This window comes from Glutamicibacter sp. 0426 (assembly GCF_001906485.1).
Lineage (GTDB): Bacteria > Actinomycetota > Actinomycetes > Actinomycetales > Micrococcaceae > Glutamicibacter > Glutamicibacter nicotianae.
The window spans coordinates 225,428-282,206 of sequence record NZ_MPBI01000003.1; the positions used below are offsets into that span (position 1 = coordinate 225,428).

Consider the following 56,779-nt stretch of genomic DNA (forward strand, 5'->3'; position numbering starts at 1 on the left):
GCAACGCATGGAGCACGCGAATCCAGAAGATCGCCACCTTCGCCTCTGAACAGTGCCAGAGCCGGGATACCGTGCATTCAGCAATATGCACCATTACCGGCTCCCCAGAGCAGCTGGTCATCAACTTGGCATGCACGGCAAAAAGCGAAGACCAGGTGTCCGAGTTGATGCAGTACGTCAACGACACCCTCCTGCCGCAGATGGAAACAGCGCTCGGTGTCCGCTTCGAGGTGAAGAATCTGCAGTTCGCCGTCGCGGGCAAGGAGAGCCTTCTCGCAGCACCGGAGCACGCACCCGAGGCCGAACTCCCCGCGGATTGGCTCGATCAGCCTTTCGCCGCACCGAAGCAGACCCCCACCCCCGGGTCAGGTCTCGAACCCGCCAGTTCGGGAAGTCAATCAGGTGCATCCCATGCAGATTTGAGCATGGCCTAGGACCTGCAGCACCCGCCGCCCGCCAAGAGCGGCAGCACCAAAACGAAAGAACCTTTCCAAAGCGCATCCCGCTGCGGAGCCTTACGTCAATATCGCTATTTTCATGAGCAGTGCAAGAAAGGGAAGTATCTAAAATGCCAGGTCGAATCGTACGAACCCGAACCGCAGTCAGAGTCGCTGATTTTCTCGCCACCCGTGAAGGCAAAGCCCACCTGTCCGACTACGGCTGGGCGCAGGGAATGCCGATCGTCATGACCCAGCCGGCCGAAACGCTCAACGATGCCATGGGAATGGCATCGATCCATGGCCGCGCAGTGCTGGTGGCCATGCTCGATCCGCAGACCGAGGAACTGCACATGATGCATGTCACCGTCCCCCAAGCAGCACTGAAAGTCACCAAGGCCTGCGTCGATCGACTCACCATGGGAGAGTTCTTCGAACGCCTGTCGACCGAGCTCATTGCTGAGTTCCGCGTGAAATTCTGGAAGAACACCGCCGTCGCCCACAAGATCCCGGCCTGCCCCGCGATGCAGTCGCGAACCACCTCACCGGCTCGATACCCGATGCCAGCACACCAATCTGGAGCCGAGCGCGTCGCGGCGGGCACTAGCAGGTAAACACCTTAGCTCCGGTTCTGGCTCATTCCCTTGGCCAGCCAGCCAATACCCCCGTGGGACGGCTGGCGAGCCAGAACCGGGCTCCGTCTGGGGCTAGTTGTTGGCCTCGGTCCTCTATCCAGGTTTGCGGATACCAGGACCCGTCACAACTCAGCGGCCAGAACCAGGCCGAGAAAGCGTGATGGCATCACCCATGAAGCGAGGACGCTCCCCCTTCGTAGCCTTCGAACCGGACTCTTCTGCCTGCCAGTCCCCTCTCAATGACGTCTTCTCGTGAAAGGCGTTAGGAAAAGCTCACCATCAGCGCGGAAAGCTGCCTGGGACGCAGCATCCGTTTCAATCAACTGCCGACTTTCATCGCAACGTCGGCAGTTGGGCATCTCAGGATGAATTGGATGAGCTCAGCGAAAACCTTTATCCCCTACCGAGTTGTGCTCGATATCGACCGCGAAGAAGACAGCTACTTCCTCTTCGAGGCGCTCCAGCATTACCTTCGATAACTTTCAGCACAGGACCAGCAAAACCAGCCCGAACTGCACAGCATGCGCCGGCTGCTCGACATGGTTGACGCAGCCTGGCTGAACTCCGCGAACGTGACCGATAATAACTAGCAGCACGAGCCTTGCTCGATTCTTCTCCGCGAAGGAATTTCAGAATAAGCTGATCATTCTTTGGGCTATCACCCGCGAACTAGCTCTTCATTTAGAGCAACACTCAACTGTCGGGTATCCATATGAGGGAATTGCGCGTACCGTCGGAAGAACACTCCGCGATAGTACCCGTGGCAAACCTGGCACCTGCACCATCCACGACAACGCATCACGGCATGGCTCTAACTGGAAATACCGCAAGAGCCGCAGGAGCGGAGGCCCGCCATGTCCATCCACAGCCCAAGATCCCACACCGCTGAACACGTCAAGCATATTCTTGGCTCCCGCCAAGCCCGCATCCATCTGGCCTCCTACGGCTGAAGGGAAGGGATGCCCATCGTCCTGGCAGAACCCCACGAACGACTCGATGACGTCATGGGACTGGTCTCCATCCACGGACGATCCGCAGTGGTCGCGATCTACGATGAACCCGAGGACCACCTGAGCTTCTGGTACGTCTTTCTGCCAAACCCGGCATTGGAAAACGTACTGGCCGAACCACAAGGCCAGACAGTGGGGGAATTCATCGCCCATGGCACACCTGACGGGGCGAGAACGTTCCGGTTCAGGTACTGGGCACACAGTGCCATCACTTTTGAAATCCCCTGTTACGTGTGCAGCGACCTAGAACATCGAACCTCGTACAACACGCACCTCGGTGCAGTAGGTAAATCGCAAGCTGAAGATTCCCTGGATGATCCTGAACTTGCTGACTGACCTGCGGTGCGGAGAGTTAAGCTGGTCTTGTGTATAACTGAAAATCAGCCTATTCGCACTGAAGCATCCCACGGACATCGCGGGATGCTTCAGTGTTTAATGCTGACAGCCAGCTCACCCAACGCAAGTCCAGTGCCCAAAGATGTATAGAATCCATCTGAAACACTTCCCTGTTAGCAACACCGCCACGAGCAGATGCTTTGAAAGCCTGTGCTCGGGTCAACAATTGTGCATCAACCCCGCTGTGGTGGACGCGAAAACAAGTTCGTCAAGACGGCGAAACCAGTGCCGCCCGCACCCTCTGGCGCTGCAAGAACTGCGGAGCATGCACCACTGCTACCCGCCCGAAGAAACATAGATCTTGCACCGGCCGTGGGCAGTTGAATGCAATTGACGAGGCCTTCTGCAGCTTGCCCAAGAAAAGAGACCCGCGTGAAGACGATAAATAATGAACGGAACCCGGCCGAGGGCATGCGCTGGCCCGACAGCCTCAGCTGGGCTGGTGAACGCTCCCGCCAGATACTATGGCTGCTTGCCTTGGTTGTGGTTGCGGTCTACGGGTTGCACAAGGTCACTTTGGTTGTCATCCCATTCTTGCTGGCCGTAATTCTGGCAGCAGCCATCGCACCGCTGGTGAATTGGTTGCGTGGCAAGGGGTGGCCTAACACGGTGGCTAGCGGGACGGCCTACATTCTCGTACTCTCCGGTTTCGCGGCTGTCATCGCCGGGGTCGTCGTAACCATCCGTGCTCAGTGGGCGGAACTTGTGGATCAGGCGGTGAAAAAATTTGACCGTTTGTACGCCTGGATCGCACAGGGACCATTGCCCGTAGATGATTCCATGATCCAGGATGCCCGCAACGCGGCGAGCGATTTCGTTACCAGCAAGGCGGCAGGGAACACCGCGGTAGACAGCATCTTCGTTGCCACGCAGGTCTTCACTGGTTTCATCCTCATGGCAGTCATCTTGTTCTTCTTCCTCAAAGACGGCAAGAAGTTGTGGGCATTCTGCTTGATACCCCTCAAAGGGCCACAATTGGCAAAAGCCCGGCTCGCCGGAATACACGGTATAGAGGTGCTAGGCGGATACGTACGTGGCACAGCCATCGTAGCTCTGGTTGACTCCGTGCTGATCGGCCTTGCCTTATGGATTTTGCAGGTACCCCTGGCGCTTCCTCTGGCTGTCGTGGTCTTCATCGGTGCCTTCATCCCAATACTCGGCGCCACCACCACCGGACTTCTTGCCGCTCTGGTCGCTTTCGTGGCCAATGGCCCAACGGCAGCACTGATCATCATTGGCGTCAGCTTCGCTGTGAATCAGCTAGAGGGCAACCTTCTCCAACCGCTGGTGATGGGGAAAACCCTCCATATCCACCCTCTGGTTATTCTGATCGCGTTAAGCGCCGGGGCCGTGCTCGCTGGAATTATCGGGGCGATCCTTGCCGTGCCGCTGGCGGCCGTCAGCTGGGCCATCGGCAGAATATGGTTCAGTGATCGCTTCTCGAACCGCCATCGGCCAGTTCTTGATCACTAGGTTTGTTCAGAGTCCTGGCGTTATGACTCCGAGCCAATTTTCCGTTCCCTACCAACCTGCGTCGCCCCTGAAGGGTAGCCTGCCGCGAGACGGCTATCCCCGGCCGCTGCGTAAAGGTCGATATCACACGAAAAAGCTGGTCATCTACACAGAAAGTCGATCTAACTCGATAAGAACCAGCCGTCATCAGCCCGGGTCATCACAACCAGAGAAATGAAATTCCACAACCAAAACAATCGGCTAAACGAGAACAAAGTAGATCCTCACGGCTTCACCGCAAATCCCCTAAAGAAGAAACCACTGCTGAGGTTTGCGGGATCGTCATCCAACACGGCCCGCCCCACCTCTTCCCCGGTGTGCCGGTCATAACGCAAAACCCTGTACGGAGAACCATCATTGTTATCCGCCATGATGACAACGTCGGCATCAGTGAAGATCGCCTTCGATGAAGCCGAATTATCGCTATACGCTTCCACCGTAAACTTGCGTTCTGTCCGTCCCGTCTGAATGTCCGTAGACATGATCAAGTCCTTAACCCCGTACCATTCAAGCTTTCCGTCCTTCAGCGACTGGCGGGTTACCTGGGGAAGGCCCGTACCATCTTCACTGATGAAAGGCTCAGTCGCTTCATCTGAGATCAGTGCCTTGCTCTCATACTTACCGGTCTTGGTGTCCCATATCGATAAGACGGCCTTAGCAGCAACATCCAATCCACCTCGTCTCTCATCAGAGATGTAGTAGATTTTTCCATCATGGCATGGCGCATCATTGAGTACCGCGCCCTCTCTAGCCCGTGTACTGCTGCCGACAACTTTTTCCTTGCCGTCCTCCGTGCCAGTCAATTGGCTGAGAACCATGGGCTCCGTATCAGGATCCCCCGTCTTCGAATACGGGCCGGTAGCCAAACCAATTCCGAAGACCTCCCCCTCGCACTGAGCAGCAATAAAATAGCTACCTTCAACCTCGGCTAAAGAGGTTCCGGAACTGGTAGTGGTCACAACCTGAGTCGTATACCCCACGTCGCTGAAGCCCAGATTATAAAGTCCCACTGCAGTATCCGCTGCTGTGGCTAGCATGGCGTATTGGCTATCAGTTTTTGCATTCTCAAAACTCTTCAAACCGGCACCATCAATCAGATAGTCGGTCTTCATATCACTGAAGAACAACCCCTTCTCAGTCCACTCCATCGAGCACATGTCCATGCCCCAGGTCTGTACCTCTGTAAAAGCACCATCATCCTTTAACAGAACAACCTTTCCGTCTTGGCTTTCCCCATCCATGTCACTGCTCGCAGCACTGAAGCACAGTGCGTACGTGGCCTCGCCTAGAGCCTCGGTTTTTTGGGGTGAGGGATCCGCTGGTGAACAGCTAACCAGGGTAAAAACAGTGGCCGCCACTGCCGCTGCGGTGATGATACGACGGGTGTGAATCATGGAATGTTCCATTCTGGTGCAGAGTTTGGGCCGGCCCAATTTCAGGCCGGCCCAGATACTAGTTTTCCAGTACGCTTAGAGGGTCTTGTACGTCACCGTCTTTGAGGAATCCTTGATGTTGTAAGGATAAACGCCCAAACCGCCGTTGCCGTCCAGATCAATCCCCGTCGCCGTCTTGTAAGCCGCCCACACCAACTGCGAACAGTTCATCTTCGAACCGGTCGTCGACTTGTTCACGGCAAAGTTGGAGTTATATCCCTTGCCGCGCAATTTGTTGAAGGCATGATTGGCAGCCTTGCCTCTGTTGGTCGATGTAGTCGATACGTACTGCTTCACTGCACCCTTGCCTAACTTCACCGAGCTGCCAGCGATCGATCGACTGTTCTTTCCAGTGCCGGGAGCTTCCACAATGGTTGCGGTTGAGTAGTAAATTCCTGTGTGACCATGCTGAACGAAAATCCTAGTGGGTGCCGTAGCGACCGCTAAGAGCGAATACGGGGTAGTGATACATGCCAAAGTTTTGAATCTTTGCCGATGTTTGGCTCAATGAACTCGCGATCATTCGTCCAATACCCAAACGGTTCTGGTGGGATATAGAGAGAACATTCAGCAAATCAGAACCTGGTTGTTATCCTGTTTATCAGGAAACGGTTTCGCACAAGATTCCTGTTCTCATGGGGATTTTACGTTTGTTTAATTTCGAATTGTGCTCTGAGTGCATTATCGCCTGAGCTGCACGGAGGTTAGAGCCTAAGATGACACGCATTGCGAAAGATGCACAGTTGTTTAACGGTGCTCAGATATTCACCGATTCGGCCGAACATGCTATTTCTTACCTCAAAAGGCATACTCCGTTGACGGATTGGTCAGTTTCTCGCGTAATCGATGGAGAACAGGTCCATTTGCACGTGCAGCAGGGTCAGTTGCTCAAAACTGGACAGCGTGTTGAGTGGGAGGAATCTTTATGCAGTCGAATGGCCAGAGGTGCTGCTCATGTTGTGGAGAATACGCAGCTAGACCCTGACTATTCGCGTATGCGATCTTCAGCCAAGGTGGGCGCCTATGCCGGGTACACCATCAATGATGATCGGGATGAGATGTTTGGGGTCCTATGCGGCGTGCGCACCGATCCGCTCACTGAAGGAGAAATAATAGATGAAGATCTCGTTGCTCTTATCAGTTCACTTCTATCTGCCCAATTGAAGCTAGCAAGAGTAGCTGATCGAGAACGGAGAAATAGCGAGCTATCCGATGCCTTGGCGCAAACAGATGCTTTAACTGGTCTGTTGAACCGACGCGGCTGGGATAAGATCACCAATGATGCGCAAGAACGCCTCGACGCTTTTGGCGATTCTGTCTCGGTTGCAGTGATAGACCTCAATGGGCTTAAGCAGGTCAATGACAGCCAAGGTCATGCAGCTGGAGATTTATTGTTGCAGCGCACTGGTGAGATCCTGAGAGGTAAAAGCACTGAGTCCTGCCGCGTCGCTCGATACGGGGGTGATGAGTTCATGATTTTGGCCAACGGAGTAGCCCCATCCCAGACAGAGGCTTATTTCTCAGTATTCAAAGAGGCTTTGGAAGAAGCAAGGATTCCTGCAGCCATGGGATTCTATTCAGCTCAGCCAGGTAGTACCAACATTGATCAGTGTATTGCCGCGGCCGATGCTTTAATGTATGAGCAGAAATATCAGCGTCGCGTTCGCTCCAATAACAATAGCTAACAGGCTATCCTTGCAACGGCTTCTAAAGAGCTATATCCATCTAAATGCGCTCTTGTCATGAAGATCTCGAGATCGAAGGTTGTGCTCACTGAGGGACAAACGGTTCTTTAGCCGAATGCTACTTGTATTGTGTTTCCTGTTCATCTGCGACCAACCCGTCGTTATTTCCTAGCGTCTAATTCGCTGCTGACTGAGCAAGCACGGACCTAGGACAACGTTGCCGATGAGGCTGGGAAGTTCAGGCAAGAACTCGTATGGATCGGCTACAAAATTTTCGCCGGACCTCGCGGAGCGAACCATGTTGCGACCCAGCATGAACTGATCCCTCTGCCTTGGCTGACCTTGAAGCGTTGATCCACCGCGATGACCTCCCCACTCTCATCCAGGTAGCTGTCGCACACGCCCAATTCGAGAGCACCCATCCGTTTGTGGACGGGAACGGCAGAACGGGGCGCGCCCCCGCCCACGCAATGCTCCGTCATCGCAAGGTGACCATCCATTCGACCGCACCGATCTCCGCGAGAATCCTGAGGGATATCCCTGGCTGTTTCGACGCGCTGACTGCCTACCGGCAAGGCAACGCCCATGCAATCGTTAAGATCTTCATCGATGTCTCGATCTATGCCGCTGCTACGGGTCAAGCGCTGCTGCATGCCCTCGCTGATGAGCTGGAAGAATCACGCAACCGCTTGCAGGGGCTTCGGTCGAATTCGACGGCGTTCAAGTTGCTCCCCCTGCTCATAGCGCAACCCGTGATCAGCTCCAACTATGTGAAAACATCCTTGGGTGTCACAGATGCCGTCGCGCACCGAGCCTTTGCAACGTTGAACGACCGCGGGGTCCTGAAAGAGAAGTCAGGATTGCGCAAAAAGCGCGTCTGGCAGCATGATCACATCCTGCGCATTCTGGACGACTACGCAGCAACGATTCGACGGGACTCGGTGCACTAAGCCCGGATGCCCATACGACAAGCCTCGGGCCATATGAATGTGATATGACAGTGATAGCCAAGAGGGCCTCACTGCTCACTGGCCAGTCATGGAAGAGTCAAAAGCATGGCCCCTGAACATTCACAGCGAACCCAAACCCCGACTTCCGGCGAGCCCAAGCCGTCACTGTCGACGCGTGTAGGCGGATTCATGCCCGGCATCTTCCTGTGCCTGGTGATGGGCGGCGTGGCACTGGCCGCGGCGAAGCTCATCCCCGGGATGAGCGCGCTGCTGATTGCCATCCTGCTCGGCGCGCTATGGCGCAACTTGGCGCCGGTGCCCGCAGTCTTCGCGCAGGGCGTGGCGTTCTCCGCGAAGAAGCTGCTGCGCGCAGGCATCGTGCTGCTGGGCTTCCAGCTCTCGCTCGGCGCCATCCTGGCCCTGGGCCCGGGCGTGCTGGCCATCGTGGTGCTCTGTGTGGGCGTGACCTTCCTGGCCACCGTGTGGATCGGTGGACGCATGGGCATTGAGCTGCCGCAGCGCCTGCTGATCGCCGCCGGCTTCTCCATTTGCGGTGCTGCTGCCGTGGCTGGTGCGGAGGGCGCAACCCGCGCCAAGCAGGACCAGGTGGCTACGGCCATCGGCCTGGTGGTGCTCTTCGGCACCCTGATGATCCCGCTGACCCCAGCGCTGGGCGCACTGCTGGGCCTGGGTGAAACCAGCATCGGCGTGCTGATCGGCGCTTCCACCCACGAGGTGGCCCAGGTGGTCGCCGCCGGCGGCGCCGTGGGCGCCACCGCGCTGGGCGTGGCCGTGACGGTCAAGCTGGCACGCGTGGTCATGCTCGCCCCGATCATGGCTGGCCTGACTCTCTACATGAGCCGCAAGCACAACATCGAAGGCGGCAAGCGCCCGCCGATCATCCCGCTGTTCGTGGCGCTGTTCCTGGTCGCCATGCTGATCCGCACCACCGGCATCATGCCCGAGTCGTTGCTGCAGCTGGCCTCTACCGCACAGACCGTGTTGCTGGCCGCCGCCATGTTCGCTCTGGGCCTGGGCGTGCACCTGAAGTCGATCGTGAAATCCGGTGGCCGCTCGCTGGTCCTGGCGCTGCTGTCCACGCTGGTCATCCTGGTCATCGCGGTGGTCGGCGCGCTGCTCTACCGCCCGCTGTAAGCGGCAAGCCAACCAGCCGTTCCGCTCGCGGGGAACGGTTCTGATCTTCGAAGCTGGAATCGGCCGAACTACAACTAGATAACCTGCTCCAGACAGGCAAATGGCGGACCTTCAAGGGTCCGCCATTGGCCGTTCCAGCTACTCGTCGTCCGCTTCGCCTGGCAGACGCTCCTGCTCGGGCAAGCTGTCCCACATCGAGGTATCGATGGTTTCCACGGAACCGTCGGCTACCGCCTTGATAGTGCTTTCCAAGGTCAGGATGGTTTGCTGACGCAGGTAGCCATTCGACTTCTGCCCCAGCACATAATCCGGATTGCTGTGGTCGCTCATTCCGCGCATTTCGAAGAGCAGCGTGGAAATGCCGTATTCAGCCGCGATGCCATTGCGCGCAATGGTGTTCGCGGTTCCTCCCACGTACTTGCCCAAATGGCCCCAACCGGTCCGGTCCACATTCTGGTAGACCACTGCGCCCAGCCGCTTGGAGCCTTCACGGACTTCTTCAGAGACATCCGGAGTTGTCGGGTAGAGGATCGAGCCGGAAACCAGCTTGCCGTCCACCCCCGAGCGAGCGCCCTGGTGGTGCAGGTCGATCATGTAGTCGATGTCGTAAGTGGAGAGCACGTTGTTGTGCAGCGCCTGGATTTCAGGTTGGGTCTTGGCGACGTGGTCCCGGTTGATGTCCTGGTTATTCGCGTTGTAACGAGTCAGGTGGCGGTCACCCGAAGCGATGTAGTCATCGAGCGGGAAATCCACATCTCCCATGGCGCCATCCGGGTTCAGCATCGGCACAATCAGGATGTTGACGTTCTCCAGCACGCCCTTCATCCGGCCGCTGCCCAGGTGCTTGATGACTTCCAGAGTTCCCTCGGTGGTCAGCTGCTCGTTGCCGTGCTGCTGGGTGAGGAACATGATCGTCGGGTTGTCCGGGTCGGAGAGGTATTTGGCCAGGAACAGATCGCGCCCCTTGACCGATTGGCCGATGACTTCAAGTTCCATCGCTGGCTGCTTGGCATCCTGCTTTTGAAGTTCGGCGGCCATCGATTCGTGCGTGTGCAGAATCGAGGTGTTGATGGTTTCGTTTCCGTTGTAATCGGGTCCGTTGCCCACGGCGTTGGCCGGGACCAGCCCCAAGCCGAGAAACAGTGCCGAGCCGGCAACGATACAGGTGCCCTTTTTCAGCATCCGGACGGGGAACTGCTGTGAATCATTCTTCATTGAATCTCCAGTGTCTTCCTGTGATGGGGTGGGGGTGGATTCTTGGGTCTCGACGCCGATGCGCGCCGTTTCCGGTTTCAACTTCCGATGAAGAAGTATCCGCCGTTCAGTCCATCCACCATGATGCGGTAGGACTTTCCTTCCAGCTTCGCTTCGATCACCCAGTTGGGTTTCCAGACCTTGGCGATACTGCTCTTTTCGCGGATTCCACCGCGCCAGGCCAGTCGGGCACGGCGCAGCGCCGCTGTGGACAGCAGAGCCTTGGCCCGCTCGCGAGCAGTGTCGAAATCGATGGTGTTCCACTTCGGATCCGCCACGAGGTCCATTCGCTGGCCAGCTTGGGCGTCCTGGACTTGCCACGGGTCGGTGACAAAGGCCTTCCCCGAGTAGTAGTCCACCAAAGCATGCGCTTGCGCGATTCGCCCGGCCAGTTGCGGAACCTCGAAGACGAACCCCGCGAAGGGGTGATGCCGCAGCTTGGCCGACGTGACCGCCAGCCCCGGCGCCTTGGCGGCGAGGATGCGCTGCGCATCCTCGCCATCGACCAGCGTGCGCAGCACAAGTTCACTCATGGCGTCCCGCCATTTCAGCCTGGCTGGCCAGCAGGGCGTCCTGGCCGATGAGCATCTTCTTCGGAATCGGCCCGATCTTCGCGGTCTCATCCAGCGCCCGTCCGATATGTTCCGGCACCGGATGCGACTTCTGGCTGGCTAGGCTGCCAATAATCATCGCTGCGGTGGATGCCAGAATGCCGGTGACCATCGGATCGATGCCCGTAGCGTCCGGGGCCCCGGAAACCTGCCAGAGCACCGAAGCCAAAGTGCCGGCGATCATCGAAGAAATGGCCCCAACGGTATTGGCCTTCTTCCACCACACTGCGCAGATGTAGGAAGGAACGAAAGCGCTGCCCAGTACGGTGGTGGAGAAGATGACCACGGCGGCGACAGCGGGCGGGTCAAAGGCGGCAATGGCATAGCCGATGATCGCCAGGGCCAATACAGTGATCCGGGAGACCCAGACCATCTGCGCATCGTTCATCTTCCTGTTGATGAACCGGGCGTAAATGTCCTGGCTGGCAATGGTTCCCGCTTGCAGCAGCAGCGCATCGGCGGTGGACATGATCGCTGCCATGATGGCAGCCATGACAATGCCCACGGCAAAGGTCGGCAACACGGCATCGGCGACCTCGAAAATTGCGGTTTCAGGGTTGGCCAGGTTCGGCAGCAGAATCAGCGCGAACATGCCCACGAGGTAAGGGCCGGGGATGAACAGGAGGTTGAAGATCAATGAGTAGACACCTGCGGTGCGTGCTACCGACGGCTTCTTCATGGCCATATGGCTGACCACCACGTGCGGCCAACCCATGTAGCCAATCGAGAAGACCAGCAGCGCCCCGAGGATGACTCCCCATTGGCCCTGGTAGCCCAGGTCCGCTCCCCACATGGTCAGCAGGTTCGGGTTGATCTCGCCCACTGCCTCGTTGCCTTTGGTGAAACCGCCGACTGCCATCAGCGTGGCAACCAGGATCCAGACCAGGCCCACCACCATGATGATGGCCTGGACGAAGTCGGTGTAGGCCACAGCCAGGTAGCCGCCGAGGAAGGTATAAAGGACTATCACGCCGATGGCGATGGCCAGGGCTACCGGGAAGGAAACTCCGGAGACCATCTCCAGTCCGCGGCCGCCGGCGATGAACTGCGCGAGGACGTAGAAGAACATGCAGAACAACGCCACGGGAGCGGCAATGAGCCGGATCCACTTCGAGGGGTAGCGGTGCTCCAGGTACTCGATGGATGTGATGGAACCAAGAATCTGGGACAGCTTGCGCATGCGCCGGCCAAGGACCGAAAGGTTCAGGATGCCGCCGCCCAGGTCACCCAGCGCATACCACATGCTGAAATAGCCCTGGGTGTAGCCCATGGATCCAGCTCCCATGAACATGTAGCCGGACATGGAGGAGCTTTGCAGGCGAAGTGCGGTGACTCCCGGGCCGAGGCTGCGTCCGCCCAGCAGGAAGCCCTCGGCATCCTGCTTTCCGCGCTTCATCGCCCAAACACCGATGCCTGCCATGGCGACGAAGTAGATGACCAGGAACAGGATCTCGATGCTCATCGTTGCTCCTCCGCATCCTCATGCTTCCAGCCGCGGCTGAGCCACAGGAAAACTCCGGTATAGATCACCCAGAGGGCCGGAACCCCGATGATGACCATGGTCGTGAACGCCGGAAGTCCAAACATCGACGCATTCCCCCTAAAAGCCAAACACTCTGTATTGTGTGAAGCGAATCACTATAGATCCATGTGATTGACAGTTTTGCATAGCTGGAGGCCGATCAACAGTGACACTTGTCGGGAAAACACGCGATGTCCGGACAGACTGTCCGGAGCAGTCGATTGCCACTATGGAACAGCTGCTCCAGCTGCCCGCAGTACTGGCCGGCAATCCGCAGGTCTTTGCCGATCAGTCGTCATTGAACCGTCACATTGGTTGGGTCCACGTGCTGGAGAACTCGGATCCGAGGACCTACCTGCGCGGCCAGGAACTAGTGCTGACCACTGGCATCGGGTGGGGTCCAGAAACCTGCTTCGAGAAGTACGTGGCCGAATTGGTCGAGCTGGAATCCGCCGGCCTGCTGCTAGAGCTCGGCAACCATTGCCCCGCAGTTCCGGCGGCGCTCATCCAGTCCTGCAAGGAGCATTGCTTCCCGCTGGTGGCATTGCACGAACCAGTGGCTTTTGTGGAGATCACCGAGGCACTGCACCAGCTGCTCTTCTCCTCCCAGACCCGGCGCATCGAGGCCGGCGGCGAGGTCACCGCCCATTTCACCGCGCTGATGCAGCTCGGCGCTCCGGCCGAAACCATACTCCGGGACTGCGCCAGGCTGCTGAATGCCACGGTGGTGCTGGAGGATTCAGGCTACAACGTGCTGCGCCATGCCAGCGCCGTTCCGGTGCCCGCGGACTTCTTCGAGCACTGGCAAGACCGTTCCCGCAGCTTGCACGTGACAGGCAATGCTGGACGCCAGGTGATCCCGGTGCAGATCCATGGCAGGCATTTCGGTTCTTTGATCGCCCCGGACACTGCCACTCATCCGGCAGGATCCCTGCATGTACTGACAATGGCGGGCATTGCGCTGGGCACCGAGCTCCTGCGCAAACAGGAACCTGCCTCGTTGGCTTTCGATACGGCCTGCGAACTGCTTGACGACCTGATGCTGCGAAAGGACGCGGACTCGGACCTGCTCGCCGGGAAATTCGAAGCCTCCGGGTTCCCGGTGCGCCACCGGCAGCTGCGTGGTTTCGCGATCCCGCTGGCCTCGTGCGCCGACCTGAGAGCAGCAGCCAGGCAGATCGAGCGCACTATCGGCAAGGATCTGCGTCCGGTGATCGGTGCCCGGAATGCGCCCGCGTCCAAGCTCTTCGGCTTCTTCTCCGCTATCCCCGGCAAACTGCCGCCAGACTGGCCCCAGACCTTGCACCTGGATGAGGTGGCCGGATATTTTGACGGACCGCTCTATCTGGGTGCGGCCGTCAATGACTTCGGCCTGCTGGCAGATTCCATCAGGCAAGCCATCGGCGGATGCGAACTGTCCCTGGCTGCAAACCAGCCGGTTGTGCTGGCCGAGGAGTATCCACTGGCACTGCTTGCCCATGAACTGCGCCATGAACCGGCAATGCAGCGCCTGCCGCAGCAGGTGCTCGCGCCAATCCTGGCCTTGGATCCTGCCCGGCGCACCGAATGCCTGAGGGTCCTGAAGGCCTATTTGGCTTCACCGACCAACCGATCCCAGGCGGCTACCCGTTGCCAGCTCTCCCGGTCGGTGTTCTACCAGCGGCTCGGACTGCTCGAATCCCTGCTGGACATGGATCTGAATGATGCCCAATCCTTGACCGTCCTGTCGCTGGGCCTGGCCGTCTACCAGCAGAACGTGTCAGCTTGAGTCCCCGGCCTGCCGGCCACAAGAAGCCCCCTGGCACAGAAAGCCAGCCACGTCGCGATGGCAACGTGGCTGGCTTCCAGGAATTGCCGCCGCTAGCGCAGCACGACGGTGCGCGAGCCGCTGAGGAAGACACGGTCTTCGCAGTGCCAGCGCACCGCGTCGGACAACGCCTTGCACTCGGTGTCGCGGCCGGCGGCCACCAGATGCTCGGGCTCGAAACTGTGGTCCACTTCCTGGACCCGCTGGGTGATGATCGGGCCCTCGTCCAGCTCGGAATTCACGTAGTGCGCGGTGGCGCCCACGGTCTTCACGCCGCGCTCGAACGCCTGGTGGTAGGGTTTGGCACCCTTGAAGGAGGGCAGGAACGAGTGGTGGATGTTGATGGCCCGTCCGGTGAGCTTGCGGCTGAGGTCATCGGAGAGCACCTGCATGTAGCGGGCGAGGACCACCAGATCCACCTCGAAGCGCTCCACCAGGTCCATCAGCTTGGACTCGGCCTCGGGCTTCGTCTCCGCGGTGACCGGAATATGGAAGAACGGGATCCCGTTCCACTCGACCTGCTGGCGGTGATCGGGGTGGTTGGAGACAACTGCCGCGATCTCCACCGGCAGCTCCCCCATCCGGGCGCGGAACAGCAAGTCGTGAAGGCAGTGGCCGAACTTGGAGACCATCACCACCACGCGCTTCTTCTGGCCCGTCGGGCGCAGCCCCCAGGTAGCCTCGTGCTCTTCGGCAAGCTGGCCGAGGCTCGCTTCGAGCTCCGCGACCTCCGCGGCAATTTCCTTCGACTCGGCGACTTCGAACTCGATGCGCATGAACAGCGTTCCCGAACGCTGGTCATCATGCTGCTTCAGCTCCCGGATATCGCCGTGGTGCTTGAGCAGCAGACCGGTGACCGCATGCACGATGCCCGGGCGCTCGGCGCAGGTGAGGGTCAGGACGTATTTGTTGTTCGGTTCGGTCATCATGCCGCTCCTTGGTTTCGCCGAGATGGCTATAGCTTCGCCATGGCTCGTGTGGTTTTCAGATGAAAGGAATACGGTCGCGCAATGCGCCCGCTTGCCCGCGTTGCCCCGCGGAATCCCGGCCGCCAGGCCAGGGGTTTTCCTGCCGGGTATCCGCGCCTTGCACTGTCCTTCAAAGTGGATGCTGGCATGCCCGCATCCCTCGGACAGTCCCTGATATATCAGTTGCTGATCACAATACTATGTGTGCCCCAGCACAGCGTCAATGACTTTTCCTGCCGTATTTCTGCAGGGTTCCAAACAGGTTTTCAGCTCTGTTGCCGACCGGCGGGGCACGGCGTATTAGGCGCATTTGCGCGGGAAAAGCGCCCAATTCGGAGCCGGGGCGATACTCTTTGTGTGTCGGCAAATGATTTTTGAGCAATGAAGAGAGCGATATGCCAAGGCCCACAGGATTGACCAGCACCGCCACGGAGCAAGGCTCGATGGCCGATCGCGCCTACAACGCACTTCGCGACCGGCTGGTGCTGCTGGAAATCGCGCCGACCCATCCGATCCACGAGCCGCAACTGGCTGAGGAGCTCGGCGTCGGGCGCACCCCGATGCGCGAAGCACTCAAGCGCTTGGAAACCGACCACCTGGTCGTGTCCTATCCGCGTCGCGGCACCTTCGCCACGGCCGTGGATTTCCACGAGCTGAACTACATCTCCGAGATGCGCCAGGTACTCGAGCCGCTGGCCGCCCGCAACGCGGCGGCCAACAAGGACCCGCTGATCCGCGAGGAGCTGGCCGGCTACCTGCAGCAAATCGATGCCTTGGACCCTACGCTGGACCAGCGTTCGCTGCTGCTGCTCGATGTGCACATCCACCGGCTCATCTACAAGGCCGCGGCCAACAAGCACCTGGAGGAAACCCTGGTGCGCCTGGATAACCTGGTGACCCGGATCTGGTGCCTGGTCATCGACCAGATGCCGCCCATCGCCGAGCACATTTCCGAGCACTCTGCCCTGCTGCGCGCCATCCTCGACGGGGACGCTGAGCTGGCCTCGCGGCTGGTCTCGGAGCATGTGGCCCACTTCGAGCAGGCCCTGCGCCGCGCCCCGTAGCCGACGCTCCGGGACGCGGCCGGCACGCTAGCGTCCGGCACCCTCGGGTTCCAGATCCGCATCGGGGTGCTGGCGGGCTTCGCGCACCTCGGCCTGTTGCCCATCGTCCGCCGGCTCATCCGCAGGTGCTTCCGGCTCTTCTGCTTCGGCTTCCGGCGCCGAGGCTGCGACAATGGAGTTCTCCCTGGTCATCAAGCAGAACTGCTCGCCCTCGTGGCGGTCGATGCCGTCATCCACTGCCTGCTCCAGCACCTCCATGGCCACCTTGCCGCGCAGCACCAGCGGGTCGCGGCCCAGGTCCTTCCACAGCGCCACGCAGAGCAGCAGCATCACCAGCACGAATGGCAGCGCCGAGACGATCGTGATGTTCTTCAGCCCGTTCAATGCTTCCGCCGGATGGTCCCCGCCGGCCAGCAGCATCACCGCCGCCACCGCGCCCACCGAAACGCCCCAGAAGACCACCGATTTCTTCGACGGGTCCTCGGCGCCGCGCTCGCTGAGCGCGCCCATCACGATCGATGCCGAGTCCGCCCCGGTAACGAAGAAGATGGCAATCAGCACCACGGTCAGCCCCATCAGCGCAATGGAGAACCATTCGGGGAACGGCAGCGCGCCGAGCAGCTCGAAGAGCACCGAGTCGAAGTCGATGTCAGGTGCCCCGTCCACCATCCTGGCCAGCGCCTGGCCCATGTCCCCGTTGCGCTCGGCCCGCTCCTGCAGGCCGATGGCGCCGCCGCCGAAGATCGCGAACCAGATCAGCGTGACGGTGGAAGGAACCAGCAGCACGCCGGTGACGAACTGGCGGATGCTGCGCCCGCGCGAGATCCGCGCGATGAACAGGCCCACGAACGGGGTCCAGGAAACCCACCATGCCCAGTAGAAGATCGTCCAGGAAGACAGCCAGGCGGCCATGTCGCCGTCGCCGGAGGCAGCGGTCCGCGATGCCATTTCCGGCAGGTCTGCAATGAAGGAACCCACCGCATTGGGGATCACATTCAGGATGAACAGCGTCGGACCGCCAATGAACACCACCAGGGCCAGGATCACCGCAAGCACCATGTTGATATTCGACAGCCACTGGATGCCGCGCTCGATTCCGGACACAGCCGAGGCCACGAACATGGCGGTGAGCACCGCAATGATCAGCACCAGGATCCCCGAACCCACCGAGGGCAGCAGCCCGACGGACTGGATCCCGCCGCCGATCTGCAGCGCACCGAGGCCCAGCGAGCAGGCCGAACCGAAGAGCGTGGCCAGGATGGCAAGGATGTTGATCGTCTTCCCGCCCCAGCCGTGCACCACCTTCTCGCCGAAGATCGAGCTGAACATCGAGGAGAACAGCTGCGGGCGGCCCAGCCGGAAGCTGCTGTAGGCCATGCCCAGCCCGACAATCGCGTACATCGCCCAGGGGAACAGCGTCCAGTGGAACATCGTGGTGCCCATGGCGGTGCCCACCGCGGCCGAGGTCTGCCCGCCCACGGTTTCCGGTGGCGGGGACATGTAGAAGTACAGCGGCTCGCCCACCCCGTAGAAGACCAGCCCGATGCCCATGCCTGTGGCAAACATCATCGAGATCCAGGAGACGGTGCTGAACTGCGGTTTCTCCCCGTCCTTGCCCAGCGGAATGCGTCCGAAGCTCTTGGCCGCGACCACCAGCACGAAGACGGTGAACACCGTCGCGGCGATCACGAAGACCCAGCCGGTATTCGTGATGACCCAGTCCAAGGCCTTTCCTGCCGCGGAGCCCAGTCCGGCGGGCGAGGCGAAGCCCCAGGCGATGAAGGCCAGTGCGAGGACTCCGGCGATGCCGAAGACCCAGTAGTCGGTGCCGGAAGCCAGATACCTTCGAGGGCGACGCCGGCGAGCCGAGTGCAGCTCGCTGACCAGATCGTTCACGGGTTGCTCAGTGCGTTTCATGTGGATTTCCTTCAATCAAGGCAAGAGGAGGCACGCAGGCAACGGCATGCGGGCGCGCCGAATCAGCCGGGGTCCCGGGGTTGCTCGTTAAATGGTGCCGGGGCCGGCGAGATGGCCTGGCTCAAGGCCAAGGCCGGTAGGCCGCCCTGCGGGCCGGGAATGGTTCCCGGCCCGCCGGGTGGGCAGCGGTTGCGCGGCCGGTCAGGCGCTGATCAGGCCGTGCGGGTCGAGCACGAACTTCTGCGCGGCGCCCTCGTCGAAGGCCGCGTAGCCCTGCGGCGCCTGGTCCAATCCGATGGCCGTGGCATTGACGTTCCTGGCAATCGAGGCCTTGTCCGCCAGGATCGCCTGCATCAGCCCGCGGTGGTATTTCATCACCGGGCACTGGCCGGTGACGAAGGTGTGGGACTTGGCGAAGCCCAGGCCGAAGCGCATGGACAGCGAGCCGACCTTCGCCGCCTCGTCCGCGGCGCCCGGATCCCCGGTGACGTAGAGTCCCGGGATGCCCAGGCTGCCGCCAGCACGGGTGATTTCCATCAGCGAATTGAGCACCGTGGCAGGCTGCTCCTTCCCGGCGTCATGCCCGTGGCCGCGGGCCTCGAAGCCCACCGCGTCGATGCCGCAGTCCACCTCGGGCACGCCCAGGATCTGCTCGATCTGCTCGGCCGGATCGCCCTGCGAGACATCCACGGTTTCGCAGCCGAAGCTGCGCGCCTGGGCCAGCCGGTCGGCGTTCAAATCCCCGACGATCACCGTGGCAGCCCCCAGCAGCTGTGCCGAGGTGGCGGCGGCCAGGCCCACCGGCCCGGCACCGGCGACGTACACCGTGGAGCCGACGGTGACCCCGGCGCCGATCGCCCCGTGGTAGCCGGTGGGGAAGATGTCCGAGAGCATGGCCAGATCCAGGATCTTCTCCATGGCCTGGTCGCGGTCAGGGAATTTCAGGGCGTTCCAGTCCGCGTAGGGCACCAGCACGTACTCCGCTTGGCCGCCCACCCAGCCGCCCATGTCCACATAGCCGTAGGCCGAGCCCGGGCGGTCGGGATTCACGTTCAGGCAGATGCCGGTCTGCCCGGTCTTGCAGTTGCGGCAGCGGCCGCAGGAGATGTTGAAGGGCACCGAAACGACATCGCCTACCTTGAGGAACTCCACGTCGCGGCCCACTTCCACCACTTCGCCGGTGATCTCGTGGCCGAGGACCAGGCCCTCCGGGGCGGTGGTTCGGCCGCGGACCATGTGCTGGTCCGAGCCGCAGATGTTGGTGGCGATGGTGCGCAGGATGACCCCGTGGTGCACCTGCCGCCCGACGTTCGCCGGGTGCACCCCGGGACCGTCCTTCAATTCGAATTCGGGGTACGGGGTGTCGATCAATTCGACCTTGCCGGCTCCGGCATAGCTCACTGCCAAGTTGCCCATGGCGCACTTCTCCCTTGAAATATCAGTTGGATACCAAATTGGATGTGCCCAAGTCTGCGCATGGAGCGTGATCCATGTCAATAGCCCGGTTCGAAATCCCTCCCCCTCCGGCAGGCTTTTGCGGCGCCCGCTACCCGTCCAGTTCCTCGGCAGAACGCTGGGAAATGATGCTCTTGGCGGTGCGCTGCAAAATTTCCAGCGATTCCTCGATCAGCGGCGAACCGCGGCTGCCCTTGCGGGTCACCGCGACGATGCGCCGCGAGGGCTTGGCCGCCCCTGAAATCCGCCGGCGCACCACGTTCTCCGCATCGCCCAGGGTCGCCAGGCGCGGCAGCAGCCCCACGCCCAGGCCCGCGCCGATGAACGCGATCATGGTTTCCCACTCCACCGCCTCGTGGGCGATGTGCGGGGTGACCCCCAGCGAGGTGAAGGCCGCGACGAACAGTGCCCGGTAGACCGACTGCCCGGATTCGGAGATCCACGGGTCATCGGCCAGATCCTCCAGGGCCACGGACTTGCGCTGCGCCAGCGGATGCGTGGCGGGCAGCACCACATCCAGCGGGTCATCGAGCAGCACGGTCTGCTCGAAGCGGTCCTTGGCACCGCCGCCGCCCGGGGCCTGGCTGGCCACGATCACCGCAAGGTCGATGCGCTCGGCCAGCAGCAGATCCAGGCAGCGCTGAGGCTGCGCCTCGATCAGCTGGACCTCCACCTCCGGCCGGGTGGAGCGCAGGGTCGCGGCCAGCGGGGCAAGCAGCTGCGCGGCCGCGGTGGAGAATCCGCCGAGGCCGAAATGCGCCTGCAGCTGGCCCGACGCGGACCGCGCCGAGGCGGCCAGCAGCTCCCACTGCGTCACAATCGAGTCGATTCCGGCAACGAGCTGCTGGCCGGCAGAGGTCAGCCGCACCCCTCGCCCCTCCTTGGCGATCAGCTTGATGCCCAGCGAGCGCTGCAGTTCGCGCAGCTGGGCGGAGACGGCAGAGGGCGAATATCCGGTCAGTTCCGCGGTGCGGGCCACGGAGCCCGTGGAGGAGAAAACCCGCAGGGTGGAGAAGCGTGGATCGATCATGCACTAATTGTGCACGGTTTGATCCAATTTCTTGCGCTTTTCTTGCAGGGGGTTTCTTCCTAGTCTCGACTCATGCGGTGACTCGCCGCACAAGTTCACCGAAAATCCACATCCCGAGGACGCCTGGCGCGTCTTGCCCCTAGGAGTACCAGATGACCGCTTCGGCCAGCGCGCCGCACACCACGCGCGGAAAACTTGCTTCATCGATGAGCCACGAGCAGCTCGCCGAGATCACCGAGCTCTTCGCAAACCGGCGCAAGGGCTATTCGCTTGAATCCCCGCTGTACACCGACCGCGCGATCTTCGACGTCGAGATGCAGGCCATCTTCGGAACCCACTGGCTCTTCGCCGCGAGCATCGCCGAAATCCCCGAGCCCGGCGACTACGTGACCCTGGACTACGGCCCGCACTCGCTGATCGTGCTGCGCACCGACGACGGCGGGGTCAACGTGCTGCACAACGTCTGCCGGCACCGCGGCGCCCGCGTGCTGACCGCCGCCTCGGGCAGCACCGGCAACCTGGTCTGCGGCTACCACTCATGGACCTACTCCCCCGAGGGGGACCTGATCCACGCCTCGGCCCCGGGCGAAGGCGACTTCGACAAGAACTGCTTCGCGCTCAAGCGCGCCCACGGACGGATCCACGCCGGGCTCGTCTTCGTGTCCCTGGCCCAGGAGCCGCCGGCGGATTTCGACGAGGTCGCCGAAATCTTCGAGCCCTACCTCGCGCCGCACGACATCTCCCGCACCAAGGTCGCCTACCAGCAGGACATCATCGAAGAAGGCAACTGGAAGCTGGTGATGGAGAACAACCGCGAGTGCTACCACTGCGACGGGCACCCGGAGCTGGCCTGCTCGCTGTTCCCCACCTGGGGCTTGAGCGATGAGACCGTCCCGCCGCATCTGGAAGAGGTCTGGGCGCGCAACCAGAAGGCCCAGGCGGATCTGGAGGAACGCTGCCGCCGCTATGGCTTGCCCTACGAGGTCGTCGAGCAGCTGGACACCCGTGTGGCGGGCATCCGCATTTCCCGCGAGTCGCTGGACGGCGACGGCGAATCCTTCTCGGCCGACGGGCACCGCCTGTCCAAGAAGCTGCTCGGCGAACTGCGCGACTTCCGGCTGGGCCGCTGCTCCATGCACCTGCAGCCCAACAGCTGGTTCCACTTCCAATCCGACCACGTGATCACCTTCGCCGCCTACCCGATCAACGAGCACCAGACCCTGGTGCGCACCACCTGGCTGGTGGCCGATGACGCGGTGGAAGGCGACGACTACGACCTGGAGCAGCTGACCCACACCTGGAAGCAGACCAACCTGCAGGACAAGGCGTTCGTGGAGCTGTGCCAGAAGGGCGCGGCCAGCCCCGCCTACCAGCCAGGCCCGTACATGAAGAGCGAATACCAGGTGGAGGCGTTCATCAACTGGTACACCCAGCGCGTGCTGGAGCACCTGGCATGAGCACTGGCACCACGCAGGCCGGCACCGCCGCCGCGCAGCGCATCCGCGGAATGGAAATGCCGTGGAACCGCGTGCTCAGCTCGCAGGAAGGCCCAGCGAGCGCCGCCCGCGCCCTGGGCCCGTGGCATCCGCAGGAATTCCTCGCCGAATGCGTGCAGACCATCGAGGAGGCCGGCGGGCTGATGACCTTCGTCTTCCGCCGCCTCGACGGCGCCCCGCTGGCGTTCCGCGCCGGGCAATACCTGAACATCGCCTTCCCGGTGCACGGCGAGGGCCAGGAAATGGTGGACCGCAGCTACTCGATCTCCAGTGCTCCGACCGTGCCGTGGACCTTCAGCATCGGGATCAAGCGCGACCCGAAGGGCCTGGTCTCCCGGTGGGCGCATGAGAACCTGCGCCCTGGCATGGTGCTGGACATGCTCGGCCCGGTCGGGGCATTCCATTTGGGGGATTCCGATCGCCGCGCCCGCTACCTGTTCCTTTCCGCCGGCGCCGGGATCACCCCGATCATGTCGATGGTGCGCACCATCCACTCGTTGCCCGGCCAGGCCGATGTGGTGGTGCTCTGCCACGGAACGGTGCCCGGGGACTTCGCCTTCTGGCCCGAGCTGGAATACATCGCACAAGTCGATTCGCGCATCCAGGTCTACTATTCGCTGGGCGACCGCGAGAAGCCGGCGGACTGGGAAGGCTTCTCCGGGAGGCTGACCGCACAGATGATCGAGGCGGTGGCCCCCGATGCCAACGGACGGAAGGTCTTTGCCTGCGGGCCGGAAGGCTACCTGAACTCCGCCACCGAATTGCTGCGGCAGGTTGGCGTGGATGACACCTCGGTATTCATGGAGTTCTTCTCCGGGGACCGCAAGACGCTGCTGGAATACCAGCAGGAGATCTCGCTGGCCGAGGGCATCGCCGAGGAGGTGGCCGAATCGGTGGAAGAGTTCTACGAAAGCCAGCCGCCGGAACTTGCCATCTACGAACCGGACTACGACGAGACCGGCACCATCGAGGCTACCGGCCAGCCGCTGGTCGCCGTCGATTCCGCCGCGCCGCTGGCCCCGGAGCCTGCGCCGGACACCGGTTCCCCGGCCGCCGATGCCAGTTCCTTCCCCACCGTGGGCACCGGCGAGCTGACCATGACCTTCCTGCGCTCCGCGCTCAATGTCCGGATCAGCTCCGAAGAGCGGATCCTGGGCGTCGCGCAGCGGGCAGGGGTGCGCATCGGCGCCAACTGCCAGGAAGGCATGTGCGGCTCCTGCAAGGTCGTCAAGCTCGACGGCGACGTGGAGATGAACCACCAGGGCGGCATCCGCGCCCGTGAAATCGAGGCAGGCAAGTTCCTGCCCTGCTGTTCCACCGCCGTCTCGGATCTGGTCATCGACGCCTAGCCGCCACGCACCCTTCCGCCCCACCACACCACACGCCTTTAAAAGGAGTCCCCATGTCCCGTCTTTCCCCACGGATCATCATCATCGGCGCCGGCATCGTCGGCGCCAACCTCGCCGATGAGCTGGCCGCCCTGGGCCACGCCAATACCCTGGTCATCGAGCAGGGGCCGCTGGGCCTTCCCGGCGGCTCCACCTCGCACGCCCCGGGCCTGGTCTTCTCGTCCAACCCGTCCAAGTCCATGACCGAATTCGCGCAGTACACCATCGAGAAGCTGACCAGCCTGGTCGGTGCCGACGGACGCGGCTGTTTCCTCCCGGTGGGCGGACTGGAAATCGCCACCACCGATGAGCGCTTGGCCGACCTGCACCGCCGCGCCGGATGGAACCGCTCCTATGACGTTCAGGCCGAAGTCATCGACGCGGCCGACTGCTTGGCGAAGTTCCCGATGCTCAACCCTGAGAAGGTCCTGGGCGGGCTGTTCACCCCGGGCGACGGGCTGGCGCTGGCGGCCAAGGGCACCGCGCTGGTGATGGAACGCGCCAAGGCCGCCGGCGTTGAATTCCGCGATCGCACCATCGTCACCGGCATCGAGCAATCCGGAGGGAAGGTCACCGCGGTGCTCTGCGGCGACGAGCGCTTCGAGGCCGATATCGTGGTTTCCTGCGCCGGCTTCTGGGGACCGAAGATCGGCGAGATGGTTGGCACGCCGATTCCGCTGCTGCCTCTGGCCCACCAGTTCGCCTGGAGCACCCCGGTGCCATCGCTGGCCGGCGTCAACGAGCTGCCGGCCGGCGCCAGCCGCCCGATCCTGCGCTACCAGGACCGCGACCTCTACTACCGCGAGTGGGGAGACCGCATCGGCATCGGCTCCTACGCCCACCGCCCGATGCCGGTGGACCTGGACACCCTGCCGGCCTACCGGCCAGAGGACATCACCCATGAGCGCATGCCCTCCTCGCTGGACTTCACCCCTGAGGATTTCGCGGCCGAGTGGGAGGCCAGCCAGGAACTGCTGCCGGATCTGCGCAGCACCGAGATCCAGCGCGGCTTCAACGGCATCTTCTCCTTCACCCCGGACGGCGGCTCGCTGGTGGGACAGTCCCGCGAGGTCGACGGATTCTTCGTGGCCGAAGCCGTGTGGGTCACCCACGCGCCGGGCATCGCCAAGGCCGTGGCCGAGCTGATCGCGACCGGCACCTCCACGACGGACCTGGGCGACTGCGACCTGAACCGATTCGAGGACGTTCAGACGACCAGGGAATACGTCAGCGAGACCTCGCAGCAGAACTTCGTGGAAATCTACGACGTCCGCCACCCGCTGGAACCGCGCACCACGCCGCGCGCCGTGCGCACCTCCCCGTTCTACTCCCGCCAGCAGGAACTGGGAGCGTACTTCCTGGAAGGCACCGGCTGGGAGCGCCCGCACTGGTACGAAGCCAACGCCGCGCTGCTCGAGCAGCTGCCTGCCGAATGGGCCGGACCGGAACGCGATGCCTGGTCCGCCAAGTTCCATTCGCCGATCGCCGCGGTGGAAGCCTGGAAGACCCGCACCGCCGTGGCCATGTTCGACATGACCCCGCTCAAGCGCGTGGAGGTCACCGGCCCCGGGGCCGGCGAACTGCTCCAGGGCTTGACCACCGCCAACATGCTGCGTGCCCCGGGCATGGTCAGCTACACCCTGCTGCTGGATGCCGCTGGCGGCATCACCAGCGACATCACCGTGGCCCGGCTCTCCGACGAGGTCTACCAGGCCGGCATCAACTCGAATGTGGATGTCGCCTACCTGAACCGCGAAGCGAAGAAGTTCAACGCCGCCAACCCGGGCAAGTGGGCAGCGGTGCGCGATATCACCGCCGGCACTTCCTGCATCGGCTTGTGGGGCCCGCTGGCATCCGAGGTCATGGCCAAGGTGTCGGCGGATGACATGAGCAATGAGGGCCTGAAGTACTTCCGCACCAAGCAGATCTCCATCGCCGGCATTCCGGTTACCGCGATGCGCCTGTCCTATGTCGGCGAGTTCGGCTGGGAGCTCTACGCGTCAGCGGATGTCAGCGCCAAGCTCTGGGACGTGCTCTTCGAGGCCGGGCAGGAGCACGGCATCATCGCCGGCGGCCGCGCGGCGTTCAACTCCATGCGCTTGGAGAAGGGCTTCCGCTCCTTCGGCACCGATATGACCAGCGAGCACGAACCCGAGCAGGCCGGCCTGGGCTTTGCGGTCAAGGCCGCCAAGACCGCCGACTTCGTGGGCAAGGCCGCCCTGGCCGAACGTGCCGCGGCGGCCACCAAGCGGCTGCGCTGCCTGACCGTTGATGACGGTGTCTCCGTTGTGCTGGGCAAGGAGCCGGTCTACGTGGACGGCAAGGCCGCCGGCTACGTTACCAGTGCCGCCTACGGCTACACGGTGCGCAAGCCGATCGCCTACGCCTGGCTGCCCACAAGGGTGGAAACCGGGGACGCGGTGGCGATCGAGTACTTCGGCAAGCAGATCGCCGCCACCGTGGCCGATGACCCGCTGTACGATCCGCAGATGGAACGGCTGCGCGGCCTGTCGCTGGCCACCGCAGCCAACTAGCGCCACATTGCTGCCCGCACCGGCCGGGCACCGCTCAATCGAGCGGTGCCCGGCCGTTTGCCATCTGGCGCGCAGCGCTCGCCACGGCCTCAGCGCCCGCTCGCGTCCGTCGCCTGCCGCCCCACGCGCTGCGTCTCCTCGGGCTCGACGCTGCTGATGATGGCCTCCAAGAACTTCGCCACGGCAATCCGCTCCTCTGCCGTCAGGGCGCTCACCGCCTCCAGCATTTTCCCGTGCATGTCCTGCAGCGTTGCCCTGACCTGCGCATCGCTGTATTCCGTCGGAACGATGCCCACCGACCTGCGATCGGAGGGATGCGCTACGCGCGCGGCGTACCCGCCGCGGCATAATCGGTCGATCAACGCCGAGACCGACGCGTGGGAGATTCCCAGTTCGTCAGCGACGTCTCGTTGCCGAGGCACCACTCCCCTTCGATGGGCGCCGAGCAGGAAACGCAAGGCCGACAGGTCGGTTTCATTCATCCCCATGGACCCGCGGGTTTCCGCGCGCATTTTTCGCTCGGCCTGGCCATACCTGCGCAGCAATTCCAACAGGTGAACAGCTTCAGGTGCCGGTTTGCCTTCGCCGTACCAGTAGCCGGTTGGCTTATCCATGCCCATGGATTCCCTTTCGCCGGACGCGGCAGTAGTTCTCGCTGGCTCCATTGGCCCTTCGTCGCTGCTGTGGATCATTTCGTTTGCCTGAATCGCAGAAAAAAAATGTAGCCTGTCTAATAGTTAGCTTGTCTAAATAGATTCTACTACGAAACACCTCAAAGCAGCGGAGCAGATGATGAAAGATCCCTTGGCAGTTCCCGCCGATGCACGTCCGGTTCACCACCCGGCATGGGATAACCGGACAAGGCAGGTCGCCGACCTGGCAACCCGCCAATGCCGCCAGGAGGATGCCATCCACTCGGCAGCCTGCAGCATTTCCGGATCCCCTGGCGAGCTCATCGTGAATCTCGCTTGCACCGCAACGGCCGAAGCGCAGGTCCCGATGATGATGCTCTACGTCAATGACACGCTGCTTCCGCAAATGGAGAAGTCGCTCGGCGTCCAGTTCGAGACACGGAACCTCCAATTCTCCGTTGCCGGCAAGGAAACTCCGGCAGCCCTGCCCGGGCAACCGGATGGCTCCCCGGGCGCCATGAATTGGCTGAAGCAGCCATCTGCCGATCCGGCCGCTGCGGCCGATGCCGGCCCACAGGGCGCCGGCACGGATCTGGCACTGATCTAGCCAGCCTCCGCCAGCCACAGGATCCGCTTCTTGGGGGACGGATCCCTGCGAACTTCATTGTTTTCGTGTCCAACGCAAGAAAGGGAAGTACCTGCAATGGCCGGTAGGATTGCCAGAATTGAAACGGCTCTCAGAGTTGCGGATTTCATCGCGACGCGCGAGGGCAAAGCGCACCTGTCACAGTATGGGTGGGCTCCCGGAATGCCCATCGTGATGACTCGAGCCACGAAATCGGTGAATGACGCGATGGGAATGGTCTCGATCCATTCACGCGCCGCCCTGGTGGCAATGCTCGACCCGGTGACCGGGCAACTGCGGATGCTCCATGTGACCACCCCGCAGGCGGCTCTCAAAAAGGTCGGAGCCACCCCGCCGGGGCGCACCATGGGCGACCTGTTCGAGCAGCTGGCATCGGCGCTGATCATCGAATTGCGCGTCAAGTTCTGGAAGCATACTGCCGTGGCGCACCTGGTCCCGCCGTGCGCCGCCATGATGCATGGACATGATTCCCGGGGCAGTTGCTTCCCACGGGTCAAGCAGCCGCCTGCAACCAGCGTCCAAGCGGTCGCGCTCCCCTGACCGGGCAAGTCTGCTGATCATCTGGCCGCCGCTACCGGAGAAGGGAGCCGCGGCCAGATCGTTCTAGCATGGGCCTTCAACACAGCAAGCACGAGAAAGCCGCCGCATCGTCGACACTCCTATCGATGATGCGGCGGCGGCACCGGTGCATCCAGCCGGCGGCAGATCCCAGTTCTTGTTCCCCGCCGGCATGCACCGTGCCCGTGAATCGCTTCGCCATGGCAATTGCGGTTCCGCCATCCCGGCCCCCGCTGCACGCTGGCTTGCCTGCCGCGGATCCCGGAACGCCGGCCAGCCAGCTACCAGCGTCCGGCCATGTGCGCTCCTTTCGCCGGGTCCAGTTGCAAGCTGGCCTCCGCGGCCTGCGCAGCATGAAGCACCAGCAATGCCGTGGTGACCGTGCCGACTCCGCCGGGGACCGGGCTGAGGGCCCGCACCAGTGGGCGCACCGAGGCCGCATGGACGTCTCCCACCAGCTTGCCTTCGGCATTGACATTGGTTCCGACATCGATCACCACGGAAGTTTCCCCGGCCTCGTTGGCAGTGAGCAGGTTCGCCTTGCCCACGGCCATCACGATCACCGAGGCGGACTTGGTGATTCGTGCCAGATCGGCGGTCTTGGAGTGGCAGATGCTCACCGTGGCATCACGGCGCAGCAACAGCTGGGCCAGCGGCTTGCCCACTACCGCGGAGCGCCCTACCACTGCGACATGCTGCCCGGACAGCGGAATCCGGTAGTGCTCCAGGATCTCGATGACCGAGCGCGCGGTAGCCGGGGCAAATGCCGGCTGCCCAACACTGAGCCGTCCCAGGCTCAACGGGTTCGCCCCGTCGATATCCTTGGCCGGATCGATCAGCGCCACCAGCGCCGCCGCATCCACCGCTGGCGGCAAGGGGGTCTGCAAGATGATGCCGTGCACCGAGGCATCCTCGTTCAATGCGGTGATCGTTTCGGCCAGCTGCTGGTGCGTTGCACCGGCCAGGTCCACCACCTGGCATTCCACCCCCAATTGCGCGGCGGCACGCTCGATGGAGCGCACATACCAGGCGGTGGCCTCGTTGCCGGTGGCCACCACGACCGCGACACGGACGGTGACCCCCGCACCGGCCAGACGCCCCACCAGTTCCGTGGTGCGCTGGCGGATCGCTTCGGCCACCGGCGCTCCGGACAGGTCCCATGCCGTCACGCGGCCACCGCCGTCCGGGCGCTGGCGCTGAGCTCTTCGGCGCGGGCGATTGCCTCGCTGGCCTGGTTGGCCAGCTGCACCAGCCGGTCCCGCTGGGCGATATCGTTGATGGCGCCAATGTTCATTTCCAAGGTGGCCAACGCGGTGGCCAGGGCCGCCCGCGCGGCTTCGGCAGCGGCGGCCACGTCGCTGATAACCGAGCGGTTGCCAATGGGCAGCAGCCGCTGGGCCAGCTTGGTCACCTCAATGGAGGCCTCGACGGTGGTCGCCAGTGGCTCTGCCGCGGCGATGGTGGCGTCTTGGATCGCCGCACTGCGCAGCGACTTCTGCTCTGCGTTGTCCTTGGGCAGCTTGTAGGCCGCGCCCAAGGCGCCGAACAGCCGTTCGTCCTCCTCGGCGGCGCTGAGCCCTTGGCGCATCATCGCCTTGGCCTGCCGGGCAATCTGCTGTGCTTGCTCCCGGACTGCTTCATACCGCGGCCCGGAGGTGAATTCGGCAACCATCGAGACCAGGGCCGCGGCCTGCGCCGCATGCAATCCTGCGGCCGCGCCTCCGCCCGGCGTCGGGGCGCCAGAGGCAAGCCGCTGGAGATAGCTGATGACGGTTTCGTTGGAGATCAATGGGATTTCCCCTCGCTCGGGACGCGTGGCAGTTGATCCCTGCACCGTTCGGCGGGATTCCAGGGCGCGCAGGAGCACGGTCCGGTCCGCAGGAATCCCTTAATATCCGACTGGTATATCAGGTTATCTTGAAGCCTAGAGCACCTCCGGAACTCCGGTCAAGGATTTTTTGCCGCCCGCGCCACCCGGGGATCAGCCAGCCCGGGCACGCGTCTTCGGCTAGTCGATCCAGGTCTTACCCATGTCGACAAGCAGCGTCTGGAAGGCATTTTCCGCAGGGGCGCGGACCCGGTCGCGCCGCTGGGCCAGCAGCACGCTGCGCGAAGCGGCCGCTTCGCCCAGGGAGAGGACCTTGACCCCTGGATGATGGTTCACCACTGCGGACTTCGGGGCCAAGGCGATGCCCAGCCCCACTGAAACCATCGCCTGGGCTTCCTGGTAGTCATTGGCCTGGAAAGAGATCTTCGGGGAAAACCCCGCCGCATTGCAGGTGCGCTCCAGCAGCTCGGCAACCGGGTGCTCGTTGGCGCGCACGATCCATTGCTCATGGGCAGTGGCCGCCACATCCACCTCTTCGAGTTGCGCCAGCGGATGCTCGGCGCCGACCACGAGCACCGTGGGCTCGGTGAACAGGGTAGTCAGCTCGAAATCGTCGCGCTTGAGCCGCATCCATTCATATTCCCACAGCAGGCCCATTGAGATCTCGCCCCTGGCGAGCAGGCCAATGAGTTCGCGCAGACGGGTACTGCGCACATCAAGCTTGATGGACGGGTACATCTTGCGGAAGCGGCTGATGACCAGCGGAATGAACGAGCTGCCCAGCGTGGGGAACGTGCCCAGGCTCAGGCTTCCGCTCTTCAGGCCGGCCAGCTGGTCCAAATCGGCCATGGCCGCGTCCATTTGCTGCAGGATGGCGCGCGCATGGCCCGCCAGGACATGGCCCGCGTCGGTGGGCACCATGCCACGGGCGTGGCGCTGGAGCAACGGCTGCCCCACTTCTTCCTCGAGCTTGCGCAGCTGCTGCGAAACCCCCGACGGGGTATAGAACAGCTCGTCGGCGGCCGCGGTGACCGAACCCCCTTCGACCACGGAGAGCAATATCTGCAATCTCTTGGCATCAAGCACGGTTCCTCCTTGCAGTAGAACTTCACTATATTTCATCAAGCGCACATTTGCTGGATTCTTGCGAAAATTTCAACGAAATGCACGGCTCTACCGCGAATAGATCAGTGGTTCGGCGCGCATTTTCTCCTAGTAACAAAGCTGAATTAAGTATTGCTTCAATTTATTGAACTAAGGGTAACTACTAATTAAGTGTCGACTGTCTCATTATCGATACAGGCATAAGTGCCCGGCGTCACGTCTAACGCAGGCGCTACGTTCTCGATAGATTGGGTCCGTCCAATGAAACACACGGTTAAGGCCACTTGGATGCGCGGGGGTACCAGCAAATGCTGGGTCTTCGAGCGAAGTGCGCTCGAAGTTCCCGGCTTCACCACCGACGAGGTGCTGCTGCGCCTCTTCGGCTCCCCTGACCCGCGCCAAATCGACGGCGTGGGCGGCGGCAGCTCGACGACGAGCAAGGCAGTCATCCTCAGCCCCAGCGAGGAGCCCGGCGTGGATGTCGACTACACCTTCGCCCAAGTGGGCATCGACCAAGCCGTGGTGGATTGGGGCAGCAACTGCGGAAACTGCTCGGCAGTCATCGCTCCCTACGCGCTCAAGCACGGCTGGGTCGACGCCGACGACGGCCAGGCCACGGTGCGTATCCGCAATACCAACACCGGGCAGCTGCTCGTCGAACGCATGAACCTGGACGGCACCCAGTCCGCCGAGTTCATTCCCGGGGTACCCTTCCCCGGCCAAGCAGTGGAGATCGGCTTCCTCGATCCGGCCGGCGGCACCACCGGCCAGCTCTTCCCGGCCGGCGAGCCGCTCAGCACGCTGCAGGTTGCCGGCAACGGCACGCACCCGGGGTTCGAGGCCGAGGCCACGCTGATCGATGCCGGGGCTCCCCTGGTCATCATCACCGCCGCCCAGGCGGGCCTGGATCCCGTGGATTTCGCCGACTGGCAGGCTCAGGCGCTGGCCGAGTCCGAACGGCTGGAGCGGATCCGCCGGGCCGGCGCCGTGGCCATGGGCCTGGCCGTCAGCGCCGAAGCCGCGCAGCGGGCCATCCCGAAACTGGCCATCGCCCAGGCAGCGGATCAAGGCGACGAAGGCGATTTCAGGGTCATGATGCTCTCCATGGGAGCGCCGCACCCGGCCTTGGCCATCACAGGCAGCGTCGCGCTGACCATGGCCGCACGCCAGCCGGGAACGATCATCGCCAATCTGCTCTCCGCGGAACCCGGCGAAGTGCTGCGCATGCAGACTCCTGCGGGGCAGATCCAGACCTGGCAGCGCCAGATCGAGGGCAGGACCGCGGTCGGAACCACCCGAACTGCCCGCGAGCTGGCCGAGGCGCAACTTAGCTTCGACCCGGTCGCCCCGCCCGAAGTGCAGGCCACTGCCATGCTGGCCGGCGAACCAGCGCTCGCCCCTGCGTCCGCGCAGTTGCTCGATGATCCGCCGCCGCACAAGCGCCGCACGGTCTTCGCCTCGGTGGCGGCATTCGCCGCCCTGGGGCTCGGAGCCACCCTGCTCGGCGGCGGTCTGCTCAACCCGCCGGCAACCACCGCCGATGGCGACTATGCTGGCGAGACCCTGGAAATGGTCATCCCGCTGGCCGAGGGCGGCGGCACCGATACCTGGGCCCGCTTCGTCGGCCAGGAACTGGTGCACGACATTCCCGGGCAACCGGGATTCGCCCCGATCAACGAAGCCGGCGGCGAAGGCATTACCGGCAGCAACCGCTTCGCCAGCTCGGCCGCCGATGATGGGACCGAACTGCTGGTGAGCACCGCAACCACCGTGGTCCCGTGGGTGCTGGACCGCGATGTGGTGCGCTATTCCTTCGACAAGCTGGAACCGGTACTGGTCAACGGCACCGGCGGGGTGATCTACGCCCGCACCGATGCCGGCGTGGACGGGGTCAAGGACCTGGTGGACCGCAAGAAGCCGCTGGTCTTCGGCGGCATCACCGCCACCGGCCTGGACCTGACCACGTTGGTCGCCTTCGACCTGCTCGAAGCCGACATCTCGGCGACCTTCGGTTTCGAGGGACGCGGTCCGGTGAACCTGGCCCTGCAGCGTGGCGAGGTGGACATCGACTATTCGACCACCTCCTCCTACCACTCGGCGGTGGAACCTCTGGCCGAGGAAGGCTCCGCCACCGTGCTGATGTCCTTCGGGCAGCTCGACGAGAACGGGGAGGTCGTACGGGATCCGAACTTCCCCGACGCGCCAACCGTCGTCGAGGTATACGAGGAGCTCTACGGCAAGGCGCCGAGCGGGCCGAAGCTGGAGGCATACAAGACCCTGCTGGGCCTGACCTATACCTACCAGAAGGGCCTGTGGGCACCGAAGGACGCACCCGAGGAAGCTGTCGAGCTGCTGCGCGAGTCCGCGCACCAGCTGTCCGAAGACAAGGAATTCAACGACAAGGCCGAGGCTGTTCTCGGCGGCTACCCGATCGTCGCAGACGAGAACCTCTCCCAGCGCGTCAAGGACGCGTACACCGTCACCGAGGAGACCAAGGGCTACGTGACCGCGTTGCTCAAGGACTCCTACGGAATTGAAATCGACTAAGGAGGCAAGCAATGCTGGAATCCGCAATGGCCGCATTGGCTTCGCTGGCCGACCCGAGCATGTTGCTCATGCTGCTCATCGGCGTCATCTCGGGACTGGTCATGGGCCTGATCCCCGGCCTGGGCGGCACCGCCGCCGTGGCCATCCTGCTGCCCATCACCTTCGGCATGGACCCGGCTTCGGCCCTCGCCCTACTGATCGGCGCGCTGGCGGTGGTGCACACCTCGGATACGGTGTCGGCGATCCTGCTCGGCGCCCCGGGCTCCGCCTCGGCCTCGGTGACGATGCTCGATGGCTACGCCATGGCCCGCAAGGGGCAAGCCAAGCGCGCCCTGTCCCTGGCCTTCCTCTCCTCGATGGCCGGCGGGCTGATCGGCGCGGTCGGCCTGACCCTGGCTATCCCGCTGGCCCGCCCGCTGGTCCTGTCCTTCGCCAGCCCGGAGCTGTTCATGCTCACGGTGCTCGGCGTCGCCTTGGCCGCGGTGCTCTCCCGGGGCAACGTGATCAAGGGGCTGACCGCCGGGCTGGCCGGCCTGCTGGTGGGCATGATCGGCACCGCGCCGACCACCGCTGAAGAGCGCTTCACGTTCGGATCGCTGTTCCTCGGCGACGGGCTGTCGCTGGTGGCAGTGGCCCTGGGCGTTTTCGGCCTGGCCGAGATCGCCTCGCGAGCCAGCCAGCGCCGCGGCGACAAGCAGAGCGTAAAGGTCTCCGGCGGCTGGGGCTCGGGCATCCGCGAGTGGCTGGGGCACTGGTCCCAGGTGCTCCGCGGCGGGCTGATTGGCATCTGGGCCGGCGTGCTGCCCGGCGTGGGCGCCACCGCAGGCACCTGGCTGGCCTACGGCCAGGCGGTGGCTACCGCCAAGGACAAGCGCAAGTTCGGCAAGGGCGACCCGCGCGGCATCGTCGGGCCGGAAAGCGCGAACAACTCGGTGGAAGCCGGCGATTTGATCCCCACTTTCCTGTTCGGCATCCCCGGAGGCGTGCCTTCGGCCATGCTGCTGGGCATGCTGCTGACCTACGGCATCCAGCCGGGCCCGAGCATCATCAACGAGCACCTGGACCTGATGTACATGATCATCTGGGCCTTCGCCATCGCCTCGGTGCTTGGTGCCCTGTTCTGCTTCCTGACCGTGCGTCCGCTCTCCTCGCTGACCAAGGTTCCCTTCGCTGTCCTGGCCGCCGGCCTGGTGGTCATCATGCTCCTGGGTTCCTTCCAGGACGGCGGTCAGCTGGGCGACCTGTGGGTCATGGTGCTGCTGGGCGTGGCCGGCTGGGTGCTGAAGTCCACCGGGTTCCCGCGGGCTCCTTTCCTCATCGGCTTCGTGCTGGCGATCCCGATGGAGCGCTACTACTTCCTGACCGACAGCCTGTACGAGGGCTTCGAGTGGATGCTGCGTCCGGGGACCATGGTGTTCATCGCCGTGCTCGTGCTGCCGATCCTCTGGAACGTCTTCAAGTGGGTCCGTTCCCGCCGCAAGCTCGGCGCCGACGACGATCCGAAGTCGGACAGCGCTCCGGATGCCGAAGCGCCGCTGAAGAACTCGGTGTGGTCTCTGGCCGCGGCCGCAGTGCTGCTGCTGGTCTTCGCCGGATCGTTGCTGCTCTCCTCCAGCTACTCCCCGGATGCGAAACTTGTTCCGCAGCTGGTCGGCTGGGTCGGAGTTATCATGTCCGGAATCCTCCTGGCGCTGGAACTGCGCACCCGCAAGACGGCGATGGCCGCGGACCGGCAGGTCAACGTATCGGCCGCAGCCTATCTCACCGCGCCTGCCGAAGCCGTCCCCGTAGCTGCAGGGCATGCACCATCCGGCACTGCCCAGGCAACGGCTGCGATCCAGCAGCCGGACACCGGTCCGGGCACCGGCTACCCGGCGGGAACCAGCGGAACGGGCGGCGGCCGCGGCTCGGCGTGGGGCCCGAAGTGGACCAGCGATGCGTCTTTCGCCTTGCGGACTTTCAGCTGGATGGCTGGGTTCCTCGTGCTCACCTCGCTGGTGGGATACCTGGCAGCCATCTCGGTCTTCGTTCCGGCCTTCCTGCTCATCGTGGCCCGAGCAAAGCTGAAGACCACGATGATCTACACGGTGGTGTTCTTCATCCTGATGCTGGCCCTGCCGTCACTGCTTCCCATCGACCTGCCACAGGGCCTGCTGGCCAACTGGCTCTGATTCCGAGATCCATTAGGAGAACACCATGGCAATCATCGCCTGCTACAGCGACACCCCCGCGGGCCGCTTGGCCATACGGCGCGGGCTGGCCGAGGCCCACAAGGCACAGGACCGGTTGCTGATCGCGAACCTGGACAAGGAGCCGATCACCGAGCAGCATCTGGGCATCGACCTCGATGCCCTGCTGGATCTCGGGGTTCCACTGCAGATCCTGCCGCAGGACGGCCCGGTCCACGACGCTGCCGATTTCGTCCTCCAGGCAGAGCAGGAGCATTCCGCCGCATTGATCGTCCTCGGGCTGCGCAAGCGCTCGCGCGTAGGCAAGCTGCTCATGGGCAGCATCGCCCAACGCATCCTGATCGAGGCCGACTGCCCGGTGCTTGCAGTGAAGGCGAAAGACTAGTCCTTCGCTTCGCCAACAGAATCAACCAACGCAATCCCCGCCCGCATTTTCAACAGATGCAGGCGGGGATTGTGTTTGCGGTCCACCATCCATGGGCGGTGCCCTATCTCACGAATAGTTTCACAAGACGCTTGTACAAGTTAATTGTATTCTGTACCTATGGAATTTGAGCAAGAGTCGTCAGACCTTCCAGGGCAGATGTATGAAGCGTTGTCGCCGCTGCTGAGCCTGATACGCACAGCCCGGTCCATTTCCCCGGGCAAGCTGGGCATTTTGCACACCCTGGCCACCGAAGGCCGGGCAAGTGCCGCCCGGATGCGGCAGGCCATCGGGGTCAGCCAGCAAGCCATCTCGCTGACCACCAAGGAGTTGGAAGGCCTCGGGCTGATTGAGCGGCACCGGGATGAAGCCGACCGGCGCAAGCTCTGGTTCAAGCTCACCGATGCTGGCCGGCAAAAGCTGGAGCATGAAATCCAGCTGGGCCAGAGGGCGTTGATGCAAGCCATCGGCGAGAACCTGAGCGATGAAGAGATTTCCCTGATCCGTGCCGCCTTGCCTGCACTGAAGAAGATCAACACGGCGGTCCGCCCATGAATCGCACCGCAACCGCCCGAAATCCGCTGGTGCCGACGCTGGTCTTTGCCGCGCTCGCCACTGCCATCGTCTCCTCGCTGGGCATGCTGCTGGTCCCCTCGATTTCCCAGCGCTTCGACGTCGACGTTGCGACCGCCCAGTGGATGCTCACCGTGAATCTCCTGGCCGGCGCCGTGGCAACACCCATCATGGGACGACTCAGCGATGGACCGCATAAGAAGCGGCTGCTGCTCGCTTCGCTTGCAACCATGTTCGTCGGCTCGGTCATGGCGGCGGCCGCGCCAACCTTCGGGGTATTTCTTGCCGGACGCGTGCTCCAGGGCCTGTCCTACGGCATTGTCCCTGTCACCATCGCCATTGCCCGGCGCTACGTGCCTCCCGAGCACGCGCAGAACACCATCTCTACCCTGTCGGTGACCGTTGCCTCCGGAATCGGCATCGGCTATCCGCTGACCGGCATCATCGCCGGCATTTTCGACTACTCCTTCGCCTTCTGGTTTGGTGCGGTATTCGTGCTGGCCACCATCTTCGTTGTATGGAAAGTCGTCCCTTCGGGCCCCGATGGCCGCGCAGAGCAGCACCCCTTCGACTTCGCCGGCTCCTGCTTGCTGGCGGTGGGGCTCGGTTCCCTGCTGCTGACCATATCCGAGGGACCCAAGTGGGGTTGGGTCTCTGGGACCACCCTCGCACTGGCCGCTTTTTCAATCATCGTGCTGGCCCTTTGGGTACGGGTGGAAATCCGCCTGGACCACCCTTTGATCAACCTTCGCACACTGAAGCAGGGCGAAGTCCTCCTGGCCAATATCTCGGCCATCGCCCTGGGCGCGGCACTGTATATCGCCATGTCCGTCTCGTCACTGGTAGCCCAAGCGGATACCGCAACAGGATACGGGCTGAGCCTCCCGGTCTTCTGGGCAGGATTTGTGATCTTCCCGCTCTCGGTAGGCAGCTTGGCCGCCAACCGCACGGTTCGGGTATTGGCAAAGCGCGTTGGCATGCAGGTCATGCTTCCCATTGGGGCGATCATCATGGCAGCTGCTGGAACCATGCTCTGGCTGCTCCATGCGGAGCTCTGGGAGATCTTGCTGAGCATGCTGGTCTTCGGCATCGGCATGGGCGCAAGCTACGCGGCGATGCCGGCATTGATTGCCCGCAGCGTGGCGACCCAGGAACTGGGCAGCTCCGTAAGCTTCAACCAGGTGCTGCGTACCGTGGGCTCTTCCTTCGGCACGGCGATTTCCGCGGCAATCATCGCCACCCACCCGGGACTCAACGGCGAGGCCAGTCCCGAAAGCATCAACATGACTTTCCTGCTCGGTGCCCTGCTGTGCATCGGACTCGGCGTGGCACTACTGGCCGATTCCGCACGGCGCCAGGAAAAGTGGAAAAGATAGTCGCCGATCCTGGAGGCAGAAAACGCCCCGATACCGCAATGGCATCGAGACGTTTCTGGATTCGGGAGTGCCTAAAGTTCTACGATCTCGAATTCCAGCAGTTCAGCGCCGGTGGCCACCGGCTTCTTGGCATCGTTGCCGGCATGCGCCGCATCCGCGCGCTGCGCGCGCCAGTTCTCGAAGTCCTCGCGGGTGGCCCACTGGGTGTACACGAAGTACTTGTCTCCACCGTTGACCGGACGCAGCAGCTTGAACCCCTCGAAGCCCGGCGAAGAATCCACCGAATGCTTGCGAGCGGCGAAACGCTTCTCCAGTTCCGGTCCGGCTTTGCCGGGAACCGATAGGGCATTGATGACGACAATCGACATGTTCAACCTTTCGTGACCGGGTTTCGACGATAGGGAAACCCTCTGCTTCCACCCTACGCCTGCGCATTCTTCACCGCAGGCCGGCGTGACGAACTTGGTCCGGCTAGTCGGCATGCTCCATTGGCCAGCAAAGTTCAAAGCGTTCCAGGACCAGCTCTCCCCCGGGTTGGAGCGTGTCTTCAGGTTTCCAATCAACACCAATTGATTTTTGCGTACGGCGCCAGAATTTCTCATGTTCTGCGCGCCAGTATTCCAACGAGAGATCACCTTCGCCCTCAGCTGCGGCAAACTGGGCATCCACCTCGAAGAACGATGCGCGCTCGACGGACAGCACGCGCAAGATTGCTCGCGGCTGACCGTCGCCGTCGCAAACGATGCAGTGGTCTTCAGGCTGCGGGACGCGTTCGTTGTAGTAGGCGTAGTCGCTAGCCAGAGATGAAGTCGCCCGCTTGGTTCCGTGCAGCATTTCGTGTAGCAGCTCATCGGCAAGCGCAGGGTTATCCCCGAACGATTCGGCTACATGATGTGGCGCATCAGCCAGCGGAATCCCCTTGCTCCCCAGATACTCGGACCACATCTTCTGGGCAGCTTCAGCATTGACAGGAGGCAAGTCAGGAACGGAATTTTCTGCCATGCCTAGATCCTAACCGCGGACAGCATCCAGCGTGACGATGAACTGGCCGTCGCCAATCCCGCCGTTGGCTAACCACCGCGTTGCGGCAGGCCGGACCGCTGGCGTCATTTGCCATCTTCGAAACTGCGTTTCAAGGTTTCCGGCCGACGCAGATCCCCGAGGGTTGAGAGCACGTCCAGTCGCGGTGCCCGATGCTGATGCCCCTTGCTGCCGGGGCAAGTGAAACCAGCTGGCGGGGCAACTCCGATACGCTTGGCGTTCTTCAACTGGCGACGCCAGTGGACATAGGTCTTGATGCCGAAGGCCAGCAACACTGCCAAGACCACGAGGCCGAGGACTACCGACGCCTGGACAACCTCGCCCAAGGACAGGTCCTCGACTTCCTGGGTCAGCACCGATGCAACAGTAATCGTGTCCATACCCAATTCCTGTATCTAGAGTTGCGTCTGCTTCATCCCCACGTGGCTGCCAGTCTATGGGCTGCGTTGTTGGAATGGGCCAGGACACGGCAATCGATATGCGTTTGTTACGGACTTCCCGGACACCCGGCAACCACGCGATGAATACGCGCCAAACTCCGGTATTCCGCCGTGCCTAATCAGAAGCAATTCCCCGCAAAAAGGCTTAGGCATCCTGCTCTTTTGCAGGATGCCGAAGCCATTTCCCAGTGCCTAGTGCTCGCGGCGGATCAGCTGGCCGGATGGGGTCTGGAAGTCCACGTCATTGCCGGCAATGATCGAGCGGCGCACCACGCCGTCCAGGGTCTTGCCCTGGTACGGGGAGATCGGATTCTTGTGGTGAAGCTTCTGCACGTCCACCTCGAAGGTGTCCTCTGGAGCGAAGATCGCGAAGTCGGCGTCCTTGCCCTCCTCGATGCTGCCCTTGGCGCCCAGGCCGGCGAGCTTGGACGGGTTGACGCCCATCCACTGCACAACCTGTTCCAGCTTCAGTCCGCGCTGCTTCGCCTCGCTCCAGATCAGCGGCAGGCCCAGCTGCAGCGACGCCACGCCGCCCCAGGCGACACCGAAGTCGCCGTTCTCCACGTCCTTCAGATCGATGGTCGATGGCGAGTGGTCCGAAACGATGCAGTCGATAACGCCTTCCTCCAGGCCCTTCCAGAGCAGCTCGCGGTTGTCATTCTCGCGGATCGGCGGGCAGCACTTGAAAGCGGTGGCCCCGTCGGGGATGTCCTCCGACAGCAAGGTCAGGTAGTGCGGGCAGGTTTCCACGGTGAGCTTCACGCCCTCGGCTTTCGCCTCGCGGATCATTTCCAGCGCATCCGAGCTGGACAGGTGCAGCACGTGGGCGCGCACCCCGGTGGTGCGGGCACGTTCGATCACCTGGGCGATGGCGGTGTTCTCGGCATCGCGCGGGCGCGAATCCAGGAATCCGGCGTACTTGCCGCCTACCGGCTGCGGGGAGTTGTCGATGATCTCGGCGTCCTCGGCGTGCACGATCATCAGCGAGTCGAAGGAGGCCAGTTCGGCCATGTCCTCTTCCATCTCGTCAACGCTCAGGGACGGGAACTCGTCCACTCCCGAGTGCAGCAGGAAGCACTTGAAGCCGAAGACCCCTGCTTCGTGCAGCTCGCGCAGGTCCTTCTTGTTGCCCGGGATGGCGCCGCCCCAGAAGCCGACATTCACGTAGGCGTTCTTGCCAGCGGCCTCGCGCTTGATCTCCAGCGCTTCGAGGTTCACCGTGGGCGGGATGGAATTCAGCGGCATATCCACAATGGTGGTCACGCCACCGGCGGCCGCGGCCTTGGTGGCCGATTCGAAGCCTTCCCATTCGGTGCGCCCTGGCTCGTTCACGTGCACATGCGTATCAACGAGCCCGGGCAGCAGCACCTCGTCGGCGGCCACCTCGATCACGCGGGTACCGGACAGACCGGTGCCGTAGGGCTCAACGGCGACAATCTTCCCGTCGCGCACGCCGATTTCGCGCGGCGCGATGTCCTGCCCGGCCAGCACTTGCTGCCCGCGCAGCACCAGGTCAAAGGTGGTTCCGGTGGTGTCTTGGGTCGATGCGCGTCCGACAGCTTCGTTGATGCTCATGAGGCGTTCCTACTCGTTGATAGCTCAGGTTTCTTGGTGCTCGGCAGCTCTATGCCGAATCTGGATTGTTGTGGCGCGAGGCACACCCGAAATGGTGAACCGGTGCCTCGCGCCCAACGTTGCGGGGTGCAGGTCAGCGACGACTTCCCTTTCAGGCACCCACAGCGGCCGAGGTTGCCAGCGGAACCAACGCGGTGGGCGCATCGGCGGCATCCAGGGCCAGGTCTTCGAATTCATTGACGGCATCCAGCTGCGCGCCCATGGCGATGTTGGTGACCTTTTCCAGGATCACTTCCACCACGACCGGCACCTGGTGCTCTTCGGCCAGCGCATTGGCCTGCGCGAATCCGGCAGCCAGCTGGCTTGGATCCTCGATGCGCACCGCCTTGCAGCCCAGGCCTTCGGCGACCTTCACGTGGTCCACGCCGTAGCCGTTGGTTTCCGGGGAGTTGATGTTATCGAAGCCCAGCGACACGTGGTAATCCATTTCGAAGGCGCGCTGCGACTGGCGGATCAGGCCCAGGTAGGAGTTGTTGACCACCACGTGCACGTACGGCAGCTTGAACTGCGCGCCGACGGCCAGTTCCTCGATCATGAACTGGAAGTCGTAGTCGCCGGAGAGGGCCACGACCTTCTCGCCCGGCTTGCCGCGCACCACGCCCAGGGCGGCCGGTCCGGTCCAGCCCAGCGGGCCGGCCTGGCCGGCGTTGATCCACTTGCGCGGGCCGTAGACGTGCAGCATCTGCGCGCCGGCGATCTGGCTCAAGCCGATGGTGGACACGTAGGTGGTGTCCTGGCCGAACGCGGCGTTCATCTCCTGGTACACGCGCTGCGGCTTGATCGGGATGTTGTCGAAGTTCGTCTTGCGGTGCCCGGTGGACTTGCGGGCGGTGGCCTCATCGGCCCACGCCGAGTAGTCCGGCAGGGTGCCGGCGGCCTTGCGCTCGCGCACCACTTCCAGGATGGCATCGATAGCGGCGCCGGCATCCGAGGTGATCCCCAGATCCGGGGAGAAGACACGGCCGATCTGCGTGGGCTCGATGTCCACGTGGATGAACTTGCGCCCGGCACGGTAGGTCTCCAGGTCGCCGGTGTGGCGGTTGGCCCAGCGGTTGCCCAGGCCCAGCACCACGTCGGATTCCAGGAAGGTCGTGTTGCCGTACTTGGTGTGGGTCTGGATGCCCACCATGCCCGACTGCAGTCGGTGGTCATCAGGGATGGCGCCCCAGCCCATCAGGGTCGGGGAGACCGGGATGTTCAGCTCTTCGGCCAGCTCGACCAGCTTGTCGCTCGCGTTGGCGTTGATCACTCCGCCGCCGGCGATGATGATCGGCTTCTTGCCGCCGAGCAGCAAATCCACCATTTTCTCGGCCTGGCCGCGGGTGGCTTGCGGCTTGGATGGCGCCAAGGGCTCGTAGGCGTCGATGTCGAAGTCGATCTCGGCCATCTGCACGTTGATCGGCAGGTCGATCAGCGCCGGGCCGGGACGGCCCGAGCGCATGATCTGGAAGGCCTTGGCGAAGGTGCCCGGCACCAGGCCCGGCTCCAGGATGGTGGAGGCGTACTTGGTGACCGGCTTGGCGATGGACTCGATGTCCACTGCCTGGAAGTCCTCCTTGTGCAGCACGCTGGTGGGTGCCTGCCCGGTGATGCACAGCATCGGGATGCTGTCGGCGATCGCGGCGTACAGGCCGGTGATCATGTCTGTGCCGGCTGGGCCCGAGGTGCCCAGGCACAATCCGATCTTGCCGGTGGCCCGCGAATAGCCGTCGGCCGCGTGGCTGGCGCCCTCGACGTGGCGGTGCAGGGTGTGGCGGATGCCGCCGTGGGCCTTCATGGCCGAGTACAGCGGGTTGATGGCGGCGCCGGGCAGGCCGAAGGCCTCGGTGGCGCCCTCCTTCTGCAGGATCTGTACGATGGCATCTACTGCGCGCATCTTTGGCATTTCAGTCACGTCCTTAGGAGCACCGGCAAGGGTGCAGGTGGGTTGCTCGGGAGAAAGCTTGGGAGAAAGATAAGGAAACCTGCGGCGGGGCGGAAGGTGCATGAGTCACCACAACGCCGTTTCCTTGAGCATCGGATGCCGGCAATGAGCTGGAACAAAGCCCATTGCGCGGCGGGCGGGGCCTGCGTTGGCAGCTTGCCGTGTCATCAAGCGGCCTGCATCGGCCGGGCCCGCAATTGCGCGGCCAGCATCCGAGGAAGCGGAGATACCTTGGCCTCCCCGCCGCAGGAAGTCAGTGTGCCCTGGGGTGGTATTCCCTAGGCAGGAACCGGGGCCTCGACCTTGCCGGCCAGGCGCTGCACTCCGCGGAACAGCCCGGAGTGATCCAGTGCACCGTCACCGGAGGCGACGGTGGAGGTAACCAGCTGGGCCACCAGTGCACCTAGCGGAAGCACTACGCCGGCTTCGCGGGCGGCGGAGGTCACGATGCCCATGTCCTTGTTGTGCAGGGCTAGGCGGAAGCCTGGGGTGAATTCGCGGTCCAGGATCTTCTGGGCCTTCTGGTCAAGCACCTTGGAGCCGGCCAGGCCGCCGCCGAGGACCTTGACTGCGGCGTCGGTGTCCACGCCGTAGGCTTCGAGGAACAGCACCGCTTCGCTCAATGCCTGGATGTTGGCGGCGACAATCAGCTGGTTGGCCGCCTTGACGGTCTGGCCCGAGCCCGAGGGGCCCACCAGCACGATGGTCTTGCCCACTGCTTCCAGTACCGGCTTGGCGGCGTCGAAGTCAGCCTGCTCGCCGCCGACCATGATGGACAGCACGCCCTCGATGGCTCCTGCTTCGCCGCCGGAGACCGGGGCATCCAGCGGGCGCAGGCCTGCTTCGCGGGCCGCGTCCGAGAGCTGCACTGCGACGTCCGGGCGGATCGAGGAGTTGTCGATCCACAGGGCGCCGGGCTTGGCGTTGGCGAAGACGCCCTCGGCGCCGAGGGTGACGTCCTGGACATCCGGGGAGTCCGGGACCATGGTGATGATGACGTCGGCGTCGGCCACTGCTTGCGCGATCGATGCGGCCTTGGTGCCGCCAGCGGCGGCCAGCTCATTGCCGGCCTTGTCGCTGCGGTTGTAGCCGGTGACGTTGTAGCCGGCGTTGACGAGGTTCTTTGCCATCGGCAGGCCCATGATTCCCAGTCCGATGAAGGCGATGTTCTGCGACATGTGATTCTCCAAAAAGTCTTGTGCGAAAGGTGTTCTCTAGGCGGTTGCGTTGCTGCTGGCGGTCTGCAGCCAGTCGAAGGCGGTGGCGGCGTCCTGCTTGTATTCCAGGGCGACGTTGCCGCTGTAGCCCAGCTCGCGGGAGCGGGCGATCCAGTCCAGCAGCGGCAGGCTCCCGGTGCCCGGAGCTCCGCGGCCTGGCGCGTCGGCGATCTGGATGTGGCCGAAGTCCTTGGCATGCGCTTCGATGACGGCGGGCACATCGTCGCCGTTGACTGACAGGTGGTAGAAGTCTGCCAGCAGCGCGATGTTGCTTTCGCCCTGCGCCTTGACGGCGTCAACGACAGCGAGCGCCTGGGCCGCGGTCTTCAGCGGGTAGGCTTCGGTGCCGGAGACCGGCTCGATCAGCACGGTGCCGCCCACCTTGGCCACGCCCTGGGCCGCGGCCACCAGGTTCTCCAAGGCCAGTGCGTCCTGGGCCGCCGGGTCGGCACCCTCGATGCGGTTGCCGTACAGGGCGTTGAAGGCCTTGCAGCCGGTTGCTTCGGCGATGGCCACTACGGCATCGATGTTGTCCTTGAATTCGGCTTCGCGTCCCAGCCAGGAAACCAAGCCGCGGTCGCCTGCCGGCATGTCGCCGGCGAAGAAGTTCAGTCCGTCGAGCTGGACGCCGGCGTTGGCCAGCGAGGCGACGAATTCGTCGATCTGCTTATCGGAAGGCGCTGCTTCGTTGAATGGCCACCAGAATTCGACGCTGTCGAAACCTGCCTGCTTGGCGGCATCCGCGCGCTCAAGCAGCGGCAACTCGGTGAGGAGGATCGAGCAGTTCAGAGTGTAGGACACTGGATTTCCCTTCAAGAACGCCTTCCAATAATTCCGCTTTATGGAAGTTAGCTTTTGCTTTATGAAAACTCTAGAACGAGACGCCGATCACTGTCAAGAAGGTTTCCCGGCAATTTGCCACTGCGTAAAAAAGGTACGCAAAAGCCTGAATTCACAGCGTTCTCGCGGTCGCGGGATCCTGCGCAACCCGGGCAAAGCGTCGCCCACCTGCGGGTTTGCGGAATCAATAAGAGTGTTCCGGAAATCCCATGAAATATCGCCCTGCGAAATTATCATCTTCTATTGCGATAATGTGACCCAGCACATACAGTGGTGGGTACTCACCTGGCACATATCTCGGAGTGACTTCCTAGCTCAGGAGCAGCCATGCTTTATCCATCGTGCTTCACGCACAGCGTGCAGCGGCTCGCCGCGGCACCACGCCCGGCCATGCCGCTTCTCGGCTCGCCGGCCGAGTTCTACGCTAATTTCGGACAGCCGATCTACCCGTAAGCGGGCCCGCCTCGCTGCCTTGCGCCCCCGCACGGCAGGCACGGGCCGTTGCACTCAACGTTCCGCTTCCCCCAGATTTGTCATTTTCCCTGCTGCAGTGCGCCCGGATGCGCCGTGCCCGGATTCATGACCCTTTGACAAGGATGTCCATCATGTTGCAAAAGACCCCTGAAATGGTGCCCATGGACGCACCGCAGGAAAACCCGCCCGCTATCGACCGGGTCAATCCCTTCGAACTGAGCGCTTCGCTCTACAACCAGGACCTGGCACCAACCACCCGCAAGGGACGCACCTGGAACTCCTACAGCATCTTCACCCTGTGGGCCAACGACGTGCACTCGCTGGGCAACTACACCTTCGCCATCGGGCTCTTCGCATTGGGCATGAGCGGCTGGCAGCTCCTCGGCGCCTTGGGCATCGGAGCGGTCCTGCTCTTCGCGCTGCTGAATTTCTCGGGGTTCATGGGCGAGAAGACCGGCGTCCCGTTCCCGGTGATGAGCCGCATCGCCTTCGGCATCACCGGTGCCCAGATCCCGGCGTTGCTGCGCGGGGCCGTGGCCATCGCCTGGTTCGGCATCCAGACCTACCTGGCCGCCCAGGTCCTCTCGGTCATGGTGATCGCCGTGGCGCCGGGCTCCGCGGCCCTGGAGCAGACCAGCTTCCTGGGGCTGAATACGCTTGGCTGGATCTGCTTCGTGGTCCTGTGGGCCGTGCAGCTGGTGATCGTCAGCTACGGCATGGAAATGATCCGCAAGTACGAGGCCTTCGCCGGCCCGGTCATCCTGGTCACCTTCCTGGGACTGGCTATCTGGATGCTGTTCGAATCCGGCTTCAACGTGTCGATGAGCACCGGCGAGCCGAAGTCCGGCGTCGAGATGTGGACCGCGATGTTCGGTGCGGCCGCCCTGTGGGTTTCGATCTATGGCACTTTCGTCCTGAATTTCTGCGACTTCACCCGCGGCGCATCCTCCAAGAAAGCCATCGTCAAGGGCAATTTCTTCGGCATTCCGCTGAACATGCTGTTCTTCGGTGCCATCGTGGTGGTGCTCACCGGCACGCAGTTCTCCATTAACGGCCAGGTCATCACCTCGCCATCGGATATCGTCGGAGCCATCCCGAACACCGTGCTGCTGCTGCTGGCCTCCGCCGCCCTGCTGGTGCTGACCATCGCGGTGAACCTGATGGCCAATTTCGTCGCACCGACCTACGCGTTGACCAACCTGTTCCCGAAGAAGCTGAACTTCCGTGCCGCCGCACTGATCTCCGGTGTCATCGGACTGGTCATCCTGCCTTGGAACCTGTACAACTCCCCCGAGATCATCAACTACTTCCTGGGCGGCCTGGGCGCGCTGCTCGGCCCGCTGTTCGGCATCATCATGGCCGACTACTGGCTGATCCGCAAAGCCCGGATCAACGTCATGGACCTGTACCGCTCGGATGCCGATGGCACCTACTACTTCACCCGCGGCGTGAACTACCGGGCCGTCGGAGCGCTGGTGATCAGCTCGGTCATCGCACTGGTGCTGGCCTTCGTTCCCGCCCTGCACGTTGTTGGCCCGTTCGCCTGGTTCCTGGGTTCGGGCGCCGGCGCCCTGGCCTACCTGGTCCTGGCCAAGCGCCAGCACGATTTGGCAGACATCGATGGCGAGCCGATCGCCGTGGCACCAACCCACTAGGACTACTCATGCGCATTCTGATCCTGAACGTCAATACCACGCAATCCATGACCCGCGCCATCGGGGATTCCGCCCGGCAGGTCGCCTCGCCAGGCACGGAAATCGTCGAACTGACCCCGGACTTCGGGGCCGATTCCTGCGAAGGCAATTTCGAAAGCTATCTGGCCGCCATCGCCGTAATGGACAAGGTGGTCCGCTACACCGAGCCTTTCGACGCGGTCATCCAGGCGGGCTACGGGGAGCACGGCCGCGAGGGCCTGCAGGAGCTGCTGGATGTCCCGGTTGTGGACATCACCGAAGCCGCCGCCTCCACCGCCCAATTCCTCGGCCACAAGTATTCGGTGGTCACCACGCTGGACCGCACGGTGCCGCTGATCGAGGACCGGTTGAAATTGGCTGGCTTGACCGACCGGCTCGCCTCGGTGCGTGCCAGCGGGCTGGGCGTGCTGGAACTGGAATCCGATCCGCAGCGCGCGGTGGCGGCCATTGTCGAGCAATCCCGCCAAGCGGTCGAGCAGGACAAGGCCGAGGTGATCTGCCTGGGCTGCGGCGGCATGGCCGAGCTGGAGGAGCAGGTGCGCCTGGCCACCGGCGTGCCGATTGTCGATGGCGTGCGTGCGGCGGTAACCATCGCGGAGTCGCTGGTCCGGATGGGGCTGAGCACCTCCAAGGTGCGCACCTACGCTCCCCCGCGGCCCAAGACCGTAACCGGCTTTCCGATGGTCCCGGCGACCGCCGGCCTGGCGAGCCGCTGAATGCCAAGCCAAATGGCAGGCTCAACCCAGCGAGCTCACAGTCAGCCGTTCTAGAGTAATAAGTACCTCATGAAGGTGCGAGTGATGACAGGAACGCCCCACGGCCAGTGGCCGTGGGGTTTTCCATTTGCCTGAAGCATTCCCAGATCACGCCTGCTCCCCGCAACTGCCGGGTGCGCAACACCGAACCCGCGAGCCTGCACCGCGGATGGTGCACTGCGTGACGCTGTCCGCCTAAACTGGTGTCATGGTTCCTTCTGCATCCGATGCGCCCCTGATCCGCAATGCCACAGGTGTGGCGCAGGATCGCGCCGACCTGCCCGCGCCGTCGACGGAACTACCTGACATCATCGGAGCCAATGTACGGCGGCTGCGCACCCAACTCGGCTTGTCGGTATCCGAGCTTGCGGCGAAGATCAGCCTTTCAAAGGCCATGCTGTCCAAGATCGAGAACGCGCAGGCCTCGTGCAGCCTTGCCACGTTGGGCATGCTTGCCGATGGGCTGGACGTTTCAGTGACATCGCTGTTCCGCGGCATCGACTCCGCACGGGAAGCGGCATTCACTCCATCAGGAAGCGGCGCCTTCATCAATCGCCACGGCACCAAGTACCAGCATGCCTACCAGCAGCTGGGTGCCCTCGGCGGCCAGCATCGCCGCCTGGAGTCGCTGCTGGTCACCTTGACCGAGCCGAGCGATGGCTTCCCCGCGTTCCAGCATCCGGGCACCGAATTCATCTACATGCTCGAGGGGTCCATGCGCTATGCCCACGGACAGCAGTCCTACCTGCTCACCCCTGGGGACGCCCTGCAGTTCGATGGCGAAGCCGCCCACGGCCCCACCGAGCTGCTCTCATTCCCGATCCGTTTCCTCTCGGTCATCGCATTCCCGGAACACAGTGTCCAATAGCATCTGAAACATTTACTTATTGATGTTTTGATTGGCGCCACTTGTCAATGTCAGCTCCGAACGTCGCATAGACTCGCTTAATTTTTCGAGAATTTTCCTAAAAAGTAATGCGAATCACATCTGGTTGTGTTTACTCTTGTAAGACGTTATTTCACACAATGAATCGAATTCCGATTCGTTGAACCAGCTCGTCGGCACCCGTCCGGCCTCGTCGCGGCCAATTTCCGGGAACCTCCGACGCAAGACTGCGAGGATCAAAATGACTAGAGTTCATTCGCTGGCACCATTGATGGCGGAACGGGGATAGACCATGGCTTTCGTCGGACAGCTCGTCATCTACATCATGATGTTCTTTCTTCTGCTTGGTGCCCTGGCCCACGTGATCCGGCCCGCGTCCAAGCTTGGTCTGGAATTCAAGGAAGGCATCGCCACCATCGGGCATACCTTCATCCCGATCGCGGGCATCATGTGCCTGATTCCGGTACTCGTCCCGGCAATCCAGGCCACTATTGCGCCGCTGTACCGCTGGATGCACTCCGACCCCTCCATTGCCGTCGGCACCTTCATCCCCAGCGATCTGGGCTCCTATGCGCTGGGCTTCGAGGTGGCATCGTCCCACGGCGCCTGGATCCAGTCCATGACTATCGGGCTGACCGCCGGCGCCACGCTGGCCTTCTCGATTCCTGTGGGCTTGGCAATGATGGGCAAGCGCGATCAGCGGTATTTGGCCCTGGGCTTCATGTCCGGACTGCTGGCCATCCCCTTCGCCTCGCTGATCATGTGCCTGGTCCTGATGCAGACCGGGGTGCTGCTGCGCGAGGACGTGAACATCGCCGGCGAGGGAACCAGGCCCTTCGACCTTCCGCTGGGAAGCATCCTGCTGAACGTCGTCCCCCTGGTGGTGATCATGGGCCTGCTGGCGCTGGCGCTGCGCTTCTTCCCGAACCAGACCATCCGGCTGTTCCTGATCTTTGGCCGTGCCCTGCAGGTAGTGACCACGTTGGCGCTGGCCGTCTCCGTTGTGGAGTACTTCACCGGGGTGTTCAGCACCGTGTTCGGCAGCTGGCCGCTGGCGCCGTTCATCGCCGATTCCGAGGACCAGTTCCGCGCCTTGGAGATCGTGGGCTACATCGGCGTGATGCTCGCCGGGGCGTTCCCGATGGTCTACTGCATCCGCATCATGCTGGCCCGCCCGCTGGGCGTGCTGGGCCGCAAGGTGGGCGTCTCGGAGGAAGGAATCACCGGTTTCATTGCCGCCACTGCCAACGTGCTGGCCCTGTACCGCGTGGTTCCGCTGATGCCGGCCAAGGACAAGGTGCTCACGGTCGCCTATGCGGTGTGCGCCGCCTTTGCCCTCGGCGACTACATCGCTTTCACCGCCAACTTCCAGCCGAACATGATCGTTGCCATGCTGGTAGGCAAGGTCGGCGGCGGCCTGGTGGCCGTGCTCTTCGCGATCTGGCTCGCGCTGCCCGTGGCGCGCCGGCTGGAACTCGAAGACGAGCTGGAAGACCAGCAGTTGCTCATGGAGCAGGCAAAGGATGAGGAAGACGCCGCGCAGAGCCCGGTGTCCGTAGCCTAGCTGGGCCGATCACATAGCTCCGATTCAAGCCTGGGCCTCGCGGTAGAACAACTGCAGGCCCAGGCTTTCGGGTGCCAGCGGCACGACGGACCAGCCTGGCACCGACTGGTCAATGCGCTGCCCGCTGCTCCACCGGGAGCTGGAGGCGAGGATGACCCTCGCCGAGGCATCGGCGAGCACCAGTTCGCTGCCCGGCACGGACCCCAGCAGCGGCAAGAAAGCCTGTTCCAGGCTTTCCAGTTCCAGGTCGGCGCCGAACACCCCGTAGAAGTCGCCGTCCTCCCCAAGCATCGGCGCACTTACCGTCACCAGGTAGGCGTCGTAGCCGAGGTAGTCGATATAGGGTCCCTGCAGCACCGGCACCCGGCGTTCCTGCGCCTGCTGGAACCACGGGTTGGCCCGGAAATCATAGAACTTCTCCGTCCCGGCCACCGTGTCCAACAAGCGGCGCTCGTACAGTCCGGGGATGCTGCGGATCCACCAGTACAGGCAGTCGCCGTCTTGTCCCTCGGGACTGGCGTCGAAGATCGGCCCTGCACCCGCTGCGGACTCGAAACGGTCGAGCGTCGCGGTGGCAAGGGCATGGATCGAGGTGAGAATCCGCTCCGACTCGCTCCCGGCGCCGAGCAGGCCCGCCAGCTGCGCCGCCTCGGCCTCAAGGAACGTGGACAGGTCCGTGAAGAATTCCTCTAGCGAAGCGGCGACCTGCTCGATCCCCCGTTCGGGCAATTGCGGCATAGTGGCCAGCTTGTCGGTGATGATCTTGCGAATCGCGGCGTCGAGGTGCCCGCTGGCCAGCGCCGCCGCCCGTTGCGTCCGGCGCATTTCGATGGCATCGACAATCTCCTCGTGCGTCCGGTGGGTGCTGTCCATGCGGGCCGATGACCGGGGGCTGGCGCGCAACAGCGGCGCCAGGCGCGACTGCATCTGCACCGTGGCCTGGGTCAGGTACATGGATTGGGAGATCACTGCCAGTTCGATATGGAAGCGGCTGTTGCTGATGGCGGCCTGGTCTTCGCTCGTCGCCTCGCTGGAGGTGCGCAGCATGTCCCGGAGCCTGCGGATGTCCGCGGCGTTGGCGCGTTCCGCGGCCAGCCCGGCGGCCCTGCCCAGCACTGCGGAAGCTTCATCGCCCAGATCGCGCAGGTCCGCCACGGAGTAGCGCTCCAGCAGGCGTGCCCCGCGCTGTTGCCAGTTCTCCGGCGAATCGACCAGGAAGCTGCCGCCTCCGCGCCCGCGGCGGGTCTCGATCACCCCGTCCGCCCGCAGCTCGGCCAGGGCCTCGCGCAGCGTGGGGATCGAGACGTCCAGCATGTCCGCCAGCTGGTTCTCCGGCGGCAACTTGTCTCCGGTTTGCAGCAGTCCCAGGGCAATGGCCGAGGACAGCAAGCCGATCAGCCGCGCGGAACGGTCGCCGGCGGCAATGGGCAGGGAGGCGCCGAGTGTTTCAAGGACGTTTTTCACCTGGTTGCTTTTCTCCCCGTTTCACGCCAAGAACCGCAACGAAGCCCTTGGCTTCGGTGCGGTCTGGTTGCAAGTCATCTACTGGCCATTGTGCCAGAAGCTGACTGCTCACTGCGGGTGGAGTGGCTACGCCACGGTGGCGCTGCGCGGCTGCACATGGGAGAGGAATGCCCCAAGCAGCAGGTACAGGTCGCCACTCGGCGCGTTGGAGTGCTCCGGGTGCCATTGCACGCCGATGACCCACGGGCGCGAACGGTGCTCGGTGGCCTCAATCGTCCCGTCGTGGGCCACGGCGGCTACCGCCAGGTCCTCGGCGAGCGCGTCCACTGCCTGGTGGTGGCCTGATTGCACCTGCAGGCCGCCGCGGCCATACACCTGCTGCAGCTTCGAGCCGCGCAGCAGCGCCACCTGTTCGGGCAGGAACAGCTCCCCGCCGGACGGCCCGTGGTGCAGATGCCAGGGATCCAGATCGGCGATCACGGTGCCGCCCAGGGCAACGTTCAGCAGCTGGGAGCCGCGGCAGATCGCCGTCAGCGGCAGGCCGGCGTCCACCGCATTGCGGATCAGCTCCAGCGTGTGCTCGTCGGCCCGCCGGTCCACCCCGAAGTACTCGCCCTCGTGCAGGCCATGCCCGGCCAGTTCCGGGTCGATGTCCCCGCCGCCGAGCACCAGCACTGCATCGAAGCCATCCACCTCGGTGGACGGCAGCTGCGCCGCGGTGGCGTCGAGCAGCACAGGGCGCACCCCGAGCTCGAGCAGCGCACGGGTGGCGTTCAGCGTGAGGTCGCGCATCAGGTTCCGCTGCGATGCGGTCAGTCCAGGGAAATTCAGCGAGACGGACACCGCCACGCGCGGGGCGTCGGCTGCCAGCCCTCCAAGCTCCGGCAGGACTTCGCCGCTGGTCAGTTCTGGGACCTCAGCCAACGGGCACCTCCGCCCGGGCTTCGGCGACGATCCAGTCGAACATGGCCCGGTCCCCCGCGTGGTGCGCGGCCCGGTCCTCCGGATGCCACTGCACCGCGAGGATCCGCCGGCCCGGGACCTCCAGGGCTTCGATGGTGCCGTCCTCGGACCGGCCGGTGACGACCAGCCCGTCCCCCACCCGGTCCACCGCCTGGTGGTGGTAGGAGGAGACGTCCTGCTGCGCCGCACCCCAGGCGGCGTGCAGCGTCGATCCCTCGGCCGCAACGACCTGGTGGATGGATCCGACATGGTCCAGCGGCTCGGTGGGAAGATGCGCGTGCAGGGTGCCGCCCAGCTCCACGTTCAGCAGCTGCATGCCGCGGCAGATCAGCAGCGCCGGGAGGCCGCGCTCCAGGCAGGCTCGGATGATCCGGGCGTCCGCGTCGTCCTGTCCCGGATGGTCGGTGATGCCGGTGCGCTCGTCGGGTTGCGCCCCGTAGCGGGCCGGGTCCACGTCCGCCCCTCCGGGCACCACGATGCCGTCCAGGATGTCCAGGCGCTCGTCGAGTTCCATGGGGCTGTGCGGGAACAGCGGCACCGGTTCGCCGCCGGCGTCGACGATCGCCTGCAGCACCCCGGTGGCCACGGCGAGCCCGTCGAAGCGCAGCCCGTGCACGGAGTTGGACCACATGCCGGGCACGCCGATGCGCGGGTGGCGGCTCATTGGCGCACCCCTTGGGTGATTCGCCCGGAGGCCAGCAGCCCATGCGGGTAGGGCAGTTGCGGCATGTGCCGCTCCCAGGCTTCGCGCACGAAGCCGTCGGCGATACAGCGGGCCAGCGCGGTGTCCAGGGCCTGCAGCAGGTCCGGACGGGTGCGGGCCACGCCCAGGCCCCAGGGATTGGCGGTCGGGGCGGTAAACGCCACCTTGAAGTCCGGGTCCTCGCCCAGCGGGACGGTGACCACGTCATCATCCACCATGGCATCGACCCGGCCGTCGCGCAGCGCGGCGATCATGTCGCCGAACACGTCGGCGGTTCCCGGGAAGGGAACGGGGATGGCGTCCTTGAAGCTGAGGGCGAGGTTCATGTTGGCGCTGCCCTCGATGGCCGCCACGCGGTAGCCGGCCAGGTCCGACGGGCCGGTGGCCGAATCCCCGGAGCGCACCAGCACGGTCTCGTTGAAGATCGCGTAGGGCCGGGTGAAGTCCAGCTGCTCGACCCGGCCGGGAATGATGCCCTGGCCGCACCAGACAGCGTCGGCCGTGCCGGCCTGCACCGCAGGGATCATCTCATCCCATTCCATGATGCTCCAGGACAGTTCCAGTCCCAGGTCGCGGGACACCAGTTCGGCGACGGCCGGCTCATAGCCGGTGCGCACGATCCCGTCCGGGCTCTTTTCGAACAGCGGCGCGGCGGCCGAGTCGATGCAGGCCAGGGTCAGCTTTCCGGGCACCACGGTGGCCAGCCCGGTCATTGGTTGCGGCCGGCTCACGGGATCGACTCCCAGTACATGTCGAAGTCCCACTGGGTGATGGCGCCGCAGTAGCGGGCCCACTCGTCTTCCTTCAGCTCGATCAGCAGCTCGCGCATGCCTTCCGGCAGCGCGGTGGCCACCAGCTCGTCATTGCGGAACTCCTCGATGGCGTGCCCCAGGGTCTGGGGCAGCTTGCCCAGGTTCTCCACCGGCAGCCCGGCGCCTTCCGGATTGCCCGGATCGATGCGCAGCCGCAGCCCTTCGCTGATGGAGGCCAGCAGCAGCGCGTGGGACAGGTACGGGTTCACCGAGGCATCCGGCACGCGGTACTCGATGCGTCCCACGCCGGAGATGCGGATCAGCGAGCTGCGCGAGTCCAGGCCCCAGGACACGGCCGAGGGGGCGAACTGGCCGATGTCCCAGAAGCGCTTGTAGGAGTTCACCGTGGAGGCCATGATCATCATCGAGCCTACCGCGTGGGCCAGGATGCCGCCGATGGCATGGCGGCCGATCTCGGAAACGTGCAGGGCCGGATTCTCCGGCTCGATGAGCACGTTCGTCTCCCCGTCCCACAGGCTCAGGTTGTGGTGGCAGCCATTGCCCATGACCCCGTTGTAGGGCTTGGGCATGAAGGATGCGGTCACGCCCTGCTCGCGGGCGACCTGCTTGCAGATCTGGCGGTAGGTCACCAGGCGGTCGGCGGTCTTCTCCACCGAGTCGTACATCCAGTTCAGCTCCAGCTGGCCGCCGTCCTCGTAGTCGCCCTCGATCATGTCCAGTCCCATGGCCTTCGCGTAGCCGACGACCTGCTGGTAGATCGGGCGCATGCGCTCCAGGTTCTCCACCTGGTAGGCCGGGGACTGGTCGGGCTTGCTCGCTCCCTGCAGCCCCTCGCCCTTCCAGGTCATCTCCGGCTCGGTGCCGGAGCGCAGCTCAAGCCCGTGCAGTTCGGTGAAGGCCTGGTGGGTCATGCGCAGCAGGTTGCGCGAATCCACGGCGAGCGGACAGCCGCCCACGCCAGGGAAATGCGGCGGCTCGTAGGCGGTGCAGAACATGCGTGCCACCTTGGTGTCCCACGGCAGCACCTGGAAGGTGTCCGGCTCGGGCAGGCCGACGAATTCCTTGGCCTCCACGCCACCGCCGATCAGGCTGCCTTCGCGGGAGGTCTGCAGGTCGCTGAGCGCGGTGCGGTGGAAGAAGATCCCCTTTTCCAGGTTGCGCGCAATGTGGTTGGCCGGAACCATCTTGGCCACGACCTTCGCGCCGAGGGTCGGCAGCATGTAGTAGATGAACTCGACACCTGATTCGGCGACCTTGCGTTCCATCTCCGCTACGACGTCGGAGCAGGTATTGGCGGCCAGGTGGCGTTCGAAGGCGAGGTTGTCCGCATACTTGGCGTCCAGCGCCTGTTGGATGCTGATTTGTTCCCGGACGGTTTCCGGGGTCGCAAAAGTGGTCATGATGCACTTCCTTGGTATGTGTGGAAAATTGGGAAAATTAGCGGAAATCTAGGCGGGGACCGGTGCCGCTTCGAGCTCGGCGCGCAGCTCGAGCACGCGCTTGGCGCTCAGTCCTGCACTGAGGAATCCGACCAGGCGCTGCCCGGCGTAGTAGCCCACGGCCACCCCGGCGTCGATGTCCGCCAGGTCGCCTTCGAGCACGCGGTGGTCCTCTGCCAGCGCCGGGGCGCCCATGCCGGTGATGCGCAGCCCGAACTGGTCGGACCAGAAATTCGGCAGGGCCCTGCATGGTTCCGGGGCCTGGCCGCCGGCCAGTTGCGAAAGCAGGCTGCGCGCTGCGGTCTTGGCGGTATCCCCGGGCGTCGCCCAGTGCTCCACGCGGCGCGCTTCGGCAGCCCACCGCGGGTCCGGATAGCGGGCGATGTCCCCGACGGCGACGACGTTCTCGGCGCCGATGACCCGCAGGTGCTGGTCGGTGAGCACCCCGTCGGTGAGGTCCAGGCCGTTGCCGGCCAGCCATTCGGTGTTCGGGATCGATCCGATTGCCTCGATGACCACGTCGGCTTCGATGCGCCGCCCGTCGTGGAGCAGCACGGCTGCCAGCTGCTGGCCCTCGCTGCTGGCGACCTCGAATCCGGCGGCGTGGGCGCCCTCAAGGCAGGTGATGCCGCGGTCCTGCAGCCGCTTGCGGAAGGCGGCGGCCACGGTGGCGCCCAGGGGTCGGTGCATGGGCCCCTTGCCTCCCTCGATGAGGGTCACCGAGCAGCCGTTCTGGATGGCGGTGGCCGCGACCTCGCAGCCGATGAATCCTGCGCCGATCACCGCGACCCGGGCCCCGGGAACCAGTTTGGCGCGAAGCGCCAGGCTGTC

52 protein-coding genes (2 of these 52 cut by a window edge) are annotated in these 56,779 nt (G+C 63.5%); 24 read left to right on the forward strand and 28 right to left on the reverse strand.

The features are described from left to right. The 4 genes from BKX98_RS09380 to BKX98_RS09395 all read left to right on the forward strand — a co-directional run. Positions 1–434, forward strand: partial view of a hypothetical protein gene (locus BKX98_RS09380; protein ID WP_073707026.1) — the 3' portion only. 46 nt of this gene lie to the left of the window's left edge; the window shows 434 of its 480 coding nt (coding positions 47–480); its start codon lies beyond the left edge, outside the window; it ends in the stop codon at positions 432–434. Positions 435–568: 134 nt separating this feature from the next. Continuing rightward, positions 569–1,051 carry a hypothetical protein gene (locus tag BKX98_RS09385; RefSeq protein WP_073707027.1) on the forward strand — a complete coding sequence of 161 codons (483 nt, stop codon included), beginning with the start codon at positions 569–571 and terminating at the stop codon, positions 1,049–1,051. Positions 1,052–2,031: 980 nt separating this feature from the next. Further along, a complete protein-coding gene (locus tag BKX98_RS09390) occupies positions 2,032–2,418 on the forward strand; it encodes a hypothetical protein (protein WP_073707028.1) in 387 nt (128 codons plus the stop codon). 432 nt (positions 2,419–2,850) lie between these two features. Further along, positions 2,851–3,951 carry an AI-2E family transporter gene (locus BKX98_RS09395; protein WP_233125327.1) on the forward strand — a complete coding sequence of 367 codons (1,101 nt, stop codon included), beginning with the start codon at positions 2,851–2,853 and terminating at the stop codon, positions 3,949–3,951. Between the two features lie 263 nt (positions 3,952–4,214). On the opposite strand, the gene BKX98_RS09400 is transcribed toward BKX98_RS09395, so the two are convergent. Then, a complete protein-coding gene (locus tag BKX98_RS09400; RefSeq protein ID WP_073707030.1) occupies positions 4,215–5,384 on the reverse strand; it encodes a hypothetical protein in 1,170 nt (389 codons plus the stop codon). Between the two features lie 75 nt (positions 5,385–5,459). Continuing rightward, a complete protein-coding gene (locus tag BKX98_RS09405; RefSeq protein WP_073707031.1) occupies positions 5,460–5,900 on the reverse strand; it encodes a YiiX/YebB-like N1pC/P60 family cysteine hydrolase in 441 nt (146 codons plus the stop codon). A 239-nt stretch (positions 5,901–6,139) separates the two neighbouring features. Between BKX98_RS09405 and BKX98_RS09410 the strand changes: the two genes are divergently transcribed. The 3 genes from BKX98_RS09410 (at position 6,140) to BKX98_RS09420 (ending at position 9,213) form a co-directional block, all read left to right on the forward strand. After that, complete coding sequence (locus BKX98_RS09410; protein WP_083586727.1) at positions 6,140–7,108, forward strand: GGDEF domain-containing protein; 969 nt, start codon at positions 6,140–6,142, stop codon at positions 7,106–7,108. A gap of 332 nt (positions 7,109–7,440) precedes the next feature. Next, entirely contained in the window at positions 7,441–8,058 is a 618-nt protein-coding gene (locus tag BKX98_RS17330; protein ID WP_073707033.1) for a Fic family protein, read from the forward strand. A 105-nt stretch (positions 8,059–8,163) separates the two neighbouring features. Continuing rightward, positions 8,164–9,213, forward strand: coding sequence for a YeiH family protein (locus BKX98_RS09420; protein ID WP_073707034.1), 1,050 nt, complete (start codon positions 8,164–8,166; stop codon positions 9,211–9,213). A gap of 138 nt (positions 9,214–9,351) precedes the next feature. Here the strand turns inward: BKX98_RS09420 and BKX98_RS09425 are convergent, their stop codons facing one another. The 4 genes from BKX98_RS09425 to BKX98_RS17335 form a co-directional block, all read right to left on the reverse strand. Then, complete coding sequence (locus tag BKX98_RS09425) at positions 9,352–10,428, reverse strand: M14 family zinc carboxypeptidase (RefSeq protein WP_233125329.1); 1,077 nt, start codon at positions 10,426–10,428, stop codon at positions 9,352–9,354. A gap of 77 nt (positions 10,429–10,505) precedes the next feature. Beyond that, complete coding sequence (locus BKX98_RS09430; RefSeq protein ID WP_073707035.1) at positions 10,506–11,000, reverse strand: hypothetical protein; 495 nt, start codon at positions 10,998–11,000, stop codon at positions 10,506–10,508. Further along, a complete protein-coding gene (locus tag BKX98_RS09435) occupies positions 10,993–12,540 on the reverse strand; it encodes a sodium/proline symporter (RefSeq protein ID WP_073707036.1) in 1,548 nt (515 codons plus the stop codon). The genes BKX98_RS09430 and BKX98_RS09435 overlap by 8 nt, the downstream gene beginning before the upstream one ends. Beyond that, positions 12,537–12,665 carry a hypothetical protein gene (locus BKX98_RS17335; protein WP_255209574.1) on the reverse strand — a complete coding sequence of 43 codons (129 nt, stop codon included), beginning with the start codon at positions 12,663–12,665 and terminating at the stop codon, positions 12,537–12,539. Before BKX98_RS17335 ends, BKX98_RS09435 begins: the two co-directional genes overlap by 4 nt. A 164-nt stretch (positions 12,666–12,829) precedes the next feature. Between BKX98_RS17335 and BKX98_RS09440 the strand changes: the two genes are divergently transcribed. Then, complete coding sequence (locus BKX98_RS09440) at positions 12,830–14,368, forward strand: PucR family transcriptional regulator (protein ID WP_073707037.1); 1,539 nt, start codon at positions 12,830–12,832, stop codon at positions 14,366–14,368. A 92-nt stretch (positions 14,369–14,460) separates the two neighbouring features. Here BKX98_RS09440 and purU read toward each other — a convergent pair whose 3' ends face one another. After that, positions 14,461–15,333 (reverse strand): formyltetrahydrofolate deformylase, encoded by an 873-nt coding sequence (purU, locus tag BKX98_RS09445; protein WP_038992954.1) that lies wholly within the window; start codon positions 15,331–15,333, stop codon positions 14,461–14,463. 262 nt (positions 15,334–15,595) lie between these two features. Next, positions 15,596–15,805 (reverse strand): hypothetical protein, encoded by a 210-nt coding sequence (locus tag BKX98_RS17125; protein WP_198934370.1) that lies wholly within the window; start codon positions 15,803–15,805, stop codon positions 15,596–15,598. Here BKX98_RS17125 and BKX98_RS09450 point away from each other — a divergent pair. Continuing rightward, a complete protein-coding gene (locus BKX98_RS09450) occupies positions 15,771–16,439 on the forward strand; it encodes a GntR family transcriptional regulator (RefSeq protein WP_073707039.1) in 669 nt (222 codons plus the stop codon). The two genes, BKX98_RS17125 and BKX98_RS09450, sit on opposite strands and share 35 nt — an antisense overlap. A 27-nt stretch (positions 16,440–16,466) precedes the next feature. Here the strand turns inward: BKX98_RS09450 and BKX98_RS09455 are convergent, their stop codons facing one another. The 3 genes from BKX98_RS09455 to BKX98_RS09465 all read right to left on the reverse strand — a co-directional run bounded on the left by BKX98_RS09455 (position 16,467) and on the right by BKX98_RS09465 (position 20,841). After that, positions 16,467–18,356 carry a BCCT family transporter gene (locus BKX98_RS09455; protein WP_083586728.1) on the reverse strand — a complete coding sequence of 630 codons (1,890 nt, stop codon included), beginning with the start codon at positions 18,354–18,356 and terminating at the stop codon, positions 16,467–16,469. A gap of 201 nt (positions 18,357–18,557) precedes the next feature. Continuing rightward, complete coding sequence (fdhA, locus tag BKX98_RS09460; RefSeq protein ID WP_073707040.1) at positions 18,558–19,772, reverse strand: formaldehyde dehydrogenase, glutathione-independent; 1,215 nt, start codon at positions 19,770–19,772, stop codon at positions 18,558–18,560. A 130-nt stretch (positions 19,773–19,902) separates the two neighbouring features. Beyond that, entirely contained in the window at positions 19,903–20,841 is a 939-nt protein-coding gene (locus tag BKX98_RS09465; protein WP_073707041.1) for a LysR family transcriptional regulator, read from the reverse strand. A gap of 152 nt (positions 20,842–20,993) precedes the next feature. Between BKX98_RS09465 and BKX98_RS09470 the strand changes: the two genes are divergently transcribed. From BKX98_RS09470 to BKX98_RS09480, 3 genes are read left to right on the forward strand one after another with little or no spacing between them, the layout of a single operon-like run. After that, on the forward strand, positions 20,994–22,298 hold the full coding sequence (locus BKX98_RS09470) for an SRPBCC family protein (protein WP_073707042.1): 1,305 nt from the start codon (positions 20,994–20,996) through the stop codon (positions 22,296–22,298). Further along, on the forward strand, positions 22,295–23,686 hold the full coding sequence (locus BKX98_RS09475) for a flavin reductase family protein (RefSeq protein WP_073707043.1): 1,392 nt from the start codon (positions 22,295–22,297) through the stop codon (positions 23,684–23,686). The genes BKX98_RS09470 and BKX98_RS09475 overlap by 4 nt, the downstream gene beginning before the upstream one ends. 53 nt (positions 23,687–23,739) lie before the next feature. Beyond that, positions 23,740–26,259, forward strand: a complete 2,520-nt coding sequence (locus BKX98_RS09480; RefSeq protein WP_073707044.1) for an FAD-dependent oxidoreductase — start codon at positions 23,740–23,742, stop codon at positions 26,257–26,259. An 89-nt stretch (positions 26,260–26,348) separates the two neighbouring features. On the opposite strand, the gene BKX98_RS09485 is transcribed toward BKX98_RS09480, so the two are convergent. Continuing rightward, complete coding sequence (locus BKX98_RS09485; RefSeq protein WP_233125330.1) at positions 26,349–26,951, reverse strand: MarR family winged helix-turn-helix transcriptional regulator; 603 nt, start codon at positions 26,949–26,951, stop codon at positions 26,349–26,351. A 97-nt stretch (positions 26,952–27,048) separates the two neighbouring features. On the opposite strand from BKX98_RS09485, the gene BKX98_RS09490 reads away from it, so the two are divergent. Continuing rightward, on the forward strand, positions 27,049–27,498 hold the full coding sequence (locus BKX98_RS09490; RefSeq protein WP_073707045.1) for a hypothetical protein: 450 nt from the start codon (positions 27,049–27,051) through the stop codon (positions 27,496–27,498). 213 nt (positions 27,499–27,711) lie between these two features. Then, positions 27,712–28,077 (forward strand): hypothetical protein, encoded by a 366-nt coding sequence (locus BKX98_RS09495; protein WP_143181083.1) that lies wholly within the window; start codon positions 27,712–27,714, stop codon positions 28,075–28,077. 299 nt (positions 28,078–28,376) lie between these two features. Here the strand turns inward: BKX98_RS09495 and BKX98_RS09500 are convergent, their stop codons facing one another. From BKX98_RS09500 to BKX98_RS09510, 3 genes are all read right to left on the reverse strand, one after another. Then, positions 28,377–29,264 carry a bifunctional 5,10-methylenetetrahydrofolate dehydrogenase/5,10-methenyltetrahydrofolate cyclohydrolase gene (locus BKX98_RS09500; protein WP_073707047.1) on the reverse strand — a complete coding sequence of 296 codons (888 nt, stop codon included), beginning with the start codon at positions 29,262–29,264 and terminating at the stop codon, positions 28,377–28,379. Beyond that, positions 29,261–29,962, reverse strand: a complete 702-nt coding sequence (locus BKX98_RS09505; protein ID WP_158024679.1) for a cyclodeaminase/cyclohydrolase family protein — start codon at positions 29,960–29,962, stop codon at positions 29,261–29,263. The genes BKX98_RS09500 and BKX98_RS09505 overlap by 4 nt, the downstream gene beginning before the upstream one ends. A 141-nt stretch (positions 29,963–30,103) precedes the next feature. Beyond that, positions 30,104–31,009: a LysR family transcriptional regulator gene (locus BKX98_RS09510; RefSeq protein WP_038992944.1), complete on the reverse strand. Its 906-nt coding sequence runs from the start codon at positions 31,007–31,009 to the stop codon at positions 30,104–30,106. Between the two features lie 279 nt (positions 31,010–31,288). Between BKX98_RS09510 and BKX98_RS17255 the strand changes: the two genes are divergently transcribed. From BKX98_RS17255 to BKX98_RS09540, 5 genes are all read left to right on the forward strand, one after another. Then, positions 31,289–33,574 carry a PrpF domain-containing protein gene (locus BKX98_RS17255; RefSeq protein ID WP_255372329.1) on the forward strand — a complete coding sequence of 762 codons (2,286 nt, stop codon included), beginning with the start codon at positions 31,289–31,291 and terminating at the stop codon, positions 33,572–33,574. An 11-nt stretch (positions 33,575–33,585) separates the two neighbouring features. Beyond that, complete coding sequence (locus BKX98_RS09525; protein ID WP_073707049.1) at positions 33,586–35,745, forward strand: tripartite tricarboxylate transporter permease; 2,160 nt, start codon at positions 33,586–33,588, stop codon at positions 35,743–35,745. A 25-nt stretch (positions 35,746–35,770) separates the two neighbouring features. Then, positions 35,771–36,148, forward strand: a complete 378-nt coding sequence (locus BKX98_RS09530; protein WP_038992942.1) for a universal stress protein — start codon at positions 35,771–35,773, stop codon at positions 36,146–36,148. Positions 36,149–36,307: 159 nt separating this feature from the next. Next, positions 36,308–36,742, forward strand: coding sequence for a MarR family winged helix-turn-helix transcriptional regulator (locus BKX98_RS09535; protein WP_073707050.1), 435 nt, complete (start codon positions 36,308–36,310; stop codon positions 36,740–36,742). Then, positions 36,739–38,136: an MFS transporter gene (locus tag BKX98_RS09540; RefSeq protein ID WP_038992940.1), complete on the forward strand. Its 1,398-nt coding sequence runs from the start codon at positions 36,739–36,741 to the stop codon at positions 38,134–38,136. Before BKX98_RS09535 ends, BKX98_RS09540 begins: the two co-directional genes overlap by 4 nt. A gap of 71 nt (positions 38,137–38,207) precedes the next feature. Here BKX98_RS09540 and BKX98_RS09545 read toward each other — a convergent pair whose 3' ends face one another. The 7 genes from BKX98_RS09545 to BKX98_RS09575 form a co-directional block, all read right to left on the reverse strand. Next, positions 38,208–38,504 carry an antibiotic biosynthesis monooxygenase gene (locus BKX98_RS09545; RefSeq protein ID WP_073707051.1) on the reverse strand — a complete coding sequence of 99 codons (297 nt, stop codon included), beginning with the start codon at positions 38,502–38,504 and terminating at the stop codon, positions 38,208–38,210. A 103-nt stretch (positions 38,505–38,607) separates the two neighbouring features. Further along, positions 38,608–39,138 (reverse strand): ASCH domain-containing protein, encoded by a 531-nt coding sequence (locus tag BKX98_RS09550; protein WP_038992938.1) that lies wholly within the window; start codon positions 39,136–39,138, stop codon positions 38,608–38,610. Between the two features lie 104 nt (positions 39,139–39,242). Then, positions 39,243–39,557: a hypothetical protein gene (locus BKX98_RS09555; protein ID WP_073707052.1), complete on the reverse strand. Its 315-nt coding sequence runs from the start codon at positions 39,555–39,557 to the stop codon at positions 39,243–39,245. 252 nt (positions 39,558–39,809) lie between these two features. Continuing rightward, on the reverse strand, positions 39,810–41,192 hold the full coding sequence (gene allB, locus BKX98_RS09560) for an allantoinase AllB (RefSeq protein ID WP_073707053.1): 1,383 nt from the start codon (positions 41,190–41,192) through the stop codon (positions 39,810–39,812). A 151-nt stretch (positions 41,193–41,343) separates the two neighbouring features. Then, on the reverse strand, positions 41,344–43,137 hold the full coding sequence (gene gcl, locus BKX98_RS09565) for a glyoxylate carboligase (protein WP_038992936.1): 1,794 nt from the start codon (positions 43,135–43,137) through the stop codon (positions 41,344–41,346). A gap of 317 nt (positions 43,138–43,454) precedes the next feature. After that, entirely contained in the window at positions 43,455–44,366 is a 912-nt protein-coding gene (locus BKX98_RS09570; protein ID WP_073707054.1) for a 2-hydroxy-3-oxopropionate reductase, read from the reverse strand. A 24-nt stretch (positions 44,367–44,390) separates the two neighbouring features. Next, a complete protein-coding gene (locus BKX98_RS09575; RefSeq protein ID WP_073707055.1) occupies positions 44,391–45,194 on the reverse strand; it encodes a hydroxypyruvate isomerase family protein in 804 nt (267 codons plus the stop codon). Between the two features lie 366 nt (positions 45,195–45,560). Between BKX98_RS09575 and BKX98_RS17340 the strand changes: the two genes are divergently transcribed. The 5 genes from BKX98_RS17340 to BKX98_RS09595 all read left to right on the forward strand — a co-directional run bounded on the left by BKX98_RS17340 (position 45,561) and on the right by BKX98_RS09595 (position 50,606). Continuing rightward, positions 45,561–45,686 carry a hypothetical protein gene (locus BKX98_RS17340; protein ID WP_255372330.1) on the forward strand — a complete coding sequence of 42 codons (126 nt, stop codon included), beginning with the start codon at positions 45,561–45,563 and terminating at the stop codon, positions 45,684–45,686. 182 nt (positions 45,687–45,868) lie between these two features. Further along, positions 45,869–47,362 carry an NCS1 family nucleobase:cation symporter-1 gene (locus BKX98_RS09580; protein ID WP_233125355.1) on the forward strand — a complete coding sequence of 498 codons (1,494 nt, stop codon included), beginning with the start codon at positions 45,869–45,871 and terminating at the stop codon, positions 47,360–47,362. Between the two features lie 8 nt (positions 47,363–47,370). Then, positions 47,371–48,117: an aspartate/glutamate racemase family protein gene (locus BKX98_RS09585; protein WP_073707057.1), complete on the forward strand. Its 747-nt coding sequence runs from the start codon at positions 47,371–47,373 to the stop codon at positions 48,115–48,117. A gap of 247 nt (positions 48,118–48,364) precedes the next feature. Further along, positions 48,365–49,024 (forward strand): XRE family transcriptional regulator, encoded by a 660-nt coding sequence (locus BKX98_RS09590; protein WP_073707058.1) that lies wholly within the window; start codon positions 48,365–48,367, stop codon positions 49,022–49,024. A 310-nt stretch (positions 49,025–49,334) separates the two neighbouring features. Beyond that, the gene (locus BKX98_RS09595; protein ID WP_073707059.1) at positions 49,335–50,606 is read left to right on the forward strand and encodes an ethanolamine utilization protein EutH; all 1,272 of its coding nucleotides are present in this window, start codon (positions 49,335–49,337) and stop codon (positions 50,604–50,606) included. 24 nt (positions 50,607–50,630) lie between these two features. Here BKX98_RS09595 and BKX98_RS09600 read toward each other — a convergent pair whose 3' ends face one another. The 6 genes from BKX98_RS09600 to BKX98_RS09625 form a co-directional block, all read right to left on the reverse strand. Continuing rightward, on the reverse strand, positions 50,631–52,070 hold the full coding sequence (locus tag BKX98_RS09600) for an FCD domain-containing protein (protein ID WP_073707060.1): 1,440 nt from the start codon (positions 52,068–52,070) through the stop codon (positions 50,631–50,633). Positions 52,071–52,196: 126 nt separating this feature from the next. Further along, positions 52,197–52,994, reverse strand: a complete 798-nt coding sequence (locus BKX98_RS09605; protein ID WP_143181084.1) for a gamma-glutamyl-gamma-aminobutyrate hydrolase family protein — start codon at positions 52,992–52,994, stop codon at positions 52,197–52,199. Next, positions 52,987–53,697: a gamma-glutamyl-gamma-aminobutyrate hydrolase family protein gene (locus tag BKX98_RS09610; protein ID WP_073707061.1), complete on the reverse strand. Its 711-nt coding sequence runs from the start codon at positions 53,695–53,697 to the stop codon at positions 52,987–52,989. Before BKX98_RS09610 ends, BKX98_RS09605 begins: the two co-directional genes overlap by 8 nt. Continuing rightward, entirely contained in the window at positions 53,694–54,467 is a 774-nt protein-coding gene (locus BKX98_RS09615) for an ABC transporter substrate-binding protein (protein ID WP_233125332.1), read from the reverse strand. The genes BKX98_RS09610 and BKX98_RS09615 overlap by 4 nt, the downstream gene beginning before the upstream one ends. After that, on the reverse strand, positions 54,464–55,909 hold the full coding sequence (locus BKX98_RS09620; RefSeq protein WP_083586730.1) for a glutamine synthetase family protein: 1,446 nt from the start codon (positions 55,907–55,909) through the stop codon (positions 54,464–54,466). Before BKX98_RS09620 ends, BKX98_RS09615 begins: the two co-directional genes overlap by 4 nt. Positions 55,910–55,957: 48 nt before the next feature. Then, on the reverse strand, positions 55,958–56,779 hold the 3' portion of the coding sequence (locus BKX98_RS09625; protein WP_073707063.1) for an NAD(P)/FAD-dependent oxidoreductase. The gene runs 411 nt beyond the window's last position; the window shows 822 of its 1,233 coding nt (coding positions 412–1,233); its start codon lies beyond the right edge, outside the window — the gene reads right to left on this strand; its stop codon occupies positions 55,958–55,960.

Excerpts from the sequence above, each read along its gene's own strand:
- BKX98_RS09530 (WP_038992942.1), top strand. The coding sequence starts at position 35,771 with ATGGCAATCATCGCCTGCTACAGCGACACCCCCGCGGGCCGCTTGGCC.
- BKX98_RS09435 (WP_073707036.1), bottom strand. The coding sequence starts at position 12,540 with ATGAGCATCGAGATCCTGTTCCTGGTCATCTACTTCGTCGCCATGGCA.
- BKX98_RS09465 (WP_073707041.1), bottom strand. The coding sequence starts at position 20,841 with ATGATCGATCCACGCTTCTCCACCCTGCGGGTTTTCTCCTCCACGGGC.
- BKX98_RS09430 (WP_073707035.1), bottom strand. The coding sequence starts at position 11,000 with ATGAGTGAACTTGTGCTGCGCACGCTGGTCGATGGCGAGGATGCGCAG.
- BKX98_RS09390 (WP_073707028.1), top strand. The coding sequence starts at position 2,032 with ATGCCCATCGTCCTGGCAGAACCCCACGAACGACTCGATGACGTCATG.
- BKX98_RS09480 (WP_073707044.1), top strand. The coding sequence starts at position 23,740 with ATGTCCCGTCTTTCCCCACGGATCATCATCATCGGCGCCGGCATCGTC.
- BKX98_RS17255 (WP_255372329.1), top strand. The coding sequence starts at position 31,289 with ATGAAACACACGGTTAAGGCCACTTGGATGCGCGGGGGTACCAGCAAA.
- BKX98_RS09535 (WP_073707050.1), top strand. The coding sequence starts at position 36,308 with ATGGAATTTGAGCAAGAGTCGTCAGACCTTCCAGGGCAGATGTATGAA.
- BKX98_RS09540 (WP_038992940.1), top strand. The coding sequence starts at position 36,739 with ATGAATCGCACCGCAACCGCCCGAAATCCGCTGGTGCCGACGCTGGTC.
- BKX98_RS09525 (WP_073707049.1), top strand. The coding sequence starts at position 33,586 with ATGCTGGAATCCGCAATGGCCGCATTGGCTTCGCTGGCCGACCCGAGC.
- BKX98_RS09595 (WP_073707059.1), top strand. The coding sequence starts at position 49,335 with ATGGCTTTCGTCGGACAGCTCGTCATCTACATCATGATGTTCTTTCTT.
- BKX98_RS17335 (WP_255209574.1), bottom strand. The coding sequence starts at position 12,665 with ATGTTTGGACTTCCGGCGTTCACGACCATGGTCATCATCGGGGTTCCG.
- purU (WP_038992954.1), bottom strand. The coding sequence starts at position 15,333 with ATGACCGAACCGAACAACAAATACGTCCTGACCCTCACCTGCGCCGAG.
- BKX98_RS09495 (WP_143181083.1), top strand. The coding sequence starts at position 27,712 with ATGACTCGAGCCACGAAATCGGTGAATGACGCGATGGGAATGGTCTCG.
- BKX98_RS09620 (WP_083586730.1), bottom strand. The coding sequence starts at position 55,909 with ATGACCACTTTTGCGACCCCGGAAACCGTCCGGGAACAAATCAGCATC.
- allB (WP_073707053.1), bottom strand. The coding sequence starts at position 41,192 with ATGAGCATCAACGAAGCTGTCGGACGCGCATCGACCCAAGACACCACC.
- BKX98_RS09470 (WP_073707042.1), top strand. The coding sequence starts at position 20,994 with ATGACCGCTTCGGCCAGCGCGCCGCACACCACGCGCGGAAAACTTGCT.
- BKX98_RS17340 (WP_255372330.1), top strand. The coding sequence starts at position 45,561 with ATGCTTTATCCATCGTGCTTCACGCACAGCGTGCAGCGGCTCGCCGCG.
- BKX98_RS09555 (WP_073707052.1), bottom strand. The coding sequence starts at position 39,557 with ATGGACACGATTACTGTTGCATCGGTGCTGACCCAGGAAGTCGAGGAC.
- gcl (WP_038992936.1), bottom strand. The coding sequence starts at position 43,137 with ATGCCAAAGATGCGCGCAGTAGATGCCATCGTACAGATCCTGCAGAAG.
- BKX98_RS09385 (WP_073707027.1), top strand. The coding sequence starts at position 569 with ATGCCAGGTCGAATCGTACGAACCCGAACCGCAGTCAGAGTCGCTGAT.
- BKX98_RS09610 (WP_073707061.1), bottom strand. The coding sequence starts at position 53,697 with ATGAGCCGCCACCCGCGCATCGGCGTGCCCGGCATGTGGTCCAACTCC.
- BKX98_RS09545 (WP_073707051.1), bottom strand. The coding sequence starts at position 38,504 with ATGTCGATTGTCGTCATCAATGCCCTATCGGTTCCCGGCAAAGCCGGA.
- BKX98_RS09420 (WP_073707034.1), top strand. The coding sequence starts at position 8,164 with ATGGCCCCTGAACATTCACAGCGAACCCAAACCCCGACTTCCGGCGAG.
- BKX98_RS09585 (WP_073707057.1), top strand. The coding sequence starts at position 47,371 with ATGCGCATTCTGATCCTGAACGTCAATACCACGCAATCCATGACCCGC.
- BKX98_RS09475 (WP_073707043.1), top strand. The coding sequence starts at position 22,295 with ATGAGCACTGGCACCACGCAGGCCGGCACCGCCGCCGCGCAGCGCATC.
- BKX98_RS09590 (WP_073707058.1), top strand. The coding sequence starts at position 48,365 with ATGGTTCCTTCTGCATCCGATGCGCCCCTGATCCGCAATGCCACAGGT.
- BKX98_RS09410 (WP_083586727.1), top strand. The coding sequence starts at position 6,140 with ATGACACGCATTGCGAAAGATGCACAGTTGTTTAACGGTGCTCAGATA.
- BKX98_RS09490 (WP_073707045.1), top strand. The coding sequence starts at position 27,049 with ATGATGAAAGATCCCTTGGCAGTTCCCGCCGATGCACGTCCGGTTCAC.
- BKX98_RS09450 (WP_073707039.1), top strand. The coding sequence starts at position 15,771 with ATGCCAAGGCCCACAGGATTGACCAGCACCGCCACGGAGCAAGGCTCG.
- BKX98_RS09425 (WP_233125329.1), bottom strand. The coding sequence starts at position 10,428 with ATGAAGAATGATTCACAGCAGTTCCCCGTCCGGATGCTGAAAAAGGGC.
- fdhA (WP_073707040.1), bottom strand. The coding sequence starts at position 19,772 with ATGGGCAACTTGGCAGTGAGCTATGCCGGAGCCGGCAAGGTCGAATTG.
- BKX98_RS09455 (WP_083586728.1), bottom strand. The coding sequence starts at position 18,356 with ATGAAACGCACTGAGCAACCCGTGAACGATCTGGTCAGCGAGCTGCAC.
- BKX98_RS09580 (WP_233125355.1), top strand. The coding sequence starts at position 45,869 with ATGGACGCACCGCAGGAAAACCCGCCCGCTATCGACCGGGTCAATCCC.
- BKX98_RS09550 (WP_038992938.1), bottom strand. The coding sequence starts at position 39,138 with ATGGCAGAAAATTCCGTTCCTGACTTGCCTCCTGTCAATGCTGAAGCT.
- BKX98_RS09400 (WP_073707030.1), bottom strand. The coding sequence starts at position 5,384 with ATGATTCACACCCGTCGTATCATCACCGCAGCGGCAGTGGCGGCCACT.
- BKX98_RS09440 (WP_073707037.1), top strand. The coding sequence starts at position 12,830 with ATGGAACAGCTGCTCCAGCTGCCCGCAGTACTGGCCGGCAATCCGCAG.
- BKX98_RS09485 (WP_233125330.1), bottom strand. The coding sequence starts at position 26,951 with ATGATCCACAGCAGCGACGAAGGGCCAATGGAGCCAGCGAGAACTACT.